Here is a 57,671-nt window from a genome sequence, read left to right on the forward strand (position 1 = left end):
GATCTTTTCAGCCTGCCGTTCCAGCGCCTCCCACTCGGCCAGGACGCGGGCCGCCTCGTCATGGTGGATCAGGCTGAACGTGTCGGGCGACAGCAGTTCCGGCTTCCTGCACGCGTTCAGCCGCGTATAGCCCGTCAGCAGGTCTCCGATGGCCCGGGCGTGGGTCGGCCCAAATTGGGCCGCCGCCCATTGGCGCGGATAGTCGCCCAGCCGCTCCAGCGGCAGGGCGGCGGGGCTCCAGGCCATGTCCAGGAAGAATTCCGTGGGGAATTCCATGGGCTTCAAATCGCCGACATTCACGATCCAGATGCGGTCGGCCCCGTACCGGTGGGCCATGTCCATCTGCTCCCAGACCCGCTCGATCTGGTTGGTATTCAGCCATTTATAGTTTCGCGGGCCGCCGACATAGTCGAAATGATAATAGACGCCATAGCCGCCGGGCCGGGCCGACCCCGGTTCGGGCAGGCGGCGGATATTGCCCCAATTGTCGTCGGCGAACAGCAGGGTCACGTCGTCGGGCACGGTCATGCCCTGGTCGTAATAATCCTGGACCTCCTTATAAAGGGCCCAGACCTGGGGCGTGGCGGCGGCGGGCCGGCCCGTCACCTGTTCCAGGATGGTGCGCTGGTCCTTCACGATGGTTTGCAGCAGATCGATGGCCGTCCCCTCCTCCATCGGCTCATCCCCATCGCCGCGCATGCCGATGGTGACCAGGCTTTCATGCCCGCCCATGCGGGCGATGCCGTCACGCCAGAAGGTGCGCAGGGCCCCGGCATTGGTGCGATAGTTCCAGGGCCCCTGACCATGGCGCTCCCATTCCACATGGGCGCGCATCATGGGCTCGTGATGGGACGTGCCGATGACCACGCCCACCCGGTCGGCCAGCACGGCGTTCTGCGGATCATCATCGGCGAAGGCCTTGCCCCACATGGCCGGCCACAGATAATTGCCCTTCAGCCGCAGGATCAGCTCGAAGACGCGGTCATAGAAGGCGTGATTGAAGCCACCGAAGGTGGCATTGGCCCAGCCGTAAAGCGCCGGATTCTCGTCATTCAGGAAGATGCCGCGATATTTGACGGCCGGTGCCTCCACCCGTGCGCCGGCCGTGACATGCAGGTCCAGACGGACGGGCACCGGCACGTCGGCCCACCAGTTCCAGGGCGAGACGCCGGCCCGCTGGATCAGGTCGTAAAGGCCGAAGATGGTGCCGCGCCGGTCGCCGCCCGCGACCACCAGCGCCCGCTCGATGCCAGGGGCGGGCGCATCCACCGCCTGCACGACGAAGGCTTCCCACCGCCCCGCCACACCGGCTGTCTCCAGCCGGCCGGCCGCGGCCAGCGCATCGATGACGGGGCTCGACCCCAGCGTGCCGGCCAGGATGACAGTGCCGCCACCGGCGGGCACGGGCGATCCCGACAGGCGGGCCAGATCGGCACGCACGGTATCGGCCGCGCGTTCCACACCCGCATCCTGCGGTCCGTCCAGCAGAAGCGGCAGCGCCACCCCGCCCGTGATCAGCGCCATGGAACCGGCGGCGGCCACGGGGCAGACGGCCGCCGGCCCCACGCAATCGCCGGTCACCGGCAGGGCCGGGGCCGGGCGGAGCGGCAGGGCCGCCGCCAGCACCGCAAAGGCCATCCCGGCCAGGAATGGAAGCCGGATGCGGCGAGCCGCCGCCCTGGTCTGGATCATCGCCATAACCTGCCTCACCCCCTTGCCGTGGCGCCGCGCAGCGCGGCGGCGATGGCGTCGCGCAGGGGCTTGGGCTTGAAATCGGCATCATAAGGCGTGGGGCGCTTGGGCAGCCGGTCGGGCCGCAGCCACAGGTTCTGCAGCCAGGAATACCGGTCCGACATCCCCCAGGTCACGATGTCGGTAAGCTGCGGATAGGACAGCATCAGGTCCAGATAGGCCCGCGCATAATCGGCAACGGCCCGGTCGCGCGACGGGATGTCGGCCGGCAGGCCTTTGTCATGCACATCGAATTCGGTGATGATGATGTCATAGCCCATGCCCACCGCGACATCGACGAAACGGCGCCATTCGGCCTCGTGATAGTCACCGAAGCCCGTGGAACTGTCGGTATTGGCCGTGCCGATATGCGACTGGATGCCCAGCGCATCCACGGGCGTGCCGCGCTTGCGGAACCCCTCCAGAAGGCGCAGCACACCCGCGCGATGGTTCTCGTGCCCCGGCTCCCAGCTCATATAGTCATTATAGACCAGTTGCCCACGGGGCAGCACCTCGCGCGCCTTGTGGAAGGCGATGTCCAACACCTGTTCGGCCGGGATGTGGCGGCTGAAAGGGGTTTCGCGCATGGCGCCCGTGTCGGCATCCACCGCCTCGTTCACGACGTCCCAGGAAACGATCTTGCGCTTGTAGCGTCCGGCGACTTTGGCGACATGGTCGGTCAGCATGCTTTCCACGGCTGTTGCCGGGTGCGGACCGAAATCATGCGTCGCGGCCCAGGCGGGGAACCATTGCGGATGGTGCCATAGCAGCGTATGGCCCCGGAAACCCAGCCCGTTCTCGTCCGCGAAGGCGACCTGACGGTCGGCGGCGGCGAAATCATACCGATCGGGCGCCGGCCGCAACGCGGCCCATTTCATCTCGTTTTCCGACACCAGCAACCCGCATTCGGCCACCAGCAGGGCGCGAAGTGCCGGGTCGGCGAAGGATCCCGTCAATGTGCCCGGCGCGCCGCCGCCCACCACCGCCCCGAACCGCCGGCCCCCGGCACGGGCCAGTTCATCCAGCGATGGCCCGTCAGGGCGGGCAAAGGCATTCCGGCCGTGCCAGGAACCGGCAATGGCGGCGGCGAACCCCAGGCCCAGGGCCTGGCGGCGGGTCAGTCGGGCAGGCATGTCTCAACTCCCAGGCGTCATTGTTATGGGGTGCCAGCGCACCTTGGTAGCGCTAATGTTAGCGGTAACCATTCGGAGGTCAAGCCATAACGCCCGGCAAGCGGGAAGAAAACCGAACCACATGCGGGGAAAATAGGAGGCGGCGGCCGGAACCCTCCGACCGCCGCGATCAGCCCGCCACGCCCATCGACACGATGAAGATCACGAAGGTCAGGCTGGTCATGGAGGTGATGAACAGCAGCGCCACGGTCCGCCACAGGGCGGAAAAGGCGGACAGCCGGTAGGTTCCCTTCAACTGTGCGAACATATGCACCGGCGGGGCCAGAACCAGCAGGGTGCCGATGGTGTCGCCGAACCCTTCGGTGAACTTGAACAACAAGGATACGGTGATGAACAGCAAGGACATGAAGGAAAGGGAGTATAGCGAGAAGATGGCATGATCATACATGGCCACATCACGCTTCCAGAAGAACAGCATCCACAGGAAAGGCAAGGAGATGGGGATCAGCAGCCAGGAGAACTTGTAGGCCGTGTTCTGCATCTTGTAGATCAGGAAATCCGGGTTGCTCAGCCGCTTCTTGACCCTTTCCTGAAATTCCTTGGTACCGATGGTGACCTTCAGGTCCTTGCCCATTTCCTGGCTGATAAGGTTGCCCAGCGTGGTGCTGGGCCCCGTGACGACGCCGGCAGCCTTGCCGTCCTTGTCTTCCGTCACCGTGGCGCCGGTCGCCTCCAGCGTCGCCTTGTAGGCATCCAGGGCCACCTGCGCCCGTTCCACCCGTTCGGCGGCACTGTCGCGCAGGCGCGTGGCAACCGCCACCTGTTCGCCGGCGGCGGTCGCGGCCGTCAGATCGGCCTCCACCTCCCGCAGCTCGCCCCGGGCCTCCGCCAGCCCCTCCTCCAGAAGGCGCAGGGCTTCGGCCTGTTCGGTGGGCGGCACGGCGACGGGCACGTCGCCGGCCCCGCCCATCATGGAAAACACCATGAGCATCAGAAAGGCCGTGAACAGGAACATGGCCAGCGGCGTCACATAGCGCGCACGGTGGCCATGGATATAGTCATAGGTCAGCTTGCCCGGCCGGAAGATCAGCATGGGCAGCGTGCGCCAGGCCTTGCTGTCGAAATGCAGGATGCCGTGGAAGAATTCCTCCACGATATGCAGCATCGACCGGTGCAGATGCCCCGGCTGGCCACAGGCGTGGCAGAAATTCCCGCGCAGCACCGCGCCGCAATTGGCACACGCGCCATGGGCATGGCCGTGCTGGCCGCTTTCCCCTTCGATGGCCGCCGCCGCTAGGCCGGCCGTGGCCATGGCGCCGACGGAGTCAAACCCGTCACTCATGCGATCCCCCCTTGCACCCCGGCGGGCAGCCTGCCAGGGATAACGGGTCGGGATCAAGCGGTCACATGGCCTGTCAGCCCACCTTAGGGTCCAGTTCGACCTCCTGGCCGTCGCGCAGCCGCTCGGCGCCGCGCGTCACCAGCCTGTCACCGGCCTTCACATCGCCGATCACCTGCACCCATTCGCCGATGCTGGTGCCGGTGCGCACGGTCAGGCGCTCGGCCTTGTTATCGGCATTGACGCGGAACAGATAGGTGCCGTCACCCCGCAGGACCAGCGCATCGCGATGGACGGCCACGGTGCGCGCCGCCATGTCGGAGGGCAGGCCGACGCGCACGGCGGACCCGACGATCCAGGGCCGCTCCCCCGACGGCAGGTCAAGCCGCACCTCGAAGGTACGCGACTGGGCCTCACCGATGGCGATGATGCGGCTGATGCGACCGGTCACGGTCTGCCCCTCCACATCCAGCGGCACCTCCATCCCCTCTTCCAGGTGGCGGGCAATGGCCACGGGGGCCTGGGCCCGCACTTCCACCCGGTCCACGGCGACCAGCCGCGCCACCTTCACGCCGGGGGCGGAATATTCGCCCACCTCCAGCATCCGCGCGGCCACCTGTCCTGCGAAGGGGGCCTTGACGACGGTCCGCTCGATCTCCAGCGCCGTGCGGTCTCGGCTGGCCTGGGCGCGGACCAGTTCCTGGGCCAGCACGTCACGCCGGGACATGGTCTCCTCGAACCGGGTCACGGGTGTCGTGCCGCGCTCGGCCAGTTGGCGCTGGCGATCCACTTCGCGTTCCTGGAAGGCCAACTGGCTCTCCAGGCTTTTTACCTGCGCCTGATACTGGCGCAGTTCCAGGCGCAGCAGCCGGTCGTCGACACGGGCGATGGCCTCCCCGGCCGCGACGCGGGTGCCCGCCTCGGCCACCCAGGTGACCCGACCTGACACTTCCGCCGCCACGGCGGCATCCTGGCGCGACATGACACTGCCCGGCACCTGCTGCACCGGCGCCATCTGCCGCAGGCTGGCCTGCTCCACCTGCACGCGGGCCGCGGGTGCCGCCTGCTGGGCAGTCGCCCCGTGGAGCGGCAGGGCGAACACGCCCAGCAGCAGCAGGGCGGCAAGGCGGAAAGGGATGCGGCGGGTCATGACGGCCATCCGTTCGTGAATTGCTTGCCTTCCTTTTAGTCAAAAGCCGGTAACCTGCGGGTTTCGATGTGTAACGCGCATGTAAAGCCCCGACCTGGGCAAGCCGCCGGGAACCGGCATCTCATACTGTTTTGCGGTGATCGGAACCTGGTGGTCCTGATCACCGCCCGTGAGGCGCCGGGCGCCGCCATCCGGCGTCTCGGCTCACGCGCGCAGGCGCGCGCGGCCGCTCAATACGCCAACCACGTTGCGGTGAGTTCCACTCACCGCAACGTGGCATCACTCCGCAGCCAACCGCTCCGCCGGGGCATCGCTGCCGGTGTCGGGCAGCGCCGGCCGGCCGGCCTTCTCCCCCACACGCAGCAGGGCCGGCAGCAACAGCAGCGTGAAGAGGGTGGAAACGGCCAGCCCGCCCGTAATCACGGCCGCGATGCCGCGATAGATGACGCTGCCCTCCCCCGGCACGACGATCATGGGCGCCATGCCGGCCACCGTCGTGACGGTCCCCATGAAGATGGGCTGGATACGGCTGCGCAGCGCCTGATGGACGGACTCCGCCCGGCTCCTGCCCTCCCCCTCGCAGCGCCGCGTCTCGTCCACCAGCAGGATGGCATTGTTGACGACGATGCCCAGCAGGATGATGAAGCCGATCATGGTCAGCAGGTCCAGCGGCTGAAAGGTGAACAGATTGGTCACATCCAGCAGCGCCAGCCCCCCCACCGTGGCCAGCGGGATGGAGATCATCACCATGGCGCTGTCCTTGGCCGACCGGAACAGCAGGGCCATCAGCAGGAACAGCAGCCCCAGCGCGATGATGAAATTCTTGCCCATGGCGGCCACCGTGGCATCCAGCCGGTCGGCGGAACCGCCATAGCGCAGGGTGCCGTCGGCCGGCAGGAAGCTGCGCAACTGCGGCTCGATCTCGCTGCGCAGCAGGGTCATCACATCCTCAAGCGCCACATTCTCGCCGGGCTGCATGTTCAGCATGATGGTGCGCCGGCCATCGACGCGGGTGATGTTGCTGGGGCCGACGGTGCGCTCCACGCCCACCAGATCGCCCAGCGGCACCACGGCACCGGACGGCGTGGCGATCAGCACCTGTTCCAGTTCCTCCGGCCCCGTCCAGTCATGGGACCGCAGGATGATGTCAAGGCGGTTCTGCCCGTCGAAATGCTCGCCCAGCCACAGCCCGTCGCCCAGCGCCCGCACGACCTGACCCACCTGGCTGCGGGTCCAGCCGACCTCGGCGATGCGCCGGTCGTTGGGGCTGACGGTCAGTTCGGGCTGGGCCATCTCCGGATTGGGGTTGGACCAGCTCTGCACGTCGGGCATCTTCTCGCGCAGCAGGGCCAGCCCCCTGGTCGCCGCTTCCGACAGGCCGGCCGCGTCGCTGGATTGCAACAGGATGGAGACATTGCCCTCCGCCCCCAGGCCGCCGAACAGGTTGCCGCGGTTGGCGAAGACCTGAATATCGGGAAAGCCGGCCAGGATGTCGTTGCGGACGATCTCCATCATCTCGTCCAGCCGCGTATCATCCTCCAGCCGAACGGCGACCGAGCCGCCGCCCGGCCAGCCCAGGAAGTAGAAATTCTTCACCCGGGGCTGCTTCTCGCCATGATAGTAGGGCATCAGCCGGTCCACGACGATTTCGGCGACTTCGGCCTTGGCCATGTCCACCGATGTGCCGACGGGGAAGTTGATGAAGGCATCGACACTGTCGCGCTTGACCGGCGGCAGATAGGACATGGACGGGAACAGCAGCCAGGACCCGCCCAGCGACAGGGCGACCAGCCCCGCGATGACACCGGCCCGGCGGCGGTTGTCGCGCGTCAGGTCCATGATGCGCCCGGACAGCCATTCCACCCAGCGGGCCTCGCCCCCCATGCGGGGTGTGACACGCATGAACCGGGCCGCCGCCACGGGCAGGACGGTGGCGCAGACCAGCAGGGAAATGGTGACGCCGACCGCGATGGTCAGGGCCAAATCGGCGAAGATCTGGCCCTCCACCTCCCGCATGAACACGATGGGCACGAAAGTCACCACCGTCGTCGCGGTGGACGCGAACAGGGCGGAAATGACGCGCTTGGTGCCCTGGTGGCTGGCCTCCTCGCTCGAAAGGCCGCGATCGCGCATGCGGACGATATTTTCCAGCACCACGATGGCGCTGTCGATCACCATGCCGATGGCGAAGGCCAGCCCGGCCAGCGAGATGACATTGATCGACCGCCCCGTCAGCGACAGCACCGCGAACAGCGACAGGAGCGAGATGGGAATGGTGATGGCGACCAGCAGCGTCAGTTGCGTGCGCCGCAGAAACAGCCACAGCGCGGCCACCGCCAGCACGATGCCCGACAGGATGTTGCCCGTCAGCAGGCCGATGGCGTTCTCGATATAGACCGACGGGTCGAAACTCTGGTTGTTGGTCAGGCCGCGCGTCTTCATCTCGCCGTCGCGCAGTTCGGCCATCAGGGTCTTCACATCGTTCAGGGTGGCCAGGACATTGGCCCCCTCGCGCCGGATGATGCGCAGACCGATGGCCTCGTTGCCATTCTGGAATCCGTACTGCCATTGCCGGCCGAGCTGCACCTTCACCTCGGCCACGTCGCCCAGGCGCACGGGCCGCCCCTCGCGCCATTCCAGCACCAGATCGGCGAACTGGTCGGGCTGGAAGCGGCCCTTGTAACGCACGGTATAGATGCGACGGCCATCATCCACGAAGCCGCCGGTCACGTCCTGGGCACGGCCGACAAGGCCGGACACGGCGGGAATGGTGATACCGTACTGCGCCATGCGGAACGGATCGAAGATGATCTGCACCTCCTGCTGCGGCGCTTCGGACTGGTCGCCGAAATTGACGCGCGCCACGCCGGGAATGGCCTCGATCCGGGGGATCACATCCTCGGTCAGGTAATGGTAATGGTCGCTCAGCGCGCCTTGCGTGCCGGGCAGCTTCTGGACGAAATAATAGATCAGCGTCTCGTTGGCATTGTCGCCCCCGCCCATGATCAGGCGCGGCGGGTCGGCATCGGCCGGCAGGCTGGGCAGGCGGTTCAGGCGGCTGATCACATCCAGCATGGTCTGCTGCATGTCGGTACGGGCATCGAACTCCAGCCCCACGAAGGCGCCGCCGGGATTGGCGAAGCCACGCATCTGCGTGACGCCGGGCAGACCCTTCAGCACATTCTCGATGGGCTCCAGTATCTCGCTTTCCACCTCCTGCGGGCTGGCGGCGCGCCAGGTGGCCTCGATACCCAGCGTGGGCTGGCGGATATCGGGGAAAAGCTGCACGGGCAGGGTCATGGCCGACCAGATGCCCAGGCCCACCGTCAGCAGCACGGCGACGGCCAGCGCCGCCGGGTTGCGCAGGCCCAGTTTGATCACATCCATGTCCGCCCCCAGGTGTCCTTGCCGGCAAAGGGCAGCTCCCCGCCACGCCAGGGGGGGGACCACCAGAGCGGCACCATAGGACGGGCCGCTGTAACAGGTCCGTTGGAATTGGCTAATGGATGGTGAATAAATGTAACGGTCCGTTACAATTCAGGGCGCCTGTGGCCATGCCGGAACCGGCGGGCGGCCCCCCCGCTTGCCACAACCGCGCCATGCGGCAGCACCAGGATGAAGTGCCGGCCGCGTCCCCCTACCTTAAGGAACCGTCCGGCACCACGCCCGACCCGACCTTTGCCGACCCAGGAACGACCATCATGCAAGCCGCCCCCACCGCCGCCGCCGCCAGCCACGCCGTCACCATCGGCCGGCAGGTCATCGAACGGGAGATGGATGGACTGTCCCGCCTGCGCGACAGCCTGGACGACACCTTCGAGCGCGCGGTGGCCCTGATCGCCGACCGGGGGGGCCGCCTGTTCGTGACCGGCATCGGCAAAAGCGGCCATATCGGCCGCAAGATCGCCGCCACCCTGGCATCGACGGGAACGCCCGCCTTCTTCATCCATGCCACGGAGGCCAGCCATGGCGATCTGGGCATGATCGGCGACCAGGACATGGTGCTGGCTTTGTCCAATTCCGGCGAAACGCAGGAACTGGGCGATATCCTGCATTATTGCGGCCGGTACGGCATTCCACTGATCGGGATCACCAGCCGGCCCGAATCCGCGCTGGCCCGGGCGGCCACGCTGGTCCTGGTGCTGCCCGACGCGCCGGAGGCCTGTCCCGTGGGCATGGCGCCCACCACCTCGACCACCATGTCGCTGGCGCTGGGCGACGCCATTGCCGTGGCCCTGATGGAACGCCGCGGCTTCACCGGGGAGCATTTCCGCAATTTCCATCCGGGCGGCCGGCTGGGACAGAAGCTGATGCGGGTGGACCGCATCGCGCGGCGCGGTGATGCGCTGCCGCTGGTGACCGGGGCGATGCCCATGTCGGAGGTGCTGCTGACCGTCACGGCCAAGGGGCTGGGCTGCGCCGGCGTGGTGGATGATGACGGGCGGCTGATCGGGATCATCACCGACGGCGACCTGCGCCGGCACATGGCGGCCGACCTGCTGGGCCGTACCGCGGCGGAGGTCATGACCCCCCGCCCCCGCACCACGCGGGAGGATGCCCTGGTCGGCGAGACGCTGGCCCGCATGAACCGGGAGGCCATCACCAGCCTGTTCGTGGTGGAGGACGGGCGGCCCACGGCCATCGTGACCCTGCATGACTGCCTGCGCATCGGGGCGTGACGGAAAGCCCGGACTTGCCCCGCACACCGCCGCGGGGCATGGTCGGCCGGAACAGGGAGAGGATGATGCTGGACAATCTGTTGCGCGGCGTTTCGGTCGCCGACCTGGAAGCGGCCCTGGAAAGGCTGGGGCTGCCGGCCACACAGGACCTGACGCCCACGGGCGCACCGGTGCTGCGCAGCGCGATCGGGGGCCTGACCTTCAATGTCCGGCCGGGTGCCAGGATCGATCCGGAGGCCGAGCGGTTCGGCGATTACAATTTCAACCTGATGTTCCAGGTGCAGCCGGCCTTCGATGCCGGCCTGCTGAACCAGTGGAACCGCCACAAGCGCTTCGCCCGCCTGTCGCTGCGCGATGATTTCCTGGTGCTGGAGATGGATTGTCTGGCCGTCGGCATCAGCGGCGACCAGGTTCTGGCCAGCCTGGAACTCTGGGGCCGGCTGGTGGTGGAGGCGCTGAATTTCCTGCGCACGGCCCATGGCGGGCCGGCGGGCCATTCCTGACAGGCCGGCCCGGGCAGGGACGGGGTTTCACGCCGCCAGCGCGCGGTCCAGCAGGGCCGGCGTGACGGGGCCGAACTCCACCACCCGCCCATGTTCCAGCACGGCCACCTTGTTGCACAGCCGTTCGATCAGGTCGCGGCTGTGGCTGGCGATGACCATCAGGCTGGCCCGGTCGATGAGCGCGTTCACCCGCTTTTCCGCCCGTTCCATGAAGGCGGCGTCGCCGGCCGTGATCCATTCGTCCAGCAGCAGGATCTCCGGCGAGATGGCCGTGGCCACGGCGAACATCAGCCGCAGCAGCATGCCCGAGGAATAGGCCTTCACAGGCAGGTCCAGATATTCGCCCAATCCGGAGAAATCCCCGATCTCCGCGGCATATTCCTCGATCTCGCCCGGGGTCAGGCCCAGCAGAAGGCCGCGCAGGCGCAGATTTTCCCGGCCCGTCGCGTCGGGATCGATGCCCAGCATCAGATCGAACATGGGCGATACCCGCCCCTGTACCTGGACGCGGCCCGATGTCGGCTCATAGATGCCGGCCATCGTGCGCAACAAGGTACTCTTGCCGGCCCCATTATGGCCGATCAGACCGACACGGTCGCCTTCGCCCAGGTCGAGGGTCACCCCGCGCAGCGCATCGATATGGACACGCCCGCCCGGTTCGGTGCCGATGCGGCCGCCCGTGGTCAGCTTCAGCGCCGTCTTCTTCAGGGACCGCCCATGCAGGCCGAAGACCTGGAAGCGGACATGGACATCGTCAAGGCGAATATGGACAGGCATGGTCCTTCAGATCCAATAGGTGACGCGCGGCCGGGCATACCGGAAAACCAGCAGGGCGGCGGCAAGGCCGGACAGGGCGATGGCGCCCACGACCCACCAGTGGACGGGGTCCACATGGCCGGCGATCAGGGGCTGGCGGACGATTTCCACCATGTACTGGAACGGGTTCAGCCGCAGGGCCAGATGCCCGGATTCCAGGAAATTGCCTTTCCACAGGACGGGCGTGATGAAGAACGCCCCCGTCAGGATCGTGGAGACGATCTGCGACACATCGCGGAACCGCATGCAGGTGCAGGCCAGCACCAGGCCCCAGCTATAGCCGACGACCAGCAGCAGCAGCAGCCCGCCCGCCGACAGCAGCACGCCCGTGAAACTGACGCCCAGATCGAACCAGAAAAGCACGGCCACGATGATCAGCACGTGATGCAGCAGCACCAGCGCGTTGCGCGCCACGACACGGTTCACGAACAGGGTCAGGGGCAGGCGTATCTGCCGCAGATAGCCCTCCGCCCCCACCAGCGCGCCGCAGGTCTCGTTGATCAGGCTGCTGATCAGGGTCCAGGCCACCATGCCGATGGCGACATGCGGCATCAGGGCATGCACGTCGATCCGGAACAGCCCGGCATAGACCAGGGCGATGCCGACCGTGAAGGCCCCCATGCTGATCGTGACCCAGAGCGGCCCCAGGATGGACCCGCGATATTTCTGGCGAATGTCGTTCCAGGCCAGGATGAACCAGATGCGCCAGGATGCGAAACCCTGCGCCATATCGACCAGTGCCCCCCTGGTCGATGGCCTTCCATCCGTCGTGAAGCCGCCATACCAGCCCCGGCTGCCATCGGCGGGCTGTTGATATGACATGATGGGCAAACCCCTCCGGTCGTCTCGCTCGCCCCTGCTGTAGCGGTTGAAACCGCCTGTGTGAAGGGGTTTGCACGCCGGCCCGGGCGGAACGCGCCTGCGGTATGCCACTACCGGCCACGATCTGCTAAAGCTATGGGCCATCGCCCGGGTGCCGCCCGGGACCGCCACCGTCCCGCCTCCTCTCCCCTGTTCCGGGAACCGTTTGTTGATGCAGATCCTCGGCTATCTGGAAACCTATGAGAACCAGACCCTGATCGGCTGGGCCTTCGACCGCGCCGCGCCTGGGCGGCGCCTGCTGCTGGCGGTGGAGGTGGATGGCGAGCCGATCGCCGCCGGCCTGGCCAACCTGGACCGGTCCGACGTGGCCGGTGCCGGTCATGGCGACGGGCGCTGCGGCTTCCGGCTGCGGGCCCACCTGTCCCCCTGGGCCCCGTTCCGCGTGGTGGAGGTGGGCAGCGGCACCGTCCTGTTCACCGAGGCGGACCTGAAACAGGCCGATGGCGACACGGAGATGGCGGAAACGGCGGCTTGCGAGGGCGGCGGCGTGCAGGGCCATGTGGACAATGTGCTGGGCACGGTGATCCAGGGCTGGTGCTGGCGGCCGTCCGCCCCCGACAGCCATCCGGTGGTGACGGCCAGCATCGACGGCCGGGTCGTGGCAAGCTGCCGCGCCGACCTGACCCGCGGCGACCTTGTCAATGCCGGTATCGGGGAGGGCGACCACGCCTTCAACCTGCGCATGCCCTACTGGACGCTGGACGGGGTCGAGCACGATGTCGAGGTGGCCGTGGAGGGGGAAGGCCCGCTGTCGGGCAGTCCCATCCGCTTCATCGGGCTTTCCGATGGCGGCCGGCCGCTGCTGGGCCGGCTGATGGCCGCCCTGCCGCAGCCCGGCTCCGACTTGACAGCCACCGCGCGCCTGCTGGACAGCTATCTGGAACAGATGGAAATGCTGGTCCCGCAATCGCTGGGCTTCGCCTATTATCCGGACTGGTACCGGGCACAGGCGGCGGCCGGCGGCACCCAGCCTCCGCCGGCCGCCTTCGCCGATGACCGGCCGGGCCTGCGGGAGGCGGGACTGCGCCTGCGGGCCGGCGACGGCCCCGTCTATCTGGCGCTGCTGGACGAGGGGGTGCGGCTGCTGCCCGGCGGGCTGGAACGGGCCCTGCGCGCCGTCGCGCGCTGGCAGCCGGCCATCCTCTATGCCGATGCCCAGGCCGTCGTGGATGGCACGCTCCTGCCCTGGTTCCGCCCGGACTGGAGCTATGATCTCTGCTTGGCGCAGGATTACACGCGCGGCCTGACGCTGATCCGCGAGGATGCGATGGTGCCGGCGGCCGGCAACCGGACCCTGGCCGGCGCCCGCACGGCCGCCCTGCTGGCCTGCGATCCGGCCGGCATCCGCCATCTGCCGGAGGTGGTCTGCACGCTGGCCACCGCGCAGGCCGGCCCGGTCGGCCAGGATGTGGCGGGCATGGTCGCGGCCCATCTGGCAGCCCGCACCGGGACCCCCAGCGGGGCCCGTAGCGGGGAAAGCGCCCGCCTGCGCGTGATCGATCCGGCCTGCGGCCTGCGCCGGGTCGACTGGCCACCGCCGGCGGACGCGCCGCTGGTCAGCCTGATCATCCCCACCCGTGACCGGCTGGACCTGTTGCGCACCGCCGTGGACAGCATCATCCGGCTGACAAGCTACGACCGATTCGAGATCATCATCATCGACAATCAGAGCCGGGATCCGGAAACCCTGGCATGGCTGGCCGACGGCGAGCGGCAGGGCCGTTTCGAGCGGCTGTCCTATGACGCGCCGTTCAATTATGCCGACATGAACAACAAGGCCGCGGCCGTGGCGTCGGGCGACATTGTCGGCTTCATCAACAACGATGTCGAACTGATCACGCCGGACTGGCTGCAGGTGGCGGTCGGCCTGCTGGCCCGGCCAGAGGTGGGGGCCGTAGGGGCGCGGCTGCGCTTTGCCAACGGCATGATCCAGCATGGCGGCATCGTGGCTGGCACGGGCGGGCTGGCGGAAAACGCCTTCCAGCATGTGCATGTCGATGATGCGGGCTATTTCCACCGCACGCGGGTGGCCGGCAATTACAGCGCCGTGACGGCCGCCTGCCTGTTCTGCCACCGGCAGGAATTCCTGGACACGGGCGGGTTCGACGCGGCAAACCTGCCCGTGGCCTTCAATGATGTGGATTTCTGCCTGCGGCTGCGCGAGCGGGACCGGCAGATCGTCTGGACCCCGCATATCGAACTGTTCCACTATGAAAGCGTCAGCCGGGGGCAGGACAGTACGCCGGAAAAACAGGCACGGGCGATGAAAGAGGCACTTTACATGCGACAGCGCTGGGCCCGCATCACGGCCATGGACCCCTATTACAGCCCCAATCTCAACCTGGACGGTGCCCCCTTCTCGGGACTGGCCGTGCCGCCCCGCCGCCGCTGGGGGCAGCCGGCATGATTCAGGGGCATTTCGATTGTGTGGTCGGCCGCGATGTCTGCGGCTGGGCGTGGGACAGGGCCAATCCGGACCGGCCGGCCCGCGTCCGGGTTCTGATGGATGGCGTGCCGGTGGCGGAAGGCATCGCCGACCAGCATCGCCCCGACCTGGAGGCCGCCGGCATCGGCTCCGGCCACCATGCCTTCTTCGTGCGTCTGCCCATGGCGCTGCTGGACGGCCGCCGCGTCCGGCTGGTGCTGACGGGGGAGGACGGGCTGCCGCTGACGGGCACGCCGGTCGACATGGACCTGCCCAGCCTGGCCTTCCGGCCCGTGGCACCGCCCGCCAACCCGACGCCGCTGACATTGTCGGTCTGCGCCATCGTCCGTAACGAGGCGCCCTACCTGCTGGAATGGATCGCCCACCACCGGCTGGTCGGGGTGGAGCATTTCGTGCTGTTCGACAATGGCAGCGACGACGGAACCACGGCGCTGCTGGCCGGGCTGGCCCGCGCCGGGATCGTGGACCATGTCCCCTGGCCGGACATTCCCCATGTCGCGGTGCAGTGCCCCGCCTATATCGCCGGGCTGGCCCGCCTGGACGGCCGGAGCCGCTGGGTCGCCTTCATCGATGCCGATGAGTTCCTGAACCCGTTGCGGGGGGAAACCGTGCCCGACATCCTGCGCGATGTCGACAAGGCGGCGGGGCTGCTGGTGCCCTGGCGTCTGTTCGGGTCCAACGGGCATGAAACGGCGACGGACGATCTCGTCGTCCGCCGCTTCACGCGACGCGCACCGGCGGCCCATCCCCTGAACAGCCAGGTCAAGACAATCGTCCAGGCCCGGCTGGTGGCGCGGCCCGACATCCATACCCCGCGGATCACGGAAGGCAGCCTGGTCGACGAGTTCGGCCGCATCGGCGGCAGCCAGGGGCATACCGACCATCACGCCGTGCCGGATGCCGCGCGGCTGGTGATCAACCATTATTTCACGAAATCGCAGGCCGAATGGCAGCGCAAGCGCAGCCGCGGCCGGGCGACGATGAGCGGGGACAGCACCAGCCGCTGGCGGCCCGACCATCATTTCCAGGCCCATGACCTGAATGATGAGGAGGACAGGGGCCTGGCCTCCCGGGCCGGGGCCATCCTGGACGAAATGACGCGGCTGCGCGGCCTGTCAGGCTGATCCGCCGGGTCTGGTCCCCGCCCGGCGCCGACCAGCACGCTTGACACCGTCGCGTCGAACCCGCCACCTTCGCTTTCGCGAAATTGGCGGGTGCCCGGGAAGGAACCGAATGGTGCAGGCGGAGTTAGGTGGCGCGCAGGAGGACACGGCCGAAATGGCGACCGGCAGCCATTCCATGCTGGAGGGCTTGCGCTACATCGCCCGATACCATGGCCTGCACCTGTCGCGGGAAAACCTCGTCCGGCAATATGTGCGCGAGGACGGGGAGGTTCGCCCCTCCGTCATCGTCGCGGCTGCCGACAAGGCCGGCCTGAAGGCCAAGGCGACGAAGATGCGATTCGAGCATCTCCTGCGCCTTGGCCATGCGATACCGGCGCTTCTGCGCCTGCGTGACGGCACGGCACGTATTCTCCTGATGGTGCAGCCCAGGGGAAATCCGCCGCTGATCATGCTGCGCCACCCGATGGAAGGGTCCCAGCCCCAGCCCTACGACATGATCGGCCTTTCGGAGATCTGGGACGGCGAGATCATCCTGTTCAAGCGCAAGCAGGGCACGGCGGAGGACAGCAGCGATTTCAGCCTGCGCTGGCTTTTCCAGCAGGTGGCCAGGGACAAGCGCATCTTCCGCGATGTCGGCTTCTGCGCCCTGGCCATGTCCGTGTTCGCGCTGGTGCCGCCGTTCCTCTATTTCATCGTCCTCAACCGCATCCTGGTGCATCAGCGCATGTCGACGCTGTTCGTGCTGGCGGTGGGCATGGCGTTCCTGATCCTGTTCGACACCGCCTTCGGCTATCTGCGGCGATGGCTGGTGGCGGAAGGAACGGCGCGCATCGACGCGCGGATCAGCAGCTACATCTTCGACCGCCTGCTCGGCCTGCCCGTAACCGTGTTTGAAAGCCAGAGCACGGGCACGATCATGCACAAGATCCAGGAGGCGAGCCGCATCCGTTCCTTCCTGACGGGACAATTGTTCACCGCGCTGCTGGACAGCATGGTTCTGTTCATCCTGCTGCCGGTGATGTTCTATCTGAACGCGCAGTTGACCTTTTTCGTGCTTGGCATCGCCGTGCTGATGTTCATCACGATCGTGCTTTTCATCCCGGCCATCGGACGGGCCCATGGCCGGGTGGTCCGGGCCGAGCAGCGCAAGGGATCGCTGCTGATCGAAACCATACATGGCATGCGGACCATCAAGACCCTGGCGCTGGAAGGCCGGCGCCGGCATCAATGGGATGATGCCGCATCGGCCGCCGTGCTGGCCCACCGCGACATGGGTTTCCTGGCCAACCTGCCCCAGACCATCCTCCAGCCGCTGGAAAAGCTGATCTATGCCGGTACGCTGCTGCTGGGCTGCTATCTTGCCCTGACGGCGGAATCCGGGGCCGTGGTGGTGGGGGCGCTGATCGCCTTCACCATGCTGGCCTCGCGCGTCATCCAGCCCTTCGTCCAGATCGCCGGCCTGCTCCAGTCGCTGGAAGAGGTGCGCGGCGCGCTGAACCAGGTGGCCTCGCTGGTCAACATCCCGGCGGAAGACACGCGCGCCACCCACGGGCTGCGGCCACGCTTCACGGGCAGCATCCTGTTCGATGAAGTGCGTTTCCGCTATCCCGGTGCGCAGAGCTTCGCGCTCGACCGGGTGACCTTCAGCCTGCCGCCGGGCAGCGTCACGGGCGTCATGGGCCGCAGCGGGTCCGGCAAGACCACGATCACCCGCATGCTCCAGGGCCTGCATCAGGATTATGACGGTCTCATCAAGATCGACGGTACCGACCTGCGGCAGATGGACATCTCGCATCTGCGCGCCAATCTGGGCGTCGTGCTGCAGGACAATTTCCTGTTCACGGGCACGATCCGCGAGAATATCGGCATCGCGCGACCCGACGCCACGTTCGAGGACGTGATCGAGGCCGCGCGCCTGGCCGGTGCGGAGGAATTCATCGAGCGCCTGCCGCAGGGCTATGACACGATCCTGACCGAAGGGGCCAGCAACCTGTCCGGCGGCCAGCGCCAGCGCCTGGCCATCGCCCGCGCCCTGCTGGTCGATCCGCCGATCCTGATCCTGGACGAGGCGACCAGCGCCCTGGACCCCGAAAGCGAAGCCATCGTCAACAACAACCTGCGCCATATCGCCCAGGGCCGGACGATGGTCGTCATCTCCCACCGTCTGGCATCGCTGGTGGATTGCGACCAGATCATCGTCATGGATCGCGGGCGCGTCGTGGATATCGGCCGGCACGATGAACTGCTCGACCGTTGCGCCATCTATCGTGACCTATGGTTCCAGCAGAACCGCACCCAGCCGCCTTCCGGAGCAAGCAGCCATGAACGGTCGATCACTGGTCCTGCGTCCTGATCCGCGGGCCGCTGCCGCCGATCAGGATATCAACGACTTCCAGTCACATATGGCCGAGATCACGGGCGCGCCCTATCCGTCGCGCGTGCGGCGGACGGTGCATGTGCTGGTGGCCATGCTGGTCACGGCCATCGTCGCCGCCTCCGTGCTGCAGCTGGACCGGATTGTGTCCGCCAATGGCCGGCTGGTCTCCCGCACGCCGACCCTTCTGGTGCAGCCGCTGGAATCGTCGGTGATGCGCGAGGTGCATGTGCGACCGGGGGATGTCGTGGCGCGCGGCGACCTGCTGGTGACGCTGGACCCGACCCTGTCGACGGCGGACGTGTCCAAGCTGCTGTCCAACCGCGACGCCCTGCGGGCCAAGGTGGCCCGGCTGGAGGCGGAACAGGCGGGGGCCACACTGCCCGAACCGGCCGAGGACAACGAGACCCTGCGCACCGAATATTCCATCTGGCAGGCCCGCATCGCCGAGCGTCAGGCCCGCCTGGATGTCTATGACCAGCGTATCCTGGCCGCCAGGGGCCAGATCGCCAGCGGCCTGCGCGATGCAGAGCATTACCGCGCGCGCCTGAAGGTCAGCAGCGAGATCGAGGATATGCGCTCCGAACTGGCGCGCAAGGAGGTGGGCAGCCGCCTGAACGTCCTGATCGCCCAGGACACCAAGGCGGAGATCGCCCGCAACCTGTCCAACAGTGAGCAGCAGGTCACCACCTCGCGGCACGAGCTGGAGAGCCTGCAGGCGGAGCGGGAAGCCTATCAGCAGGAATGGCGGTCGAAGCTGACGACCGAACTGGTCGCCCGGCGGACCGAGCTGTCGCAGGTGGAAGATGACCTGTCGAAGGCGGAATACCGACGAGACCTCGTGGAATTGCGGGCCATGGCCGATGCGACCGTGGTCAGTGTCGCCGATGTCGGCAGCGGCTCCGTCGTCCCCTCCGGCGAGGTGCTGGTCAGCCTGATGCCCAGCAATGCCACGCTGGAGGTCGAGGCGGACGTTGCCGGCATGGACCAGGGCTTCGTGAAGGTCGGCGATGAGGTGCAGGTCAAGCTGAACGCCTATCAGTTCACGCGGCACGGCACCGTGGTGGCCGAGGTGCGATCGATCAGCGAGGACAGCTTCACCAAGCGTGACGACGGCACCGTGGCGCCGGAGCGCTACTACAAGGTGCGCGCCGATATCAAAGCCGTCGAGTTGCACAACGTGCCGGAGGATGTGCGCCTGGTGCCCGGCATGCCGCTGCAGGCCGACATCGTCGTGGGTCAGCGTTCCATCATGTCCTTCCTGCTCGACCGCGTCATGGTCAATACGATGGAAGGTATGCGGGAGCCCTGACCCCAGCGCGGCCGATGGGCAGCGGCCGGACCATGGGCCGCTGCCCATCGGCCCTGTCATTACCGATTGTGGATGGTTCGCGAGTTTGTTAACAACGGAGCCTGTAGATTAACGAAGCGCGCCGCTTTGACATTTTTCCGAAGATCGATAACGCCATGAAAACCATCAAGTATATTGAACGGCTATGGGGCGGCGTGCGGAATGTTGTTGATTTCGGCATCACCTACGCGATCAAGCCGACGGGACCCAGCTACATCCGGCGCAAATGGACGGGTGAACAGGCCCTGGAAGGGGCGCGGCGTGTCGTCGTGTTCAACCATTTCGATCCGAAGGGCCTGATCCATCGCTATGTCGTCCATTATCTGGAGGAACTGGCCAAGGCCGGCTTCACCACGATCTTCACCAGCAATTCGCCGCGCTTCCCCACGGAAAGCGTGGAAAAGCTCATACCGCTGACGGCACGGATCCTCTGGCGGTCCAATGTCGGGTATGATTTCGGGGCCTTCAAGGATGGCATCGCCCAGGTCCCCGACCTGCTGGCACTGGATATGCTGCTCATCACCAATGACAGCATGTATGGCCCGTTGCAGGACCTGTCCGGCATCATCGACCGCATGCCGGCTGCCGGTGCCGACATCTGGGGCATCACCGATTGCTGGGACCGGCGGTTCCATCTGCAAAGCTATTTCCTGCTGTTCCATCCGGCGGCCCTGCGGCACGCCAGTTTCAAGCGCTTCTGGGGGCGGCTCCCCTATTTCCGGCGCAAATATTGGGTGGTGCGCGCGGGCGAGATCGGCCTGACCCAGTATTTCCAGCGCCATGGCGTGCGGGCGCGGGCCTTGTTCCCCTATCGCGGCACGGTGCGCGACATCACGGGGCGGATCGAGACCTATCTGGCCCGGCCTGATTCGGCGGATGACAAGGTTCGCTGGCAGTACCTGTCCCGCATGTCGCAATGCCTGCGCGATGGTGTTCCGCTCAATCAGACCCACTTCTTCTGGGACTATCTCCTGGCCGAATTGCGCTGCCCCTTCATCAAGCGCGACCTTCTCCAGCATAATCCCATGGGTGTGCCATATCTGCATCATTGGGAACCGCTGCTGGCTACCGTCTCCGACTATGACAGCAGTATGATCGTCGACCATCTCGAATATTCGATGCGAGGTCGGGTGTATTGATGGGGATTGCATAAAAATAAAGACAAAGTTTCTCCCGTTGGCAGAGCCGGGAGTGATGTAACGAGAGCGCTTGGCCGGCTTTGGTCCTTCCCGTGGGACGCGGGATGAGTAACGCGGCCGACCAGCGGCCAGGCCTTTGAAGAGTTTAACACCCGTCACTGCCCTGCCTCGGCGCCCACCTTCTCCGGAACGCTCAACCAAGCCTTGTCGACATATCCGGAACCTGAAAATATTCAGGCGACGCATCTTGAATACGTGGCGAGGCAGATATTTCGTCCCTCCATACCCCCGCATCACTACCCTTGCATAAGCGTTCCTTGGATATTATTTATTGCCGGCTTTACACACAATCAAGAAACACAATCGACAAGACTTTCTTCAATTACTATACAGAACTTCGGCTAATTTAGTTTGTCACAATAAAGGCCTGTTGCCGACTGATGCGGGAGATGATAATTTTAACAGACTGAGGGTCATCGACCCGGGGGGACGGATCGGAGCTGAAATGCTCACTGGCCGTCGAGAGACTGTCACTTTCGTCGGAGGGGTGCGATGACAACGTTGCCGGGTGGCCAGACCGTCGCCTTCGTTGGCCTGAACGAGATCGAGTTGTCCGTTCTGAACACCATCTACAGCAATGCCGGCCCTTCGCTGGCGTCGACCATTGCGCAGGTCACGGCTTCACCGACATCGCTTACCGGCGCTGTGACGGTTGGCACCATTACGACCACCCAGGTGATCAACCAGGCGGTAAGCGGCGGCGCCAATATTGTAACTCTGGTGGATGGCGGTTCGCCGGCCCCGGGCTCCACGGGCGTGCTCACCAACATCGTCGCCGACAGCAGCGTCACGAACGTGATCCTGACGAACACCGGCAATAACAATGTTACGGCCTTCTTTGGCGGGCAGAATACCACGAGCGTGGTTGGTGATTTCGGTTCGCAGTTCATCGTCGGTTCCAGCAACGGCAGCGGCATGACCATCCTGACCGGAACGGGAAATGATTCCGTACTCGGCGGTGCCGGCAACGATGTCGTGCGGTCGGGCGGGGACTCGATTGTCAATGGCGGCGCCGGTAACGACACGATCATCGGCGGCAGCGGCATGAGCACGCTGGGCGGTGGTGCTGGCGCCGACAGCATCGTTGCCGGCTCCGGCGGCAGTTACATTATCGGGGAGTCGGGGAACGATACATTGGTCGGCGGTGCCGGCAAGGATATCTTCATCTACAGCCCCGGCGACGGCAACGACACCATCATCGGCTTCGACCCCACGCAGGACACGCTCGCCTTCACCAGCACCAATTTCGGGTCCGGCTCGCTGGATCTGGGTGCCCTCATCAGCAATGCGCAGGTTTCTGGTGGCAACACCGTCCTGACCCTGCCCGACGGCTCCACCATCACGGTGGTCGGGCTGACGGGTGTGAGTATCAACTGGTTCACCGCCAAGTAGGGCGCGCGGCAATTGGTCCTGGCCGGCCGATTGCCCCCTCCTGCTGCCCTCTCCATCATGATACCGGCCTGCCAGGTGGTTCCGCCTGGCAGGCCGTTTTGCGTTTGGGTCCTTGGGTATCAGGCCTTGGGTATCAGGCCTTGCCCATCCTGCCGCGCCAGACCTGAACCCAAATCCCGGTGATCGCAACCGATCACCGGCCTCAATCGCCGGCGCCCACATCCGTGGGCTTGGCACCGGCGCCCACATCCGTGGGCGTGGGCACGCCGCGTGTGCGGCGCGGCGGCGGTTGCCGCTTTACCCTTCAACAACCAGCGACAGCAAGGCGTCGTTGATGGCGGCAGGGGGCAAAGCCGGCGGCAGCAGGGCGCCGCGGCCCCAGGCACGCAGCCGCTCCGCCTGCGCCCCCAGGTCGAACGCCACGACCGGCAGACCGGCAGACATGACGTGGGTCAGGGCGTAGCACCAGGTTTCCGGCCATGTCGAGGGCAGGAACGCCAGATGCGGTCGCAGCAATGCCAGCAGTGACGGCACCTCCGCCTCCGCATAACGGCCGGTGACGACAATATGCCCGGTCTGGCACAGTTCCTCGTCATCCAGGCTGTATCCCAGTATCTGGAAGGTCAATGGCAGGCCACGCTGCCGCGCGTCCCGCGCGCAATCCAGCAAAAGCTGGTACCCCTTGGGTGGGCCGATGGCGCCGGGAACGACGATGCGCACCCCCTCCCCTCGCGCCCGGCGCGTGGGCAGCACGGGTGCCGGCGGCAGGGCCGGCTTCTCCGCCGGTGCCACCTCGTACCGCGCCGCCGGTATGTAACGGTGCATCCGGACGGCCGTGTCACGGGTGGAGCAGCCGACCTGACCGGCACCGGCCAGCACCGACGCCATCGCCTGCCGCCATTCCACGACAGCCATGTCACCGATACCCAATTCGTCGCCGAACCTGCCGACGCAGATCTCGCACCGGTCCACCGGCGGTTCGCCGCAATAGCGATCCTTGTCCGCCGTCAGCGTGATACGCGGACAGATCCAGCTATAATCATGGATATGGGCGCGATAGGGAAACCAGGTGGCCAGTTCCTGCAGCAGCCCGACGCGCAGCAGGCGGGGATGGTGCAGTTCCATCTCCCGCACCCCGAACCGGATCAGGTCCTCGTGCAAGGCGGCCAGGCCGTCCCCGTCATCACCATAGGACAGGTTGTTCAGTTCCAGCCGGTCGGGCACCTCCAGGCACAGCCGCACGCAGCCATCCCGCCCACCGCCCACCGGCCGCAGAAGCAGGACGGGTGCCGCCAGCATTGCGATCCGCTCCCGCAGGAAACGTTCCGTTCCACCGCCCAGTTCGGCACAGACCAGCAGCACGGGGCGGGGCACACCATCCGCCAGCAAACGGGCCCTGTCCAGCAACCGGCGGGCCGGGCCCAGCGGGTCGGCCGCGATGAAGCGATGCACCTCCGCCTCATAATCCGGATAGCGTGTGGCCAGCACGGCAAGCGCGGCATTGATCCGCGCCTGCTTGGCCGCCCCGAAGGACCCGCCGCCCACATGCCCGACAAAGGTGTCCAGGGCGATGACATGGCGCCAGCCCTGCGCCGTAGCGCGCAGGCAGAAATCATTCTCCTCGCCATAACCGGCACCGAACGCTTCCGCATCGAACCAGCCGGTCTGGTCCAGACAGGCGCGCCTTATATAGAGGCAGAAGCCCACCCCGGTCGGCACCTCCATCGTCCGGCCGGCCAACGCCGTCCGGGCCACGTCGTCCAACTCCTCCACATCGATGTCGGCAAGCGGGGTCGGCGCATTGGCCAGCGGATAGGAACAGATGGTCGCATCATTGGACCAGGGCGTGGCCGTCCCCGTCCGGTCCGAGCCCAGGGCGGCGGCGCGCAACCGACCCAGCCAGCCAGCCGAAACACAGGTATCCGCGTTCAACAGCACGACATCCCGGTCCGGATGCAGGGCCATGCCGATATTCACGCTGCGCACAAAACCCAGATTGCCGGGATTACGGCGCAGAACGATCCGCCCCTGCCGGGCCAGGTCATCCAGGAATTGCCCGATCTCCGGGTCGGGACCCCTGTCATCAATGGCCACGATGCGCATGGGCCAGCCAGGATCGCAGCCCAGCAAGGCATCAAAGCAGGCCTGCGTCGCCGCCCGGTCGCCATGGACGGGCACGATCACATCCACGGTCCCATCTTCGGCGGCACCTGCCCGTGGCGTGGCCGGCGGCAGGGACAGAGGCTCCCCCGTCAACTCGAACAGAAGCCGTACCCGCCCCGCACCCGCGGGAAGCTGGAAAGAGAGGATGGGCGCATCAAGCACATCCAGCATGACCGCCCCATCCGGCGGCACGCTGACATGGCGGCCGACCACCCGGTCTCCCTCCATGATCAGAACGGCGACAGGACGCTCCGGGCAGGCCATATCCAGCACGCGCGCCTGATAATGCCCATCGTCAGTGATTTCGACCAGGCCCGACAGGCGCGGCGGACGCAGCCAGCGGCCGGCGGCCAGGCCCGACTGCACCGGCACACCATCCACCGCCACCACGGGATCAACCGGCCCCAGCAGCGCCTCCGGCAGGGGCAGCGGCCATGATTGCACCTTGTCGGACGCCGGCAGGTCGTCCTGCCGGACCACCAGATGCTGCCATGTCATACGAAGCTGCCGTCCACCCGGCGCCACCGCGCAATGGAGCTGACGCTGGCGGATGAAACAGGCGGGCCGGCCCGTGGCGGCGACATGGGCCAACAGCATCTCATGCGCCTGATCACTCGTTTCCGCGTGCCATGCCAGGGCCGCCACCACATCCGGGGTCAGCACGCCAAGCCGGGCCAGCGTGCAGGCCACCATCAGGTGACGGGGTGACAGGGACAGGGCGCAGTCCAGCAGGCTGCGCGCCGTTTCCACCTTGCCTTGCACGAATCGAACCGTGGCAACGACAAGCAGGTCATCCGCATGCACAGGTTCCATCCGGAGCAGCCGTTCGGCCAGCAGGTCCAGCCCCGCCCCCGCCCCGGCCTTGATCCCGGCCAGCAACCGCGCGCGAAGAGCCAGACGGGGGGAGCCGAAAAGGTCGGCCGCCGTCACTCCGGCCCCGTCTGCGGTTGTCGATTCAGGGGTCGAGGATGGTTGCACAGAGCTATCCCCGCATCAGCGGGGAAGAATGGCGACACGCAACGCGATCAGCGGATCCTGCGGTTGCGGTGACCGGCAGGGTTCGCCATCCACAGCCTCCATCTCCCCATGGCGCAGAAACCGGGCGCCATAGACAACGCGATGGGTGCTGGCCAGCGGCGGCAACAACCGAAAGGCGATGCCGGAAAGCGGACGTCCCCCGGGCGCACCCAGCAGACCGGGCGCCGGCATCCAGTTCCCTTCAGACGTGCTGACGCCGGGCACGCGATATTGCAGCAACTGGCCGACGGTGGGTGTAACCTCGACGCGAATCGCCTCAACCCAGAAGGGTGCATCCTCAGCCGCGGCCCACTCGCCAGCGGCGAAGCTCACCTCTCCCACCTGCTGGATATGGGTATGCAGACGCAAGCCGACAGTCGGGGCCGTTGCCACATTGTCCAGCCGCTTTACCTGGACATCCAGGCAAACCTGCAACTCCCCACCGTAAAGGTAATTCGTGATCAAAAGCGGGCTGGCACCCGCCGGCACGACGACAACCGCCTGGTCCGTTCCGCTCAACCAGGCGGAGGAATTCAACTCCCCCTTGTGCAGGAACCGCGGTGCCACCGACCCCGGCTGGGGGATGCTGGTCAACTGCACGCTGGGAAAGCTGACCCCACGGACGATCACGGGTGCCTGGCGTGGCGGTGTGACAGAGATGAGATACAACCCCTCTGGCAGGGGCAGAACCTGTGCTGTGGACCGGAAACGATCGCTCTTCGTATCCCGTTCACCGGCAACTGCAACAGCCTGGTCACTGGTCATCGTCCACCACACCAATTTTTCATCGTGAAGGACAGTACCAAAATGAAAAGGCGGGCAAAAGCCCGCCTTTCCACTCTGGATGAAACCGCCGGATTTACTTGGCGGTGAACCAGTTGATATCCACACCCGTCAGGCCGACCACCGTGATGGTGGAGCCGTCGGGCAGAGTCAGGACGGTGTTGCCACCGGAAACCTGCGCATTGCTGATGAGGGCACCCAGATCCAGCGAGCCGGACCCGAAATTGGTGCTGGTGAAGCCGATCGTGTCCTGCGTGGGATCGAAGCCGATGATGGTGTCGTTGCCGTCGCCGGGGCTGTAGATGAAGACATCCTTGCCGGCACCGCCGACCATCGTGTCATCACCCGACTCGCCGATCAGGTAGCTGCCGCCGGAACCAGCGACCAGGCTGTCGGCACCGGCACCACCGCCCAGCGTGCTCACGCCGCTGCCACCGATCAAGGTGTCGTTACCGGAACCGCCATTGACGATCGAGCTTTCACCCGAGCGCACAATATCGTTGCCGGAACCGCCCAGGACCGAGTCGTTACCGGAGCCGGTCAGGATCGTCATATCGGCAGAACCGCCGATGATGAACTGCGAACCGTAGTCACCGGCCACCGTCGTGGTGTTTTCGCCTGCGAAGAAGGCCGTGACATTGTTGTCGCCGACATTCGTCAGGATGACGTTCGTGACGCTGCTGTCCGCGACGATGTTGGTCAGCACGCCCGTGGAGCCGCCGGACGGCGCACCGCCATCCACGACCGTCACGACGCCCGCACCGCCAGTCACGGCCTGCGTCACCACCGAACTGGTCGTCACCGTACCAACAGTGACGGGAGCCAGAATCCCCGTGGGAGTGGCCGACACGGACACGACCGACGCCGCCAGCGCCGGCCCCTGAGTGCTGTAAACCGAAGTCAGAACAGATAACTCGGCCTCATTCAGGCCGACAAAGGCTACCGTCTGGCCGCCCGGCAACGTCGTCATAGGACCCCCCAACAAAAATCAACAAACCATGAAACCAGGAGGCACCTTGCATCCCTGGCCGCATAATTGTGAAGTTGCATCACGTACTTTCACTATTCACTAAAACTTTATCAGCCACCGCCTGCTTCCGCAACCACCTATCGCGCTGCAGCGTCCCCCCTGAACAGGGGGCCTGCCGCCCTGAAGGCAAGCGGGCGACGCCGGCCACGATGCGCCAAAGGGCACAAAAACCAAAGGATATCAAAAATATACAGAAAAACCGAAACATGGGACGAAACCGGAAAAGGTATTGCAACGGTTGGTAAAAACCCCTACCTAAAACTTTTGACCTAGGCCAACAGGTTGAACACCCCCTTCCGGTCATTCCCCCATGCGTCAGCCCTTCGCAGATGCAGCAATGGCCAGTGCCTGGGCCACGGGCTCGTCTTCCGCCAGCTTCGGCGTGTCCCAGGCGGCGAACAGATGCTCCGCCTCCGCGAAGGCGCCCAGGAGTACAAGACGAATCAGTGCCAGCTTGCGCGCATGGCGGATGGAGGCTGGTGCCTCCGCCGCACCGGGCGTCACCCAGATGGCGTCCAGGGCGGCCCGCACGGCCGCGGCATCGGCAGCCTGTTCGATCGCGGTGAAGGCCGGGACGGGGCCGGCCGGGATATCGGCGCGCAACAGCCGCTCCAGCAGTGCGACCTCCCCTTCCGCCGCCTCCACCCGGGTCACGCCCTGCCAGAGCAGGTTGGGATTGCGGGTGTTGCGCAGATCGCGGCAAACCGTGGCCCGCGCTGTCCGGCGGAACTGGTCGGGCAGCAGCAATCCGTCGGCGGCGGCTCCTTCCTCCACGGCCGTCAGAAGGGGCGCCACATCGGCACCGCACCCGACGGCGGCGGTCATGAACAGATTGATCGCCGCCATGCACAGCACCTCGGTCTCGCCATCCTCCATACCAACCTTGTGCAGCGCCCGGCGCAGGCCCGCCCCCATCAGCGCTGCCTTGCCCGCGAAAAGGGCAGCAGCCTGTGCATCTCCCTGGACATTGTTGGCCAGCACGGCCCGGAAATAGAGCAGGCCCGCGACATTGCCCGGCATGGCCGACAGCCATTGCTCTGTCGACAATCCCGCGTCCGGCACCATGAGCGATTGCGGCCGGGTGATGTCGATGCCGAATCGCTGACGATGGGCCGCTGCTATTTCTTCGAACAGGGCCAGCGCCTCGTCGGGGTCGCCGCCATTCACCATGTCCTTCATCAGCCGGTAGCGCAGACCCGACAGCAGCGCCGGGGCCAGGTCCGGCGACGCGATTCGCTGCCGCAGATAGCGATGATAATGCGCAGCGTCCAGCAGGCGCGGGGGCGGCAGCGGCGCATTGGATGCGAAGGCGTGCAGGGAGCAGCCCACCGCTTCCACCCTGATCTGCGTGAAGCCGGCGGCCCGCAACGCATGCTCCAGCCCAGCCGCGCTGAACAGGGTCAGATGCAGGCCGGGGCTGGCAATGGGGGCCAGCATGGCCGGCGATGTCAGGGGGTTCAGCGCGGCACCGTCGGGCGTGGTCAGCACGGCCATGCCCTGGTCGCCCACGGCACGCCGCATGGCCGCCAGGAAGGGACCGGGTTCGGGAATATGCTCGACCACCTCCGAGGCATAGGCGATGTCGAACGGCTGCGTCATGGGCGTATCGGCCGTCCAATAGTCGCGCGTGATGTCCAGCCCCAGATAATCACGGCCCAGCGTGGCCAGGCCGGAAGGGTCATACCCCTTGGCTGTCCATCCGAACACTTCCTGGGTGAAATCGCTGACGAAGCCGAATCCGCCGCCGATCTCCAGCATGCGCCGCCCCTCACCCGGCTCCACGAAGCCCAGCGGTTCCAGCATGGGGCGCAGGCCGGCCCCCTGTTCCAGATAGAAATGCAGCAGGGGGGCGTTGGGCAGGTCATCGCCGTGGTAATCGGCGCCCTGCCGGTCGGTGGAAAAGCGGGTGGCGCAACCGGCGCATTGCACGATTACCCAGTCCGCACCGCCGGGCCCCGAACGGGGTAGCACCACCACGGGCCGGTGTCCGCCACCATGGCCGCAGACCGGGCAGGACTGCGCAATGGCGGGGCTGTCTTCGGATTGCCAGATGAACTCCACGGCTCTCTCCCGGTGGCTGGATATCGCTGCCTGTCGCGCAAGGGACTGCGTTGATAACATAAGGATGGCAAAGGTCAGCGGAAAACCCGCTATGATGCCTTTCAGCCATCCGCCTTGTCCCACAGCCATCCCCCCAGCCGCAGGCATTCCAACCGGCGATGTACCGCATCCTGTTCCTGCATAAGGATTTCCCCGGCCAGTTCCTGCATCTGGCCCGCCATCTGGCCGGCCTGCCGGGGGTGGAGGTGCGGGCCCTGGCCAGCGATCCGGCCGCCCCCGTGGACGGGGTCGCCGTCACCACCTATCAGGTGAAGGCCCCAGCCGATGGCCGGCCGCATCCCTATCTCCACCTGCCGGACCAGGCCATCTGGCGGGCCCAGGCCGTGCTGGTGGCATGCGTGGGGCTTCAGCAAACGGGATTCGTGCCCGACCTGGTGATCGGCCACAATGGCTGGGGCGAAACGCTGTTCATCAAGGATGTCTGGCCCCGGGCACGGCTGATCGGCTATTGCGAATTCTACTATCATGGCCAGGGGGCCGATGTCGGCTGCGACCCGGAATTCCCCGCCACCCTGGGCGACGTGGCGCGCGTGCGGGTGATGAACGCCGTCAACCTGCTGACACTGGAAGCCATGGATCGCGGTGTCAGCCCGACACGCTGGCAGCACGGATTGCATCCCGCCGCCTATCGGGACCGGATCAGCCGCCTGCATGACGGCATCGACACCGTGGCCGCCTCTCCCGGCCCGGCCCGGCCGCTGACCCTGCCGGACGGGCGGGTGCTGGCCCCCGGCACACCCATCGTGACCTATGTGGCCCGCGACCTGGAACCCTATCGCGGATTCCACACCCTGATGCGGGCCGCTTCGCTATTCCTGGAACAGGTGCCCGATGCCCATCTGGTCATCGCGGGCGGCGACGGTGTGTCCTATGGCAATCCCCCGCGCGAGGGCGGGAGCTGGCGCACGCGCATGCTGTCGGAACTGGCCGGCCGGCTGCCCCTGGACCGGGTTCATTTCCTGGGGCACGTGCCGCATGACGGGTTCATCAACCTGATGCGCCTGTCCCGCACGCATGTCTACCTGACCTACCCGTTCGTGCTGAGCTGGTCGATGCTGGAGGCCATGGCCTGCGGCGTCACGCTGGTCGCCTCGGCAACGCCACCCGTGCAGGAGGTGGTGGCCCACGGCGCCAACGGGCTGCTGGTGCCGCCGCTGGACCCGGCGGCCATCGCGGCCGGCATCGTGGCGGCGCTGGCCCTGCCGGCATCGGCGCGTCGGGACCTGGGTGCCGCGGCCCGGCAGACCGTGCTGCGCCATTTCGACAGCGCGCAGGTGGCGATGCCGGCCTGGCTCGGCATGCTGCGCCGCGATTTCGGGCTGCCGGATTGACCCGCCCGTGGCGATCACCGGCAATCTCGTATAAGACCAGAACCTGGAAAGTAGAATTTGCCGGGTTCTGGTAAGACGGTGATCACCGGGACACGGGGGGGTATAAGACGCTGGCAAGGATCACCAAGGGGGAAAGCGGCCGGTCACAGGCCGTCATGCCCGCCAGTCCCCCTTGGTAACCATTTCACGGGAAAGGTGCATCCGCGTGGCCCTTCAGACCATGATATCGAAGACATGGAAGCAGTTGCAGGGACTGCGCGGATCCCCCCTGACACGCGGCCGGAAGGCGGCGGAGGCCGGAAAGCTGACCAAGGCCGCCGGCATCTGGCAGGAGGGTGCGCGGGCCGGCGACGGCGAATGCCAGTTCGCCCTGGCCGAGGCGCTGGCGAAGGGGATCGGCGTCCTGCGCGACCCGGGGGGGGCCTTCCGCTGGTATCTGGCTGCGGCCGAATCCGGCCTGGCCCTGGCGCAGACCCGCGTTGCATCCCTTTACGCCCGCGGGATCGGCCATGCCGGGGAGGGCGAGGGGCGGGCCGGCGGTGACGCCCCCTTTTTCCTGGCCCAGGATGACAAGGCGGCCCGCCATTGGGCCCGTCTGGCGGCCGAACAAGGCAATGTGGAAGCACAGGTGCTGCTTGGCTGGCTTCTGAGCCGTGACGGCGGCCCCGGCGTCCCACGCGAGCCCGAGGACGCGGCGCGATGGTATGGCCGGGCCGCCGATGCCGGCAACGCCACCGGCATGGTCGGGCTGGCCAACCTGATCAGCGCCGGGGAAGTGCCCGGCCGCGAGCCGGCGGAGGCCTATCCGCTCTATCGCCGCGCGGCGGACCAGGACAATGCCACGGCCGCCTATTTCACGGGCACCCACCTGCTGAACGGCATCGGCACCGATGCCGACCCGGTGGAGGCACGGCGCTGGCTGTCCAAGGCGTCGGAGGCGGGGATCATTGCGGCCATGCGCCTGCTGGGCCTGCTTTACCTGCGCGGTACGGTCGGCCGCGCCGATCCGGTGCAGGCGGAAACCTGGATCCGGCGGGCAGCCGTGAAGGGGGATGCCGACAGCATGGTCCTGCTGGCCGAACTGCATCAGCAGGGCCGCACCACGGTGCCCAACCGCTCGGAAGCCGTGGTCTGGTACACGGCCGCCGCCGAAGCCGGCAATGCCCGCGCCGCCCTGGCCCTGGGCCAGATCCATCTGCGAGGTGACGGCGTCATCCCCGACGCGGCCCGTGGCCTGCGCTATCTGGAACAGGCGGCGGCCGAGCTGCCGGAAGCGGAATTCCAGCTTGGCATGTGCTTCCTGGAAGGAATGGGCGTGCCGGAGGACCATGACCGGGCCCGCCAGCACATCATGAAGGCGGCGGGCCAGCGCCACGCCGACGCCACCTATAATCTCGGGGTGATGCATTACCACGGCAAGGGCGTGCCACTGGACAAGGAGGCGGCCTTCCGCTGCTACGCCGCGGCGGCCGAACTGGGCAGCGCCTCGGCCCAGTTCCGGCTGGCCTATGCCATGACGCTGGGCGTGGAGATACCGGAGGACCCGGAGCGCGCCATCACCCTGTTCACCCTGTCGGCCCAGCAGGGCCATGTGGTCTCTCAGGTCAATCTGGCCCGCATGCTGCTGAAGCACCGGCCGGACGCCGAGGCGGAACTGGCCGATGTACGCCGGCGGATGGAAACAGCCGCCGCCCAGGAATTCCCCGCCGTCCTGGCCGTCCTGGGGGAGATGGCCTGGCGGCTGGACCAGGATCGCGAAACCGCCATGGCCCTGGTCGCCCGTGCCGAGGCCCTGGGTGATCCACATGCAGCCTATGTCCGCGAAATGGTGACGGCGGCTGCCGGCCCGCTCCCCGCCGCCTGACCCCTGCCGGTCAGGCGAACCGCACCAGCCGCAGCCGCGGCAACAGGTTGCAGGCAAAGATGCCGCAAGCCACGACACCCATCAGGATCAGGTTGAGGGGGAAGGCGAAGAAGTTCAGATAGCCGGGCGCCAGCAGCATGATGGCCAGGAACACATAGAAATGGTGCGACCGGACATAGGCGGCCCCCCGCTCCCGCAGGCTGGTCAGCAGCATGAAGGCCATCAAGACATGGCCCAGATAGCCCCAGTCGGTCAGCCCGCCTACGATCACACCCGGCACCCCGAAATCGGCATAGGCCAGGATCGGGCCGCCAAAGGCCGGGGTATGCCCCGCCTCCGCCAGGCCGGGATAGAACATCTCGTTCAGCAGGATCGGGCCATAGACGAAGGGCTTGTCCGCCCACAGCAGGCGCGGCACCGCGCTGATGATCTCCGTCGCGGAAATCTGGCCATAGAAAAGGTCCGCGACGCCATTGTGATAGGCGCGGATGAAATAGGCGCTGTTGGAGTAGTAATCGAAATAGAAGAAGATATCGACCAGATCGGCTGACCCGAAATTCAACAGCACCGCCGCCGCCATGACCACGCCGACGGCCGCCACCGTGCGGATCTGGATCTTGAACCCATAGATCAGCATGAAGGCAAAGGCCGTGACCGTATAAAGGATGAGATATCCCTTGGAACCCAGCATGAAGACGAAAGGCAGGAAGAACAGCCAGGCCGCGATGATGTGCCAGCGTACCGACAGGGACAGCAGCGCCAGCACATAGGAAACGGCCAGGAACGACACCGACAGCGCATAGAAGGCGCCGGCCCCCGTGCGGTGCATCTGATACCCCGTGCGCGGGCTCAGGATCCAGTTGATCAGCCCGAAGCTCCAGCTTGCCGTGACCACGAAGAACAGCAGGAACAGACCGAAGAACAGGCCGGCCGCCAGCCGCAGCCGCACTGTGGAGATCGGCTGGTAATGGAACTGGTCGATCAGGCCGGCCACCACGTTCTGCCGCGACAAGGCCAGGATCATGGCACCCGCCACCATGTGCCGCAGGGAGAAATGCAGGTTCTCCAGCAGCAGCAGATACTGGTAGGTGCCGTCCAGGACCCCGTCATCGAAATGCACCGACGGCCCGGCGAACAGCCACAGCAGCCGCACCGGCAGCAAGGCCAGCACCAGCACCGAATAGGCATTCAGGAACGGCACCCGTGCCACATATGCGAAAAACCACAGAAAGGCCGGTTCAATCAGGAAATTGAACGCCATGTTCAGGGCGCACAGCAGCACGAGCATGGGATCGGTCATCAGTCGGCCGTCTTGCGCGTGAGATGGACGATGCTCATGTTGCCGAACTTTGCGATGTTGGAAATGGCGGACCAGACGGACAGGGCCCGCAGGAAGGCCCATTCGACCAGACGGCTGCGATTACCCGGCAGGCGGCGGAAATAATCTTCGGGAAATTCCCACAAGGTGCGGATGGACAGGTCATAGCCATGGGTCTCCGCCATGCGCCGCAGCCGGTCCAGTTCCAGCCGGCCCGGCTTCAGCCCGGAATATTCGATTCGCTGCGCCAGGCCGCGCCGGGCCAGCCAGCGGATCACCATGTTGTTCGTGGGCTCCACGAAGATGACATTGTCATAGCCATAGGCCAGCAGCTTATCGATGCTGTGATGCATTTCCGGCGTGTGGTGCAGCGCCTCGAACACGATCACCGGCACCTTGCGGGACCGGATCGGCACGAAATCCAGGTCGGACGTGAACAGGGCCAGTTCGCCGGAATAGCCGAACTGACGCAACTGGTGCGGCACGATTCGCACGGAATGGATGGACAGGTCGCTGGCATAGATGCGGCGCGGGCTGGCGCCCTGCACGATCAACTGACCGATATCATAGCCCGACCCGCAGCCCATCACCGCGAACTCGTCCCCGCCACAGCGTCGGATCAATCCCAGGATGCGTTTGAATTTTCCGGTCTGGAAATAATTATAGTAGCTGCTCCAGGTATGCTTGGCGAGCTGGAGCTTGATCTTCTCCTCGTCCTTATATTCGAACGTGTAGGAAATCTCCCGCTTCTTGTGTTCATCGACCTCGTCAAAGCCCGAAAACTCGATGATGCCGTCGGTGATCCGGAATTCCTGGTTTCCCGTCGTATCGACAACGGAACCATCGCGGACGACGAGATCGGTGGAGCCCGTATAGGGGTTGTACAAGTCCTCGATGAACTCCTGGCTGGGAAGAACCCTCATCGCCTGCACCATACTGTCACCATTCCGTTCAAGATTGCCGGTGTCGTCAGCTTCCCGTGACAGGCCTGGCGGACCAGGGCCTGCCGGCCTTCGGCTTTGCGTTTCGATGACGCTCGGGCATCACGCGGGAAAGCCAGATGGCGACCACGCAAGTCAAGCGCTATTTCAAGGATTGGCATCACGATACAGCTCTGGAAGGCCGGCATCCTATAACGGCGCGCATCGCGCCTGCAACGTTCAGCCATAGCGGTGGGGGCAACGTTGCGTCATCATGGCGGGGACTGTTGCGAAAGAACATTGGCAATCTGTTATAAAGTCGCTTATGTTCGACCTAGACAGAAGTTAGAGGTATTCGGATGTACTCACATCCCCAGCATGGTGGCGGCGAAGAGGTCAAGGAACTGCGCCGGCAGGCCGGTGCCTGGCTGAAGGCGCGCCGGACGGAGGTCGGGCTGACACAGCGGGCGCTGGCGGAACTTGTCGGGCTCGAATATTACACGATGGTCTCGATGATCGAGGCCGGGCGCGGCCGCATTCCGCCGGACAGCTACATGGCCTGGGCCGGGGCGCTGGCGATGGAACCGGCGGCATTCGTCCGCACCCTGATGCAATTCTATGATCCGATCACCCATGCCATCCTGTTCGGGGATGGCACCGTTCCCGGCCGGGACGCCGGTGGATCGCAACCGGCCGGCGCGCCGAAATTCAAGGTCGTCTGAGCCGCTACGGACCATCGATTACGGACCATCGACAGCCATGGGCGAGATCGTCTCCCTCCAGTTCGCGGCATCCAAGGCCGGCCATGGCGATATGGCCGAGGCCGGGGCGCGCGAGCGGCTGGCCGCCGTGCGGGAGCGCCGAACGGCCTGGGGGCAGGCAATGCGCCGGCGGCGGGTGGAGCATGGCTTCACCACCAGGCGCCTGGCGGAGACGATCGGCGTCACCACACCGACATTGATCAGCGCCGTGGAGGCCGGCCGCGGCCGGGTGCCACAGGGGGCGCTGGCCGGATGGGCGACGGCCCTGGGCATGGACCCGTCGCATTTCGCCGCCGGTTATCTGGCCGCCTATGAACCGGATGCCTTCGCCGCGCTGCGCTCCCTGCTGCCGGACGACCAGTCGGGCCGGGACGGGGCGGCGGTCGAGGCCAGCGAAGACAGGGGGCCGGCATGAGCGCGTCGGCCGAGATATTCCGCTTCCCCGGCCGCGGCCAGGACAATGGCAATCCCGGTGGCAATTCGGGAGCCTGGTCCAACCAGGACCTCGCCGATATCTATCGCTGCATCGATCAGTTCGCCCGTCACGGCCTGATCGTGGAGGCGGCATCGGGCATGTCGGACGAGCGGGAACCCTGGTTCGCGATCGAGGATGTGGCCAGCGGCGACGCCCTGCTGCATATCGCGCGGATCGACGGCTTCTTCGTGGTGCATGTGCTGGACGGGGAGAACTGGTCGGGCGAAACGCTGCGCCACGCCCTGTCACAGATCAATATCGGCAGCCTGCAGGCCCTGGCCGGGATTGATACGACGGCCGGAACGGGTCAGGACGCGCCCGATGCCGGCGATACGGACCGCGATGGCAGCCACGCCTTCCTGCGCATCGTCAGCGCCGTCATGGCGGTGCTGAGCGCCGATGTGATCGCCGGTGCCATCAGCCAGGATGCCGTGGCGGCCCCGCCCGCAATGCCGGAGGCGCGGGAAGGTGACGACGCGGCTGGAACCGGCATGGACCTGCTGGATCTGGCCTCTCCTTCCGACGCCCCCTCCGTCACGCATCAGGACCGGCATGCGGTTGCGGCAATGGACGATGATGGCGTATCGCCGACATTGATGACCGCCCTTACCGGTCCCGCCGTCACCAAGCCGGAGGACCATCCGGCCCCGGCGCCCGATCAAGAGGATCGGGGGACCCTGGCGCCTATACCAATGCCCGCCGCCATCGCGGTGGATGCGGCGGAACCGGCAGCAACGGCCATGGCGGAAACCCCGGCCATCACGGACGATGGCAATCTGATCTTCACATACGGGACGGAGCGGGTGCAGGTCGCCCACGGCACGGACGTGTCCTTCACGGGCATCGACGGCAAGGAAGACCTGTTCCTGATCATCCTGGACAGGCAGGACACGGACCTGACCGCGAAATTGGGGAATTTCGAGGAAGGGAAAGATAGTTTGGTGATCGAAAAGGCCCATGACCACGGCACGTCCAGCGCCATCGTCACGGACCTGGGGGCGTTGGTTGCCAATGGTAGTGCGAACATGACCATCATTGGACAGGCCACGGTGGAGATCGACTTGTCGACCGCCGCACACCTGCTGGTCACCGGAGGCTGAGACGATGAGTTTGGCAGCGCAGACGACCCTCTATGCCGGCAGCAACACCCTGTCGGTCGACGAGTTGAACCTCTACCACGCCATCAATGACCTGCGCGTGGCCGGCGGGCTCGCCGCCCTGAAGCCGTCCTATGATCTGACGGTGATCGCGGGCCAGCATGCGGCGGATTTCGACATCAATGTCGGCTATGACAACTGGGCCGTGGCGGAGGTGGCGGCGCGTCCCGTGCCGACCCTGCACCACTGGAGCGACGGGCAGTCCTTTGTCAGTGGCGTGCTGGCCATCGGCCGCGACCTGGCGCTGACCCTGCCGCAGAGCCTGGCGGAAAATGCCGATGGCGTGCTGGCCGGCGAACAGCAATCCAACGTGCTGGCCGACTGGATGGCCAATCCCGGCGCCAGCGCCAATATTCTGTCATCCCGCTGGGACACGATGGGCGTCGGCATCCATGGCGACATGGTCTATGTCACGTTCGGCAATTACGCCGGGGCCACCGATACAACATCTGTCGTCTCCATCACCGGCACGGCAGGCGGCGACACGATCCGCGGCACGGGCTGGGCCGACACGATCAGGGGGCTGGGCGGCAACGACGTGTTCATCGCTCCGGGTGACGGGGACCGGGTGGACGGGGGCACCGGGCTGGACCGGCTGGTCCTGTCCGGCACGGCTGACAGTTACAGCATCACCCGCGTGACGGAAGATGACGGCACCTGGGCGCTGATCACAGGGGCGGAGGGACAGATCCGCATCCAGAATGTGGAATATGTGCAATTCGCCGACGGCATGATCGATAGCGGAAGCTGGGGGGAGTACCTGACCAGCGTGCGGTTCGACGCCGATTTCTATGCCCGCAGCAATCCCGACGTGGCCCATGCCGTCGCCATCGGCGCGCTGGACAGCATGGAGACCCATTTCTGGTCCTATGGCAAGCATGAGGGGCGCGACCCCGCCGCCTTCTTCGATACAAGCTATTATCTGGCGCAATATCCCGACATCGCCCAGGCATTGGAAGCCGGCGTCCTGAACAGCGCTTTCGAGCATTACATCCTGTTCGGCCAGTTCGAGGGACGCAACCCCAACGCCCTGTTCGACAGCGAAAGCTATCTGGCCCTGAACCCCGATGTGGCGGTGGCGGTCGATGCCGGCTATGTCGGTTCGGCCATCGATCATTATCTCAGCTTCGGCCGGTACGAGGGCAGGCTGGCCACCGACGCCTTCAACGAGGCATTCTATCTGACCCACAATCCGGACGTTGCGGCGGCGGTGGCCGTCGGCGCCTTTGACAGCGGCCTGACCCATTACCGGCTGCTGGGACAGTTGGAAGGCCGGGAGCCGTTCGACCTGTCCGGCCTGCTGCCCGCCTGACCGCAGCCTGCCAAGCCCCCCTTTTCTCCCGATAGCGCCGGGCGGAGCCTGCAGGGCTTCTCCGGTGCCGGCGGCCTACGCCCATCGAACCCCTGTTCATCGCGATTCCAAGCCGTTATCGTGCCTGGGCCGGGATCAAGGGCCGGCATCGCCGGGGAAGGACGATAAGAACATGACCGATATCAGCATTGGCGTTGACGGCAGCCCCGCGGACCGGGGCCGGATGGCATTGGATGCCGGCAGTTACGCCGACGCGGTCCCCCTGCTGAGGGAAGCCATCCTGGACGATCCCGGCGACGCCACCTTGCGCGCCGACCTGGGGGTGGCGCTGGAGAATATGGAGGATTACGACGGTGCCGCGCAGGCCTATGCCGCCGCCGCCGCGCTGGAACCGGAGAATCCCATCTATCACTTCAACCAGGGGGCCGTGGCCCAGGCCCAGGGCCGCGGCCACGATGCCGCGAACCATTACCTGGACACGCTGGAACGCGAACCCATGTTCGCGGAGGCCTATTACAATCTTGGCACCCTGTTCTATGAGGCCGGGCATCCGGAAATCGCGGCGGAGCATTATGCCAACGCCCTGAAGGCCCGGCCGCATTATGCGGAAGCGGCCAGCAATCTGGGGCTGACACTGCGCCGGCTGGACCGCATGGACGAGGCGATCGACCATTTTCGCCTGGCGCTGCGCCTGCGTCCCGATCTGGCCACGGCCCATTCCAACCTGGGCCTGACCCTGTCGGAGGCGGGCCAGTATGACGAGGCACTGGCCTGCTTCGCCCAGGCTTTGTCGATGGAGCCGAACAGTTCGTCCCTGCATATCAACATCTCGCTGGCCTGGCGCGGCGTCGGCCGGCTGGACATGGCGGCCGACGCCGCGCTGAAAGCGTTGCGTCTGGCGCCGGAAAGCGCGCCGGCCCAGGTGGAGCTGGGATCGGTGGCCGCGGGCCTGCATCGCACGGGCGACCGCGCGGCCCTGGACGCGCTGCTGTCCGAATGGCGGGCCATTGTCGGCCAGTCGGCCCAGCTCGACCATGTGACGGCCGCGGTCGGCGGTGCGCCCGTGCCGCCGCGGGCCAGTGACGCCTTCGTGTCACAGACCTTCGATGCGTCGGCCCGTCGCTTCGACGAGATGATCGGGGCCCTGGGCTATGCCGTTCCGGCCGCCATCGGGGCCGCCCTGCTGAACCATGCCGGGCCGGGTGCTGCCGATCGCGACATCCTGGATGTCGGCTGCGGCACCGGCCTGCTGGCACCGCATCTGGCTGCCCATGCGCGCGCACTGACAGGTGTGGACCTGTCCTTTTCCATGCTCCAGCTTGCCGCGCGGCGCGGCGGCTACACCGACCTGGAGCAGGCGGAGATCGGGGCCTATCTGATCGCGCGGCCCCGCAGTTTCGACATCATCACGGCCGGCGATGTCTTCTGCTATTTCGGTGATCTGGGCGGGGTTTTCCGCTCCGCGGCCGCCAGCCTGCGCCCCGGCGGCCTGCTGCTGGCCACGGTGGAGGCTGCGACGGGCCAAGCCTATACCCTGCATGAGGGCGGGCGCTATGCCCATGATCCGGCCTACCTGCAGGAATGTCTGACGGGTGCCGGGCTGGATGTGTTGGAACTGTCCCCGCTCGTCCTGCGTTATGAAGCAGGCCAGCCCGTCGAAGGCGTGCTGATCGCCGCCCGCCATCCCTGATGCCGCCGGCCGGCCCGCACGTCGCGGGCCGCACCCTGGCGGGATCGTTCCGGTTCCGTATCGACCCCCGCGTGCAGCCCATGACCAACCTCACCCCCTCTTCCGCCATCATTCCCGTGCTGTTGTCCGGCGGGTCCGGTTCGCGGCTATGGCCCGTATCGCGGGAACGGTTTCCCAAGCAGTTGCTGAACCTGTGCGGCGAACGCACGATGATCCAGGAGACGGCGTTACGGGTGGGGGGCGACCATGGCTTCGCCGACCCGATCGTCATCTGCAACCAGGAACACCGCTTCGCCATCGCAGAGCAGTTGCAGACGGTGGGCATCCGCCCGACGCATCTGGTGTTGGAGCCGTTCGGCCGTAACACGGCACCGGCGGCGGCCGTGGCCGCGCGTCTGGCGGCCCAGCGCGACCCGGCGGCACTGGTGCTGCTGCTGCCGGCCGATCATGCCATCCTGTCGCCGGAGGCCTTCCGCGCCGCCATCGCCACGGGGGCCAGGGCGGCGGCCGATGGCCGGCTGGTGACCTTCGGCATCCAGCCGACCAGCCCCGAAACCGGCTATGGCTATATCGAGAAGGGAGACGGGCTGCCGGGGGCCGAGGGCGCCTTCGCCGTGCGCCAATTCGCGGAAAAGCCGGCCCTGGCCGTGGCCCGGACCTATCTGGAAGGCGGTCGGCACCTGTGGAACAGCGGCATGTTCCTGTTCCGTGCCGATCGTTTCGTTACCGAACTGGAACGCCACGCGCCAGAGGCGCTGGCCGCCGCCGACGCCGCCATTGCAGCGGCGCGGGTGGATCTGGACTTCCTGCGCCTGGATCCGGATGCCTTCGCCAAGGCCCCCAACATCTCCATCGATTTCGCGGTCATGGAGAAGACAGACAGCGCCGCCGTCGTCCCCTGCGATATCGGCTGGACCGATGTCGGCGCCTGGAGTGCGCTGTGGGAGATCGCGGGCAAGGACCAGATCGGCAATGCCGTGCTGGGCGACGCCATTCTGGTCGACGCCCACAGCAATCTTGTCCGCAGCGAAGTGGGGCTGACGGCGCTGGTCGGCGTCAAGGATCTGGTCGTCGTGGTAACCGACGACGCCGTGCTGGTGGCCGACCGCAACCGGGTGCAGGACGTGAAAACAGTCGTCGACAGGCTGAAGGCCGATGGACGGACGGAACGGCTGGACCATCGCCGCACCTACCGGCCCTGGGGCTATTCGCATCTTGTCCATACGGGGCCGGGGTTCGAGGTGCGGCGCCTGACGGTGCGCCCCGGCCACAAGATTTCCCTCCAGCGCCATGAACACCGGGCCGAGCATTGGGTCGTCGTGCAGGGCGAGGCCAAGGTGACGCTGGGGGACACCGTGCGCACCGTCCATGTCAATGAAAGCGTGTTCATCCCCGCCGGCCAGCCGCACCGGCTGGAAAATGACGGCGCGGTCGATCTCTGCCTGGTGGAGGTGCAGACCGGTGATCCGCGCGGACAGGACGATGTGATCCGGATCGAGGACCATTACGACCGTCCCTGACCCCGCATTTCCCCCGCCTTCACCCGCGGGGGCGGCCCCCGCCACCCGACATCACGCCAGGCCGATGGCCATCTGGCGGGCCGCCTCCGCCCCGGTCAGGACGCGCACGCGGTTGCGTCCCAACCCCTTGGCGACATAAAGCGCGGCGTCGGCACGGGCGGTCAGGTCGGTCAGCGACCGGTCGGACGGGACCAGCATGGTGACCCCGATGCTGGCGGTGAAGGAGGGCAGGCCCAACCCGCCGCCATCGGCTTCCAGCATGGCCCGCAGCTTTTCCGCCACCAGCAGTGCCCCCGCCTCGCCCGCACCTGGCAGGATGATGGTGAATTCCCCACCGCCCGTGCGGCCGATAAGATCGCCCTGCCGCAGGGAGGCCTGGATCAGTTCGGCCGTGCGCACCAGCACGCCATCGCCGACCGCATGGCCGAACCGTTCGTTGATGGATTTGAAATGATCCAGATCGACCAGCAGGCAGGACAGTTCCGTCCCTTCCCGCCGGGCCCGGATCAGCGCCGTTTCCCCGAAATCCATCAGGTGGCGGCGGTTGGCCAGCCCCGTCAGCGTGTCGCGCAGGGCCATGTCGAGCAGCCGGCCGGAATAAAGCCGCATGCGCACCAGCATGGGGCGGAAGATGAACAGCGCCTCCACCAGCAACGTGGTCAGCAGAATGGCCAGCACGATGCGCTGGGCCTGGCGGAGCCATTCGATGCGGGCGTTCGCCTCCTGCTCCAGCAGGGTGACGGCGCGATCCAGTGCCTGGGGCAGGCTGTTGCGGGCCGCCTCGTGGAACCGGGCATAGGCCAGCGGTTCCCCCGTCCGCAGGAAATCGCGGGCTTCATCCAGAAAGGCGCGCACGGCCGGGTCCAGCGGGGCCGGCCCTTCGAAATAATGCGCGGACAGCGCCGGGGACGGTGTCTGGTCGATGCCCAGGTCGCCGCCCTTCACCAGCGCGTCCTGTGACCGGGCCATCAGGTCGATGGCGGCAGCCAGCGGCTGGCGGGCCGTGGCGTCCCCGGCCTGCAGGTCCGTGCCCAGCAGGGCGATGCGCTGCGACAGCATGCGCTGGCGGCCGGCGACATTGATGATGGTGGCGGCATCGCGCTGCCGGGCGATGACATGGTCCAGCAACAGATGCACCCCGCCCGACAGCAGAGTGATCAGCGTCAATGCCACCAGATAGCCGGCCATGAGCCGGGACAAGACATGCCGATCCGCCGTCAAGGGCACCTCCCGTACCGACCGAAACCGCCCTTCCCCTGTCTACGCCCGCGCCGCACGCCGGCAAACTGTGCAATCGCATAGGTGGTGGCCTGAGACCGCAGCACCCCGGCCCCGCGTCAGCCCCCGTGCCGCCGGGCAATCAGGGCGCCCAGCTCGGCGAAGGCGGCATTGCGCCCTTCCGCCCCCGCCGCGGGGTTCCAGTAATAGCCGGTGACCAGCAGCGGCCCGCCGGCCGGTGGCCACAGGATGGCGATGTCGTTGGACCCTTTGTCGCCGCCCCCCGTCTTGTCACCCACGCGCCAGCCGCCCGGCATGCCCGCCCGCAACCGCTTGCCGCCCGTGCGGTTGTCGATCAGCCAGGCCGTCAGTTGCCCTCGCGCCGCCGGCGACAGCGCATCACCGAACAGCAGCGTGCGCATCAGGTCCAGCATGGCATCGGGCGTGGTCGTGTCGCGCTGTTCACCGGGGGGCACATCGTTGGCCGTGGGTTCGGTCCGGTCGCTGCGCGTCACCTTGTCGCCCAGCCCGCGCAGAAAGTCCGTCAGCGCCGGCGGCCCGCCGCTGGCAGCCAGCAGCAGGTTGGCCGCCGTGTTGTCGGACTGGATCATCTGCGCCTCGCACAGGTCGCGCACGCTCATCCCGCCCTTGTCGACCTGCGGCGCCGTCACGGGCGACCAGGAAACCAGATCCGCCTTGCCATAGGGGATGATGCGCGCCGCCTGCTCCAGCCCCCGGTCGATGCGCCACAGGATGAAGGCCGTCAGCGGGAACTTGAACGTGCTGTAGGAAGCGAACCGCTCCCCCCCGCGCCAGGCGACGCGGTCGCCCGTGGCCAGGTCCAGCACGGCCACGCCCAGTCGGCCACCCCGCGCCCGCTCGATGGCGGCAATATCCGCCTTCATACCGGCGATCCCCACCCCATCACGCCCGGCCGCCATCGCCACAGGCGCAGCGGTCAGGGTCAGCAGCGAAAGAAATGCCGTATTTCCAATGAATTGACGCCTCGTGACCATCGTCATCCTCCATGTCTGCCCCCAGACGCTAGCCAAGCTTCCGGCCCCGGACAAACGGGGTTAAATCGCGTTGGACATTAGGAAAACTAATGATCGGGGCGCTGTCGCAGCGGCTTAACGGCAACTGTCGCCCTGTCTCCACCTTCCGGTGGCGTTTGCGCCATAAGGCCGGAGCCGCCCTGTCCCGCCTTTTGTGCATGTTGACGGATCATATCCGATATCGGATTGTTCTGGGCAGCCAACCAACCCATCGGTGATGCCATGTCCACTCTGCTGGCCCGTCTGGGCCGTTTCCTGGGGCCGCGCCCGGCCCCCTATCCCGACCTGCCTGCGGCCATCCTGCGGGAGATAGACGCCGAGGGCCGTCATTTCACGGAGGCCGCGTCCCTGTACGGGCGGCGGCCTTTTTCGTTCCGAATTCATCCGATATCGGAACTGACGGAATACAGGGACAGATTGTTCCTTGCAACCTTCCCGCCCTTCGGCGATAAATCCCTTTGAGCCCTTTTCTGCAACCCCGTAACCCCAAGAGGAGAGATCTCCATGGATAATCTGTTCCCCCACACCGGCAGCGACGGCGGCGTGACGCGCCGTTGCACCGGGCTTTTTGCAAGCGCACGACAAATCCCCCTCAACCAACAAACGATTTTCCGAACAATCGAGGGCTGTGATGAGCTTCTTTGTATCCTTGGGCAGGGGTCCCAAATTATTCGTTGAACTGGCGCACTGGGCCGACCGGGGTGCCGATGGGTCGCGTGGCTGCGAAATGCGCCGCGAGAATGGCGAAACCCTGATCTGGCTTGGTCGTCTCCATCTGATCTATACGCCGGGCCGTTGGCGTCCGGTGGCCAGGGGACCTACCATTGATGGCCGTCACCACGATGCCTACCAATCCAGGGACAAGCGGATGGCATCCTGAAACGCTGGACCCGCTGGTCCGCGTTCTGGAAGCCCTGCGGACGCTGGACCCCGACCTGCCCATCCAGTATGCGCTGTCGTTCCTGACGATTGCGCAGAATGAGGGGCTGTCGATCCGCGACCTGTCCGAACGCCTGGGCATTGCCCAATCCTCGGCCTCGCGCAATGTGGCGGCCCTGTCGAAGTGGCACAGCTTCGGCAAGGCCGGCCACGACCTTGTGCAGGCCGAGGAGGACCCGCGCGAGCGCCGCCGCAAGATCATCACCCTGACCGACAGGGGACGGGAACTGGCCGTGCAGCTTTCCGGCCTGATCCAGCCGCCGCAGCGCCCCGGACTGCGCCGCAGCGCCTGACCGCAGGTTACGGCCGTGCCCTCGCGTGCCGGGTCACATCCGTGCGCTCGGCGTGTGGGCCGCCAGGAACACCCGCACGGCCGCGGCCACGCGCGCGGCCTTCTGATCATCCGTCAGGGCCGGCTGTACGCCCAGCAGGCCGCGCAACTGCACATGCCCGTTGAGCAGGCCATAGAATTGTTCGGCGGCCAGCAGCGGGTCGGGCACGTCCAGCCGCCCGGCATCATGCTGGCGCCGCAGATAGGCGGCGATCCGTTCCAGTGAGACCAGCGGCCCTGTCTGGTAGAAATGCCCGGCCAGCCCCGTGCCCGCCCCCGCCGACAGGATGACGCGCAGCAGGCAGTGGAATTGCCCGTCGGCCATCAGTTCCAGGAAACGGTGGCCCAGCGCCGTCAGCACGTCGGGCACGGGCCGCGCCGGATCGGCCATGGTCACCGGCTCGGTCATGCGTTCGGCCCGGCGGATGACCATGGCGTCGAACAGCCGGTCCTTGGCGCTGAAATGCTTGTAGATGGTCTGTTTCGACACGCCCGCCAGTTCCGCCACCCGGTCCATGGAGGCGGTATAGCCCTCCTCGGCGAAGATGCGCTCCGCCGCCAGCAGGATGGCGTCGCGCTTGGCGGGGTCCATGGGGCGGCCGGCGCCGCGCCGGCGCGGCATGCCCGCCGTCCTTGCCTGATCCGTCCTGTCCACCATGCCGTCCGGCATCCCGTCCCCCTCCCGATCAATGCGCATCCGCCACGGGGCCGCCGCGCAGGACGGGCCGCTTGACGAAGGGCAGGGTCAGAAGACCCGCCGTGAACAAAACCCCCATGGCCAGGAACAGGTCGGAGAAGGTCATCACCGTGGCCTGCTGCTGGATGGTGGCGGCCAGCACGGGCAGGGCCGCGGTGGCGCTGTCGCCCCCCGTTCCCGCTGCCACGCGATCGCCGACCGACGCCATCCAGTCCTGAACGACGGGCCGCGTCGGGTCGATCCAGTCATAAAGCACACGGCCATGCAGGGCCATACGCTCTGTGATCAGCGTATTGATGCCGGCCAGCCCGAAGGCGCCACCCAGATTGCGCATCAGGTTGAACAGGCCCGATGCGTTGGGCACCTGCTCGGGCGGCAATGTTCCCATGGCCAGCGAGGTGATGGGAATGATGCAGAACATCAGCCCCGCCCCGCGCAGCATCTGCGGCACCAGCAACTGGTCGAACTGCCAGTCGGCCGTGACGGGCACGGAGATGTAGAAACTGATGGCCAGCAGCCCGAAACCGATGGCCAGCACCTTGCGCACATCCATCCGGCTGGACAGCATGCCCGCCAGGGGGGACGAAAGGAACTGGCACAGGCCCGTGATCACCATGGTGGCACCGATCTGCTGCGCGTTCAGCCCCCGCACCTGTCCCAGGTAAAGCGGCAGCATATAGACCGAGCCATAGAGCCCGATGCCGATCACGAAGCCGTAGATCGATCCCATGGCGAAATTGCCGTTGCGCAGCGTGCGCAAATCCACGATGGGCTTGGCATAGGTGAACATGCGCCACAGAAAGGCAGCCCCGGCGACCAGCGCCAGCAGGGCGAAATTGCGGATGGTCTCGTCCTGAAACCATTGTTCACGCGCACCTTCCTCGATCACGTAATCCAGGCTGCCCAGAAACAGCGCCATCAGCACGATGCCCGGAATATCGATGCCTTTCAGAAGCGATGGGTTCGGCTTGTCGATATCGATGCATTTCCAGACGATGCTGGCCACCAGCAGCCCCGGCACCAGGTTGATCAGGAACAGCCAGTGCCAGGAGAATTGTTCGGTCAGATAGCCGCCCAGCGTCGGGCCCACCGTGGGCCCCAGCGTGGCCACCAGGCCGATCACCACCGTGACCGGCGCCCGGCGCGCCGGCGGGAAGGCCGTGAAACTGGTGGCAAAGACGGTGGGGATCATGCCGCCGCCGACAAAGCCCTGCAGGGTGCGCCACAGCACCAGTTCCTCCAGGCTCGTCGATTGTGCGCACATGAAGCTCATCAGCGTGAAGCCCAGGGCCGACCCCGTGAACAGCACGCGCGTCGACAAAAGCCGGGTCAGATAACCCGACAGGGGGATCATCACCACTTCGGCGATCAGATAGGATGTCTGGACCCAGACGATCTCGTCGGCGCTGGCCGCGACGCCGGCCTGAATCTGGCGCAGGCTGCTGGCCACGATCTGGATGTCCAGGATGGCCATGAACATGCCGAACACCATGGCCACGAACCCCACCAGCGTGCGCCGCGACAGGCCCGCCGTGATGGGGGGAGGCGGCGACGGCGGCGCCGCACCGTCGGCCTCTCCCGCCGCCGCATCGGCGAGCATTCCCGGCACCGCCTGGGCGGCAGGGCCGGTCATGGCCGGACCGCCAGTTGGGCGCCACGGTCGCTGCGGTCGGACCGGGCGATGCCGATCAGGTCGCGTCCCTCCTGCCGGGTATCGACACGGGCTTCCACCGACAGGCCGGGCCGCAGACGGCCGGCCAGCGGGCCGTCATGCGGCAGGGCGATGCGCACGGGCACACGCTGCACGATCTTGGTGAAATTGCCCGTGGCGTTTTCCGGTGGCAGCAGGCTGAATTGCGCGCCCGATGCGGGTGACAGGCTTTCGATCCGCCCTTCCACCACCTGGCCCGGATAGGCATCGATGGTCAGTTCCACAGGCTGGCCGACACGCAGGCGCCCGATCTGGGTTTCCTTGAAATTGGCCAGGACATAGGCGTCCTGTACGGGCACCAGCGCCATGAGCTGGGCGCCGGCCCGCACGAACTGCCCGACACGGGCGCCGTTGCTGCCGATCACGCCGGCCATGGGCGCGCGGATGACCGTCTTGTCCAGATCGCTTTCGGCCAGCGCCAGGGCGGCCGCTGCCTCCGCAAGGGCGGCTTCTGCCTGCGTCCGCTCGGTCGACAGGACGCCAAGCTGGTCACGCTCGGCCACAAGGGCGGCCTGGGCCCGGCTCAGCGCGGCACTGGCCTTCTGGGAGTCCGCCTGCGTCGTGGCCAGTTTCTGCTGGCTGGCAAATTCCCGGCCGGCCAGGGTGGCATAGCGCTGGGCATCGGCCCCGGCGCGGCGCTGCTCGGCCTGGGCGGCGGCGACATTGGCCTGCGCCTGACGGATCAGCGCATCCTCCAGCGCCAGCCGGCTATCGATATTGGCGATGGCGGCCTGAGCGGCGGCCTGCCGGGCCCGCGCCTGATCCACCTTGGCCGCCAGGTCGCCATCGTCCAGGCGCACCAGCACCTCTCCCGCCGCCACCATCTGGTGTTCCACCACCTCCACGGCGGCGACATGCCCCTCCACCCGCGGGCTGATCATGGTGATGTCGGCCTCGACATAGGCATTGTCGGTGCTTTCCGTGAAACGCGCCACCGACCACCAGTGCCAGCCGCCATAGATGCCGGCCAGCAATAACGGGGCGGCGATGGCCAGGGCGATCTTCCGGTTCATGGGGGGTCCATTCTAAATTATGATACTGGACAGTCCAGTTTTGTTGCAGACTGCACCCTGTCCACCTGTCGGTCAATCCCATTAATGGACTACGCAGTTCATGAATTGCCGCCCCAGCCATGCCCGGTCCGCATGGACCTTGGGGAATAAGGTCCGCATGGACCTGGGGGGAATAAGGTCCGCATGGACCTGAACCCATGGATATAGACGGCCGCTTGCCATGGACCGGTTGGAAACGGTTTACTCTCTCCCGGTTCGATGGCCGGGGGGCGGGGCGATGCGGCAGGCAATGATGGACAGGCGGCTTCTGCTGCGGGGCGCGGGCAGCCTGCTGGCCACCGCCCTGCTGCCCGTGGCGGCCCTGGCGGAAGGGGCTGGTGCCGACGATCCCAAGCTGCGGTTCATCGAATTGCCGCCCCTGATGCTGCCGGGACGGGAGCGCTACAGCTTCATCCGCCTGACCATGCGGCTGGTGGTCCGGCGCTCTCCCAAACTGCCGGCGGAATCGGCGCTGGCCACGGCCTACCGGCCACGCATCATCGGTCTTCTGACCGAGCAATTGCCCGAAGATGCAAACCTGACACGCAACGCAACACCGGACGATCTGGTCGCCGTGAAGCAGCATGTGCGCACGCTGGCCAACGATATCATCGGTCAGCCGGTGATCGAGGATGTGCTGATCATGAGTTTCCTGACCGGCTGACCGGTCGGCCCTCCCGATGGGACCGGCTATCCGGCGACCACGGGACGGCTTGCCGCCGGGGGGCGGCCATTGGGCTGGACCAGCACAACACGGTTGCGTCCGCCCTGCTTGGCACGATAGAGCGCGGCGTCGGCCCGGCCGATCAGATGCGCCAGATCCTCGTCAATGCCATCATACTGGGCGCCGCCTATGCTGGCCGTCACCGTGAAGATATGCCCCTCGTGGCGCACAGGCGCCGACCCGATCGCCTGGCGGATGCGCTCGGCCACCTGTTGCGCCTCGTCCATCGCGGTTTCCGGCAGCAATACGGCCAGTTCCTCCCCGCCATAACGGGCGCTCAGGTCCGTGGTGCGCACGGCCCCCACCACCTTCTGCGCCGCCTGACGCAAGGCGGCATCGCCGGCATTGTGACCATGCGTGTCGTTCACCTGCTTGAAATGGTCCAGGTCGATCAGCAACAGGCTGAACGGCCGGTCATAGCGCCGGGCGCGGTCGATCTCGGCACGGGCTGCCTCCTCGAACCGGCGGCGGTTCAGCAGGCCGGTCAGCCCGTCATAGCTGGCCAGACGCTCCAGCTCCTCATTGGCGTCGACCAGGTCCTGCGTGCGCTGCGCCACCAGCCGTTCCAGCCAGCGCCGCTGCCGGCGCAGCGCGGCCGTGCGCGCTTGCACGACCAGCGCCAGGATGCCCAGCACCGCCAGCACGGCCCCCACCCGGGCCCAGCCGGTCTGGTACCAGGCGGGCAGCACCGTGACGGGCAGGACCCGTGTGGCGTCGCCCCAGATCCCTTCCTTGTTGGTGGCCCGCAGACGCAGGGAATAGCTGCCCGGCGGCAGGTTGGTATAGGTGGCCGTGCGGCTCAGCGCATCCACCTCCACCCAGCCCTTGTCGAACCCTTCCAGATTATAGCTGTAGCGCAGGCTGCCCGGCCCGGCATAATCCAGCGCCGCGAAGGCGACGGTCAGGGTCTGTGTCCCCGGTGGCAGGGTCAGGCCCGGTGCGGCCATGCCGGCATTGCGGAACTTGGGCGATGTCAGGGGCATGAGCGGGCCGGCCGGCGTGGGCGGAAGGTTCAGCGCCGCGGACGGCACCGGCTCGTTGTCGATCTTCACCTCCGTCAGGACCAGCGGCGGCTGGTAGTCCCAGCGGCGCAGTGCCGTGGGCCTGACGACGGTCAGCCCCTCCCGCCCCCCGAACAGCAATTCGCCACCGGCCAGCCGGGCCGCCGATCCGATCCAGGTGCCGCGCACGCCCAATCCATCGTCCCAGCCGATGGTCGTCACGGCGCGGCTGTCCGGGTCGATGCGGGCCAGACCGTCCTCGGTATTGATCCAGACCTTGCCTTCGGCATCCAGCACCATGGCCTGGACGCTGTCGCCGGGCAGGCCCAGCCGGCGCCCGATGGTCATGAAACGGTAGCGCTCATCGGACAAAAGACTGTCCAGCACGCTGACACCACCGCCCAGCGTACCCACCCACAGCCTTCCCGACCGGTCATGCACCAGGCCCGTGATGTAATTATGCGCCAGCGAGGACCAGTCCCAGGTGCGGTTCTGCACGCGGCGGATATGGCCTGTTTCCGGGTCGATCAGGTGCAGGCCCCGATGGGTGCCCGCCCAGATGCGACCGTCCGGCGCATCGGCCAGCACCCGCACGCGGTCGTCGGCCAGCGTGGTGGCATCGTCGGGATCATGGCGAAACAGGGTGACGGCCCCCGTCGCGGGATTGAACCGGACCAGCCCCTCGGTGGCCAGCCACAATTCGTGCTGCCGGACCAGGATGGCATGGATAGGCTGGCCGGCCAGGGCGCCGGGCAGGTCCACGGCCCCGATCCGGCCCGTCCGCCGGTCATAGCGGGCCAGGCCAAGCTGCGTGCCGATCCAGACCTGCCCGCCCTCATCCTCGACCATGGCCAGCACGCTGGCGCGCGGCAGGCCGCCACCGGCGGGTGTGCCGGGCATCAGGTTGACGCGCCGGCCGGCCACCGGGTCGATGATATCGATGCCCCGCGTTTCGAACCCCAGCCATACCTTGCCGTCACGGGCGGCCATGACCGAGCGGACCTGCGGTTCGCTGGGGCTGTCACGATGTGCCGCCGACGCGAAGATCGACAGCACGCCCTTGTTGGACGGGTTGTGGATGTTCAGCCCGCTACCCCAGGTGGCCACCCAGATCAGCCCCGACCGGTCTCGCATCATCTCGCGGACGGCATCGCCGCTGATGGAAGCCAGGATGGCCGGATCATGGCGGATGGGGCGCATGGCGCCGCTTTCCACATCCAGTTCGACCAGCCCGCCGGGGTCCGTCGCCACCCAAAGCGTGTCACGCCCGCCCTGCTGGTCCCCCACATCCTCGATGGCGCGGATCTGCGGCCGGTCCATCAGGCGCCCGTCGGCGCGGGCCATGTCGAAGGAGCGCGCCACCCCGGTCTGCGGGTCGAACCCGACCAGGATGCCCGACCGCGACCCGATCCACACCCGCCCGCGACGATCCGCGAACAGCGCGGAGATGGCCGCCTCCGGCGGCAGGCTGGGCAGGGCCACCTGGCTGTGCGCCGGCACGAAATCGGTCTGCCCGGCCGGGCGCAGCACCAGCCCCCCGTCGGTTGCCACCCACAGCGTGCCGCGCGCATCGAACAGAATGTCATGGACGACATTGCCGGGCAGCCCGCCCTCGCGGCCGGACTGCATGCGGTAATTGGTGGCGGCACCCGTATCCCCGTCCAGCCGCGCCAGGCCTGAGCGCAGGGCCACCCAGAGATCGCCCTGCGCATCCTCCGCGAACCGGTAGGCCGTGGGATGGGCCAGGCCGCCCGGTCCGGCCGGATAGCGGGCAAATCCTTCCGTTTCCGGCACGAAGCGGGCGACGCCGCCATTGTTGGTACCCACCCACAGCCGGCCCCAGCGATCGACATGCAGCGCGTTGACATAACCGTCGGGCAGGGAGCTGGGGTCGCGCGAATCCGGTTGAAAGACCCGGAACCGGTACCCGTCGAACCGGGTCAGGCCGACCGGCGTGCCGACCCAGATGAAGCCGGCCCGGTCCTGGGCGATGGCGGTGATGATGTCGCTGGGCAGGCCGCTATTGCGGCCGATCCGCTCGAAAAGCACCTCTGCCAGATCGTCCCAATAGGCATGCTGGACGGGCTTTGTGCTATCCTGCGTGCTATCCTGCGCCGCTGCCGGCCGGAACAGCGGCAGGGACAGCATGAACAGGGCAAGCAGAAACAGGATCAGACCCCGCAGCCGATACCCGCAGGCCGTCACTGCCATCCCAGGCCAGTGGCTCGCCGTCAGCCGCAAATCCTACCCCCGCTTCATGACTTCAAGCGGCGACCATACCATTTCCGGATGCAATTCTCCATGCGGGACCGGACCGGTGAGCCCGTTGTCCCGACGGGCCGAATGACATTGATTTGACTTGGAAACACACATGCGGCTGCTGGCGATCAGCGATTTGCACTTGTCTGCCACCCCCAATCGTATGGCCTTGGACCGGCTGCCCGCCTGCCCCGACGACTGGCTGGTGCTGGCCGGTGACATCGCCGAACGGCCCGATGACCTGGCCCACGCCTTTGATACAATATCGAAACGATTTTCCCGCCTGATCTGGGTTCCCGGCAACCATGAGCTGTGGACCATTCCGGGACCGGAAGGACCATTACAGGGCCAACAAAAATACAACATCATGCGCGACGTGGCCCGCGCGCATGGCGTTCTGACGCCCGATGATCCTTACCCGGTCTGGACCGGGCCGGGCGGGCCGGTGCTGCTGGCGCCACTGTTTCTACTGTACGATTACAGTTTTCGCCCCGACCATGTGCCGGCGGAAAAGGTGCTGGATTGGGCTTGGGAACATCGGCTGCGCAGCGCGGACGAACGGCGCCTCTCGCCCGCGCCGCATGCCAGCCGCCAGGACTGGTGCGCCCATCTGGTCGAACAGGCCGCCGCCCGGCTGGAGCGCGAGCGGCCGCCGGGCATGCCCACCGTGCTGATCAATCATTTCCCGCTGCGCGCCGATCTGGTGACGCTGCGCCGCATCCCGCGCTTCAGCCCCTGGTGCGGCACGGTGGCGACCACCGACTGGCACCTGCGCTTCGGCGCCCTGGCCTGTATCCATGGGCATCTGCATGTCCCCGGCACACATTGGCGCGATGGTGTGCGGTTCGAGGAGGTTTCCCTGGGCTATCCGCGGCAATGGATGCCGCATGACCGGGGGCCGGAACGGGCCCTGCGCCAGATTCTGCCGGCCCCGCCCGTTTCGTGAAGGCAGCCGCGGATTGACATTTGTACGCCAGCAGAAAACCTGTCAGAAACATACCGTTGGTTGCATAGGGATGGGGCGTGCATGGCCAATCTTTTCACGGTGTCGATCAGCAATCCCTTGAACCTGATCCCTGATCTCGTGCCATTGATCCGGCAGGGCACGGAATTCGCGCTGGCCACATTGGCACGCTATCTCGACTGGAACGGCAGCATGGATGTGGAGGTGCGCATCCGCGCCGCCACGGACCCCCAGCATCCCTATCCCCATATCGATGGCATCCTGCCGGCCTATCCCGCCGTCACCTTCGACGGCACGGGCCAGGGCAACCTGGCAACCCTGCAGGAGGCGGCGACCGGCATCGATGCCAACGGGATCGCCGCCGACGCCGCCTTCACGATCTTCCTGGGTGCCGATGGCACGATGCGCAATTACGGGTTTCCCGTCTGGCTGGACCCCTCGCCGCAGCATGGCGTGACGCCGGACCTGCCGGCCGGACATCATGACTACGCCTCGATCGCGCTGCACGAGTTGATGCACACTTTCGGCTTCTATTACTGGCCGGCCGCCCGCACGGAATTCGTGCGCCAGACGGAAACCATCGACGGCGTGACCTATTTCATGGGCGAGAATGTGAAGGCGCTGCTGGGGCCGCGCGGCCTGCCGCTGGCGGCCGGCAACACCGATCATTACGGCAACAGCACCATCGACTACCAGCCCGTCACACGCGGCATCATGTACCAGTTCGGCTTTTACGAGCAGAACCGCTGGGAACTGGGGCGGCTTGACCTGGCCGTGCTGAAGGATCTGGGCTGGACGGTCAAGACCATGGAGGGTCTGGCCCTGGTCGATCTGGACGACCGGATGCCCTGGGTCATCGGTACCGACCGGTCTGAGCGGCTTTACGGTGATTTCCACGACAACAGGCTGGAAGGCGGGGCCGGCAACGACACGCTTTATGGCGGGGCCGGCAATGACACGCTGATCGGCGGCGACGGCATCGACGTGGCCCTGTTCACCGGCGGTGTCTTCATCCGCGGGGCGGACGGTACCATCAGTGTGACAGGCCCCGACGGCACCGACCGCGTGGAAGGGGTGGAGGTGCTGATTCTGGACGGCCTCACCTTCTTCACCAGCCCGGCCGGCCGGCCATTGGCCGGCGCCCCGGTGGACGAGGCCATGTATCTGGCCGCCAATCCCGACGTGGCCGCCGCCGTGGCCGCCGGTGCCCTTCCCGACGGCGCCACCCACTGGCACAGTTGGGGACGCCTGGAAGGCAGGGCGCCCAACCTGCTGTTCGATGCCGGCTATTATGCCGGGCGCAATGCCGACCTGCAGGCTGCCTTCGGCAATGACAGCGCGCAACTGCTGAACCACTGGCTGGTCATGGGCATCCATGAGGGGCGGCGCGGCTCCGCCTTCTTCGATCCCGCAGCCTACCTGGCACTGAACCCCGATGTCGCGGCGGCCGGCGTCAATCCCATGGCGCATTACCTGGCCTACGGCATCATGGAAGGCCGCGCCATCGGTGCCGATATGGACTGGTTCGCCTGAAACCCGGCCTTGCGGCCGGGCCGCGTCACCCGCGGGCGGGACGGCGCAGGAAGTCGGGCGTCCAGTCGCCACCGCCATCCGGGGACGACGACGGCGACGACTTGCCACCGGCCGCGGACCGGGCGTTCGCCGGACGCGCGCTGGCAGAACGGGAAGGCCGGTTGTCCTGCCCCTGCGGGCCGGCGCCGCCGGGCTGCGAGCCGGGGCGCTTGCCCGATTGCGGCTGGCCGGCGGGGCGGGACGGGCGGCCCGCCGCTTCCCCCTGCTTCGCCTGGGGACGGGACGGCTGGCCCTGTTGCGGCTTGGCCTTGGGCGGACGGGATGGCTGTCCGGCGCGCGCAGGCGCGGCCGGGCGGCCCGTCTCCTCCCCGGCGGCCCGGGCTGCCTCGGGCTTGCGGCCTTCACGCCGGGGCGGGCGCCCCTCCTGCGGCTTGGGCTGCTTCTTGCGCGGCTGCGGCTGGGCCGGCCGCTCGGGCTTCAGTTGCGGCAGCACGGCGGCGGCCTCCGGCGCCATTGCGTGGCGCGGAATGGCCTGGCGCGTCACCTTCTCGATCGCCTTCAGCAGCGGCCGGTCGGCGGGGCAGACCAGCGACACGGCCGTGCCCGCGCGTCCCGCACGCCCCGTCCGTCCGATACGGTGGACATAGGCGTCGGGCACTTCCGGCAGGTCGAAATTGAAGACATGGGTGATCAGGTCCACATCGATGCCACGCGCCGCGATATCGGTGGCCACCAGCGCCTTGGTCTGGCCGGCGCGGAAGGCGTCCAGCGCCCGCTCCCGCGCGTTCTGCGACTTGTTGGCGTGATAGGCGTCGGCCCCGATGCCGGCCCCGGCCAATTGCGCCGCCAGTCGGTTGGCGCCATGCTTGGTGCGGGTGAAGATGATGGCCGTCTCCACGGCCGGATCGGACAGCAGCTTGACCAGCGTCGGCGCCTTCTGCCCCATTTCCAGATGGATGACGGACTGGTCGATCCGTTCCACGGTGGTGGCGGGCGGCGTCACCTCCACCCGCACATGATCGCGCAGCAGCCCTTCGGCCAGGCTGGAGACCTGATCAGGCATGGTGGCGGAGAAGAACATCGTCTGGCGCTGCTTCGGCAGCTTGGCGACAAGCTTCTTCACGGCCGGGAAGAAGCCCATGTCCAGCATGCGGTCGGCCTCGTCCAGGATGAACAGTTCCACCGCGTCCAGCCGGCACTTGCCCTGGTCCATCAGATCGATCAGCCGGCCCGGCGTGGCGATCAGGATGTCGATGCCGGCGGCCAGCGCCTTGATCTGGGGGTTCAGCGAAACGCCGCCATGAACCACGGCCGTGGCGAAGGAAAGCTGGATGCCCAGCAGGTCGAACACGCCGCCGACCTGCAAGGCCAGTTCGCGCGTGGGCAGCACCACCAGGGCACGCGGATGGCCGGGCCGGGCGCGGCGCGGCGCGCTGGCCAGCGCCTGCAGCACGGGCAACGCGAAGGCCGCCGTCTTGCCCGTGCCCGTCTGGGCCAGACCCAGCACGTCGCGTCCTTCCAGCGCGGCGGGCAGGGCCGCCGCCTGGATGGGGGTGGGCTTCACATAGCCTGCGGCCGTCAGGCCCGCAAAAAGGGAGGGAATGAGACCGAAGGAAGAGAAATCTTGCATGGAAGTAAGGACATCCTGGAACACAAACCGGACACATCCCGGCCGCCGGCCGTGCGGCATGCGCGGCCGGGCATCAGCACCGCCGGAACGGCGGTGGCCCCGACAGGGGGGCGACAGGTTCCAGAAAGCGACTGACCTTGCCCAGAATGCAGCGCCAGGCCACCCCAGAACAAGCGGCGAAGCCGGGGGGCTGGGGTGCGCCGGGAACGCGAGAAGGCGGGCGCACAGGGACGCTCCGCCGCCTTGCCGCGATCACACCACGTCGCCCACCACGCCGCCCACCAGGCGGGCCAGCGTGTCCGGCGCGATGGGAAAGACCGCGTTGGGCGTGCCCGCGGCGGCCCAGACGGTGGTGAAGTTCAGCAGGTCGCGGTCGAACAGGGCGATGGGCGGCACGGCATGGCCGATGGGCGGCACGCCGCCGATGGCATAGCCCGATTTCTGCCGCACGAAATCGGCATCGGCCCTGGCCAGCCGTTCCCCGGCCATGGCGGGCCCCAGCAGGCGCGCCACCGTCGCCTCGTTCACGCGGTTGGTCCCAGCGGCCACCACCAGCACCGGGCGCCCCGTCTCCCGCGTGCGGAAGATGATGGATTTGGCGATCTGCGCCACCTCGCAACCGATGGCGGCCGCCGCCTCCGCGGACGTCCGGGTGGAGGCGGCGAATTCCAGCACATGGATGGGATGGCCCAGATCGTTCAACAGGTTCTGGATTTTCTGCGCACTCGGCCCGAGCGGTCCCACCATGTTCCTTGCGCCTTCCTTCGCGTCAGCCGGCCAGTTCGCGCGACCGGGCCGTGCCGGCGGCGATGGCGCGGGTCAGCAGGTTATGGAGGCCCCCCGGCCCCTCCTGCATCAGCACGTCCAGGGCGGCTTCCGTCGTGCCCTTGGGGCTGGTGACGTTGCGGCGGAGCTGTTCGGCCGACTCATGGCTCTGACGCAGCAATTCGCCCGATCCCGCCACCGTGGCACGGGC

Annotated in this window: 43 protein-coding genes (2 of these 43 cut by a window edge); 21 read left to right on the plus strand and 22 right to left on the minus strand. The window is 66.8% G+C overall.

Annotation, left to right across the window (positions count from 1 at the left end; genetic code table 11):
- The 5 genes from ACM9LZ_RS07010 to ACM9LZ_RS07030 form a co-directional block, all read right to left on the minus strand.
- Nucleotides 1-1,692, minus strand: the 5' portion of a protein-coding gene (locus ACM9LZ_RS07010) for a glycosyl hydrolase 115 family protein (protein ID WP_416618640.1). Its footprint begins 1,194 nt before the window's first position; only the first 1,692 of its 2,886 coding nucleotides appear in the window; the start codon lies at nucleotides 1,690-1,692; its stop codon lies beyond the left edge, outside the window.
- Between the two features lie 14 nt (nucleotides 1,693-1,706).
- Nucleotides 1,707-2,864 carry an endo-1,4-beta-xylanase gene (locus tag ACM9LZ_RS07015; protein WP_416618641.1) on the minus strand — a complete coding sequence of 386 codons (1,158 nt, stop codon included), beginning with the start codon at nucleotides 2,862-2,864 and terminating at the stop codon, nucleotides 1,707-1,709.
- A 169-nt stretch (nucleotides 2,865-3,033) separates the two neighbouring features.
- The gene (locus ACM9LZ_RS07020) at nucleotides 3,034-4,206 is read right to left on the minus strand and encodes a DUF3667 domain-containing protein (RefSeq protein WP_416618642.1); all 1,173 of its coding nucleotides are present in this window, start codon (nucleotides 4,204-4,206) and stop codon (nucleotides 3,034-3,036) included.
- Between the two features lie 73 nt (nucleotides 4,207-4,279).
- A complete protein-coding gene (locus tag ACM9LZ_RS07025; RefSeq protein WP_416618643.1) occupies nucleotides 4,280-5,353 on the minus strand; it encodes an efflux RND transporter periplasmic adaptor subunit in 1,074 nt (357 codons plus the stop codon).
- A 279-nt stretch (nucleotides 5,354-5,632) separates the two neighbouring features.
- Nucleotides 5,633-8,740, minus strand: a complete 3,108-nt coding sequence (locus ACM9LZ_RS07030; RefSeq protein WP_416618644.1) for an efflux RND transporter permease subunit — start codon at nucleotides 8,738-8,740, stop codon at nucleotides 5,633-5,635.
- Nucleotides 8,741-9,054: 314 nt separating this feature from the next.
- Between ACM9LZ_RS07030 and ACM9LZ_RS07035 the strand changes: the two genes are divergently transcribed.
- A complete protein-coding gene (locus tag ACM9LZ_RS07035) occupies nucleotides 9,055-10,032 on the plus strand; it encodes a KpsF/GutQ family sugar-phosphate isomerase (protein ID WP_416618645.1) in 978 nt (325 codons plus the stop codon).
- 62 nt (nucleotides 10,033-10,094) lie between these two features.
- On the plus strand, nucleotides 10,095-10,535 hold the full coding sequence (locus tag ACM9LZ_RS07040; RefSeq protein WP_416618646.1) for a YbjN domain-containing protein: 441 nt from the start codon (nucleotides 10,095-10,097) through the stop codon (nucleotides 10,533-10,535).
- Between the two features lie 27 nt (nucleotides 10,536-10,562).
- Here ACM9LZ_RS07040 and ACM9LZ_RS07045 read toward each other — a convergent pair whose 3' ends face one another.
- Nucleotides 10,563-11,312 (minus strand): ABC transporter ATP-binding protein, encoded by a 750-nt coding sequence (locus tag ACM9LZ_RS07045; RefSeq protein ID WP_416618647.1) that lies wholly within the window; start codon nucleotides 11,310-11,312, stop codon nucleotides 10,563-10,565.
- A gap of 6 nt (nucleotides 11,313-11,318) precedes the next feature.
- Complete coding sequence (locus tag ACM9LZ_RS07050; protein WP_416618648.1) at nucleotides 11,319-12,173, minus strand: ABC transporter permease; 855 nt, start codon at nucleotides 12,171-12,173, stop codon at nucleotides 11,319-11,321.
- A gap of 211 nt (nucleotides 12,174-12,384) precedes the next feature.
- On the opposite strand from ACM9LZ_RS07050, the gene ACM9LZ_RS07055 reads away from it, so the two are divergent.
- From ACM9LZ_RS07055 to ACM9LZ_RS07080, 6 genes are all read left to right on the plus strand, one after another.
- A complete protein-coding gene (locus ACM9LZ_RS07055) occupies nucleotides 12,385-14,640 on the plus strand; it encodes a glycosyltransferase family 2 protein (RefSeq protein ID WP_416618819.1) in 2,256 nt (751 codons plus the stop codon).
- The gene (locus ACM9LZ_RS07060) at nucleotides 14,637-15,803 is read left to right on the plus strand and encodes a glycosyltransferase family 2 protein (protein WP_416618649.1); all 1,167 of its coding nucleotides are present in this window, start codon (nucleotides 14,637-14,639) and stop codon (nucleotides 15,801-15,803) included. The genes ACM9LZ_RS07055 and ACM9LZ_RS07060 overlap by 4 nt, the downstream gene beginning before the upstream one ends.
- 109 nt (nucleotides 15,804-15,912) lie before the next feature.
- Nucleotides 15,913-18,156: a peptidase domain-containing ABC transporter gene (locus ACM9LZ_RS07065; protein ID WP_416618650.1), complete on the plus strand. Its 2,244-nt coding sequence runs from the start codon at nucleotides 15,913-15,915 to the stop codon at nucleotides 18,154-18,156.
- On the plus strand, nucleotides 18,125-19,489 hold the full coding sequence (locus ACM9LZ_RS07070) for an HlyD family type I secretion periplasmic adaptor subunit (RefSeq protein WP_416618651.1): 1,365 nt from the start codon (nucleotides 18,125-18,127) through the stop codon (nucleotides 19,487-19,489). Before ACM9LZ_RS07065 ends, ACM9LZ_RS07070 begins: the two co-directional genes overlap by 32 nt.
- A 155-nt stretch (nucleotides 19,490-19,644) precedes the next feature.
- On the plus strand, nucleotides 19,645-20,667 hold the full coding sequence (locus ACM9LZ_RS07075; RefSeq protein ID WP_416618652.1) for a rhamnan synthesis F family protein: 1,023 nt from the start codon (nucleotides 19,645-19,647) through the stop codon (nucleotides 20,665-20,667).
- A 552-nt stretch (nucleotides 20,668-21,219) separates the two neighbouring features.
- Nucleotides 21,220-22,119 (plus strand): calcium-binding protein, encoded by a 900-nt coding sequence (locus ACM9LZ_RS07080; protein WP_416618653.1) that lies wholly within the window; start codon nucleotides 21,220-21,222, stop codon nucleotides 22,117-22,119.
- Between the two features lie 297 nt (nucleotides 22,120-22,416).
- Here the strand turns inward: ACM9LZ_RS07080 and ACM9LZ_RS07085 are convergent, their stop codons facing one another.
- From ACM9LZ_RS07085 to ACM9LZ_RS07100, 4 genes are all read right to left on the minus strand, one after another.
- Entirely contained in the window at nucleotides 22,417-25,212 is a 2,796-nt protein-coding gene (locus ACM9LZ_RS07085) for a glycosyltransferase (protein WP_416618654.1), read from the minus strand.
- 63 nt (nucleotides 25,213-25,275) lie between these two features.
- Nucleotides 25,276-26,064, minus strand: coding sequence for a hypothetical protein (locus ACM9LZ_RS07090; RefSeq protein WP_416618655.1), 789 nt, complete (start codon nucleotides 26,062-26,064; stop codon nucleotides 25,276-25,278).
- A 94-nt stretch (nucleotides 26,065-26,158) separates the two neighbouring features.
- On the minus strand, nucleotides 26,159-27,052 hold the full coding sequence (locus tag ACM9LZ_RS07095) for a calcium-binding protein (RefSeq protein ID WP_416618656.1): 894 nt from the start codon (nucleotides 27,050-27,052) through the stop codon (nucleotides 26,159-26,161).
- 375 nt (nucleotides 27,053-27,427) lie between these two features.
- Nucleotides 27,428-29,173 (minus strand): class I SAM-dependent methyltransferase, encoded by a 1,746-nt coding sequence (locus ACM9LZ_RS07100; RefSeq protein ID WP_416618657.1) that lies wholly within the window; start codon nucleotides 29,171-29,173, stop codon nucleotides 27,428-27,430.
- 158 nt (nucleotides 29,174-29,331) lie between these two features.
- Here ACM9LZ_RS07100 and ACM9LZ_RS07105 point away from each other — a divergent pair, with 158 nt between their 5' ends.
- Nucleotides 29,332-30,564, plus strand: a complete 1,233-nt coding sequence (locus ACM9LZ_RS07105; RefSeq protein WP_416618658.1) for a glycosyltransferase — start codon at nucleotides 29,332-29,334, stop codon at nucleotides 30,562-30,564.
- Between the two features lie 205 nt (nucleotides 30,565-30,769).
- Entirely contained in the window at nucleotides 30,770-32,428 is a 1,659-nt protein-coding gene (locus ACM9LZ_RS07110) for a tetratricopeptide repeat protein (RefSeq protein WP_416618659.1), read from the plus strand.
- A 10-nt stretch (nucleotides 32,429-32,438) separates the two neighbouring features.
- Here the strand turns inward: ACM9LZ_RS07110 and ACM9LZ_RS07115 are convergent, their stop codons facing one another.
- Together ACM9LZ_RS07115 and ACM9LZ_RS07120 are read right to left on the minus strand one after the other, a co-directional pair.
- Nucleotides 32,439-33,728: a hypothetical protein gene (locus ACM9LZ_RS07115; RefSeq protein ID WP_416618660.1), complete on the minus strand. Its 1,290-nt coding sequence runs from the start codon at nucleotides 33,726-33,728 to the stop codon at nucleotides 32,439-32,441.
- Nucleotides 33,728-34,669 carry a class I SAM-dependent methyltransferase gene (locus ACM9LZ_RS07120; RefSeq protein WP_416618661.1) on the minus strand — a complete coding sequence of 314 codons (942 nt, stop codon included), beginning with the start codon at nucleotides 34,667-34,669 and terminating at the stop codon, nucleotides 33,728-33,730. Before ACM9LZ_RS07120 ends, ACM9LZ_RS07115 begins: the two co-directional genes overlap by 1 nt.
- Nucleotides 34,670-35,025: 356 nt before the next feature.
- Here ACM9LZ_RS07120 and ACM9LZ_RS07125 point away from each other — a divergent pair, with 356 nt between their 5' ends.
- The 6 genes from ACM9LZ_RS07125 (at nucleotide 35,026) to ACM9LZ_RS07150 (ending at nucleotide 41,581) form a co-directional block, all read left to right on the plus strand.
- Nucleotides 35,026-35,388, plus strand: a complete 363-nt coding sequence (locus ACM9LZ_RS07125) for a helix-turn-helix domain-containing protein (protein ID WP_416618662.1) — start codon at nucleotides 35,026-35,028, stop codon at nucleotides 35,386-35,388.
- 37 nt (nucleotides 35,389-35,425) lie between these two features.
- The gene (locus ACM9LZ_RS07130; protein WP_416618663.1) at nucleotides 35,426-35,842 is read left to right on the plus strand and encodes a helix-turn-helix domain-containing protein; all 417 of its coding nucleotides are present in this window, start codon (nucleotides 35,426-35,428) and stop codon (nucleotides 35,840-35,842) included.
- Complete coding sequence (locus ACM9LZ_RS07135) at nucleotides 35,839-37,002, plus strand: hypothetical protein (protein ID WP_416618664.1); 1,164 nt, start codon at nucleotides 35,839-35,841, stop codon at nucleotides 37,000-37,002. The genes ACM9LZ_RS07130 and ACM9LZ_RS07135 overlap by 4 nt, the downstream gene beginning before the upstream one ends.
- Before the next feature lie 4 nt (nucleotides 37,003-37,006).
- Nucleotides 37,007-38,371, plus strand: a complete 1,365-nt coding sequence (locus ACM9LZ_RS07140) for a CAP domain-containing protein (protein ID WP_416618665.1) — start codon at nucleotides 37,007-37,009, stop codon at nucleotides 38,369-38,371.
- 172 nt (nucleotides 38,372-38,543) lie between these two features.
- Entirely contained in the window at nucleotides 38,544-40,061 is a 1,518-nt protein-coding gene (locus tag ACM9LZ_RS07145) for a tetratricopeptide repeat protein (protein WP_416618666.1), read from the plus strand.
- Nucleotides 40,061-41,581, plus strand: a complete 1,521-nt coding sequence (locus ACM9LZ_RS07150) for a mannose-1-phosphate guanylyltransferase/mannose-6-phosphate isomerase (protein ID WP_416618667.1) — start codon at nucleotides 40,061-40,063, stop codon at nucleotides 41,579-41,581. Before ACM9LZ_RS07145 ends, ACM9LZ_RS07150 begins: the two co-directional genes overlap by 1 nt.
- A 51-nt stretch (nucleotides 41,582-41,632) precedes the next feature.
- Here the strand turns inward: ACM9LZ_RS07150 and ACM9LZ_RS07155 are convergent, their stop codons facing one another.
- Nucleotides 41,633-42,781: a GGDEF domain-containing protein gene (locus ACM9LZ_RS07155; protein WP_416618668.1), complete on the minus strand. Its 1,149-nt coding sequence runs from the start codon at nucleotides 42,779-42,781 to the stop codon at nucleotides 41,633-41,635.
- A gap of 137 nt (nucleotides 42,782-42,918) precedes the next feature.
- Nucleotides 42,919-43,815: a class A beta-lactamase gene (gene bla, locus ACM9LZ_RS07160; RefSeq protein WP_416618669.1), complete on the minus strand. Its 897-nt coding sequence runs from the start codon at nucleotides 43,813-43,815 to the stop codon at nucleotides 42,919-42,921.
- A 543-nt stretch (nucleotides 43,816-44,358) separates the two neighbouring features.
- Here bla and ACM9LZ_RS07165 point away from each other — a divergent pair.
- Together ACM9LZ_RS07165 and ACM9LZ_RS07170 are read left to right on the plus strand one after the other, a co-directional pair.
- On the plus strand, nucleotides 44,359-44,532 hold the full coding sequence (locus ACM9LZ_RS07165; RefSeq protein ID WP_416618670.1) for a hypothetical protein: 174 nt from the start codon (nucleotides 44,359-44,361) through the stop codon (nucleotides 44,530-44,532).
- Between the two features lie 149 nt (nucleotides 44,533-44,681).
- On the plus strand, nucleotides 44,682-45,086 hold the full coding sequence (locus ACM9LZ_RS07170; RefSeq protein ID WP_416618671.1) for a MarR family winged helix-turn-helix transcriptional regulator: 405 nt from the start codon (nucleotides 44,682-44,684) through the stop codon (nucleotides 45,084-45,086).
- A gap of 33 nt (nucleotides 45,087-45,119) precedes the next feature.
- On the opposite strand, the gene ACM9LZ_RS07175 is transcribed toward ACM9LZ_RS07170, so the two are convergent.
- The 3 genes from ACM9LZ_RS07175 to ACM9LZ_RS07185 are packed head-to-tail and all read right to left on the minus strand — an operon-like array spanning nucleotide 45,120 to nucleotide 48,545.
- A complete protein-coding gene (locus tag ACM9LZ_RS07175; RefSeq protein ID WP_416618672.1) occupies nucleotides 45,120-45,794 on the minus strand; it encodes a TetR/AcrR family transcriptional regulator in 675 nt (224 codons plus the stop codon).
- Between the two features lie 16 nt (nucleotides 45,795-45,810).
- The gene (locus tag ACM9LZ_RS07180; RefSeq protein ID WP_416618673.1) at nucleotides 45,811-47,454 is read right to left on the minus strand and encodes a DHA2 family efflux MFS transporter permease subunit; all 1,644 of its coding nucleotides are present in this window, start codon (nucleotides 47,452-47,454) and stop codon (nucleotides 45,811-45,813) included.
- Nucleotides 47,451-48,545 (minus strand): HlyD family secretion protein, encoded by a 1,095-nt coding sequence (locus ACM9LZ_RS07185; RefSeq protein WP_416618674.1) that lies wholly within the window; start codon nucleotides 48,543-48,545, stop codon nucleotides 47,451-47,453. Before ACM9LZ_RS07185 ends, ACM9LZ_RS07180 begins: the two co-directional genes overlap by 4 nt.
- 277 nt (nucleotides 48,546-48,822) lie before the next feature.
- Here ACM9LZ_RS07185 and ACM9LZ_RS07190 point away from each other — a divergent pair, with 277 nt between their 5' ends.
- Nucleotides 48,823-49,248, plus strand: a complete 426-nt coding sequence (locus tag ACM9LZ_RS07190; protein WP_416618675.1) for a hypothetical protein — start codon at nucleotides 48,823-48,825, stop codon at nucleotides 49,246-49,248.
- 26 nt (nucleotides 49,249-49,274) lie between these two features.
- On the opposite strand, the gene ACM9LZ_RS07195 is transcribed toward ACM9LZ_RS07190, so the two are convergent.
- The gene (locus tag ACM9LZ_RS07195) at nucleotides 49,275-52,520 is read right to left on the minus strand and encodes a diguanylate cyclase (RefSeq protein WP_416618676.1); all 3,246 of its coding nucleotides are present in this window, start codon (nucleotides 52,518-52,520) and stop codon (nucleotides 49,275-49,277) included.
- A 160-nt stretch (nucleotides 52,521-52,680) separates the two neighbouring features.
- Here ACM9LZ_RS07195 and ACM9LZ_RS07200 point away from each other — a divergent pair, with 160 nt between their 5' ends.
- Nucleotides 52,681-53,514 carry a metallophosphoesterase family protein gene (locus ACM9LZ_RS07200; RefSeq protein WP_416618677.1) on the plus strand — a complete coding sequence of 278 codons (834 nt, stop codon included), beginning with the start codon at nucleotides 52,681-52,683 and terminating at the stop codon, nucleotides 53,512-53,514.
- An 81-nt stretch (nucleotides 53,515-53,595) separates the two neighbouring features.
- Entirely contained in the window at nucleotides 53,596-55,065 is a 1,470-nt protein-coding gene (locus tag ACM9LZ_RS07205; RefSeq protein WP_416618678.1) for a calcium-binding protein, read from the plus strand.
- Between the two features lie 25 nt (nucleotides 55,066-55,090).
- Here ACM9LZ_RS07205 and ACM9LZ_RS07210 read toward each other — a convergent pair whose 3' ends face one another.
- The 3 genes from ACM9LZ_RS07210 to proC all read right to left on the minus strand — a co-directional run.
- Nucleotides 55,091-56,695, minus strand: coding sequence for a DEAD/DEAH box helicase (locus ACM9LZ_RS07210; protein ID WP_416618679.1), 1,605 nt, complete (start codon nucleotides 56,693-56,695; stop codon nucleotides 55,091-55,093).
- 252 nt (nucleotides 56,696-56,947) lie between these two features.
- A complete protein-coding gene (locus ACM9LZ_RS07215; RefSeq protein ID WP_416618680.1) occupies nucleotides 56,948-57,442 on the minus strand; it encodes a YbaK/EbsC family protein in 495 nt (164 codons plus the stop codon).
- 22 nt (nucleotides 57,443-57,464) lie between these two features.
- Nucleotides 57,465-57,671: the 3' end of a pyrroline-5-carboxylate reductase gene (proC, locus tag ACM9LZ_RS07220; RefSeq protein ID WP_416618681.1), read on the minus strand. It continues 600 nt past the right edge of the window; 207 of the gene's 807 nt are visible here — the last part of the coding sequence; its start codon lies beyond the right edge, outside the window; it ends in the stop codon at nucleotides 57,465-57,467.

This window comes from Niveispirillum fermenti, assembly GCF_048066175.1.
In the GTDB taxonomy this organism is placed as follows: domain Bacteria; phylum Pseudomonadota; class Alphaproteobacteria; order Azospirillales; family Azospirillaceae; genus Niveispirillum; species Niveispirillum fermenti.

What these genes read in the sequence shown, in the direction of transcription:
- ACM9LZ_RS07015 (WP_416618641.1), bottom strand. Translation starts at nt 2,864, where the DNA reads ATGCCTGCCCGACTGACCCGCCGCCAGGCCCTGGGCCTGGGGTTCGCC.
- ACM9LZ_RS07020 (WP_416618642.1), bottom strand. Translation starts at nt 4,206, where the DNA reads ATGAGTGACGGGTTTGACTCCGTCGGCGCCATGGCCACGGCCGGCCTA.
- ACM9LZ_RS07025 (WP_416618643.1), bottom strand. Translation starts at nt 5,353, where the DNA reads ATGACCCGCCGCATCCCTTTCCGCCTTGCCGCCCTGCTGCTGCTGGGC.
- ACM9LZ_RS07030 (WP_416618644.1), bottom strand. Translation starts at nt 8,740, where the DNA reads ATGGATGTGATCAAACTGGGCCTGCGCAACCCGGCGGCGCTGGCCGTC.
- ACM9LZ_RS07035 (WP_416618645.1), top strand. Translation starts at nt 9,055, where the DNA reads ATGCAAGCCGCCCCCACCGCCGCCGCCGCCAGCCACGCCGTCACCATC.
- ACM9LZ_RS07040 (WP_416618646.1), top strand. Translation starts at nt 10,095, where the DNA reads ATGATGCTGGACAATCTGTTGCGCGGCGTTTCGGTCGCCGACCTGGAA.
- ACM9LZ_RS07045 (WP_416618647.1), bottom strand. Translation starts at nt 11,312, where the DNA reads ATGCCTGTCCATATTCGCCTTGACGATGTCCATGTCCGCTTCCAGGTC.
- ACM9LZ_RS07050 (WP_416618648.1), bottom strand. Translation starts at nt 12,173, where the DNA reads ATGTCATATCAACAGCCCGCCGATGGCAGCCGGGGCTGGTATGGCGGC.
- ACM9LZ_RS07055 (WP_416618819.1), top strand. Translation starts at nt 12,385, where the DNA reads ATGCAGATCCTCGGCTATCTGGAAACCTATGAGAACCAGACCCTGATC.
- ACM9LZ_RS07060 (WP_416618649.1), top strand. Translation starts at nt 14,637, where the DNA reads ATGATTCAGGGGCATTTCGATTGTGTGGTCGGCCGCGATGTCTGCGGC.
- ACM9LZ_RS07065 (WP_416618650.1), top strand. Translation starts at nt 15,913, where the DNA reads ATGGTGCAGGCGGAGTTAGGTGGCGCGCAGGAGGACACGGCCGAAATG.
- ACM9LZ_RS07070 (WP_416618651.1), top strand. Translation starts at nt 18,125, where the DNA reads ATGAACGGTCGATCACTGGTCCTGCGTCCTGATCCGCGGGCCGCTGCC.
- ACM9LZ_RS07075 (WP_416618652.1), top strand. Translation starts at nt 19,645, where the DNA reads ATGAAAACCATCAAGTATATTGAACGGCTATGGGGCGGCGTGCGGAAT.
- ACM9LZ_RS07080 (WP_416618653.1), top strand. Translation starts at nt 21,220, where the DNA reads ATGACAACGTTGCCGGGTGGCCAGACCGTCGCCTTCGTTGGCCTGAAC.
- ACM9LZ_RS07090 (WP_416618655.1), bottom strand. Translation starts at nt 26,064, where the DNA reads ATGACCAGTGACCAGGCTGTTGCAGTTGCCGGTGAACGGGATACGAAG.
- ACM9LZ_RS07095 (WP_416618656.1), bottom strand. Translation starts at nt 27,052, where the DNA reads ATGACGACGTTGCCGGGCGGCCAGACGGTAGCCTTTGTCGGCCTGAAT.
- ACM9LZ_RS07105 (WP_416618658.1), top strand. Translation starts at nt 29,332, where the DNA reads ATGTACCGCATCCTGTTCCTGCATAAGGATTTCCCCGGCCAGTTCCTG.
- ACM9LZ_RS07115 (WP_416618660.1), bottom strand. Translation starts at nt 33,728, where the DNA reads ATGACCGATCCCATGCTCGTGCTGCTGTGCGCCCTGAACATGGCGTTC.
- ACM9LZ_RS07120 (WP_416618661.1), bottom strand. Translation starts at nt 34,669, where the DNA reads ATGAGGGTTCTTCCCAGCCAGGAGTTCATCGAGGACTTGTACAACCCC.
- ACM9LZ_RS07125 (WP_416618662.1), top strand. Translation starts at nt 35,026, where the DNA reads ATGTACTCACATCCCCAGCATGGTGGCGGCGAAGAGGTCAAGGAACTG.
- ACM9LZ_RS07130 (WP_416618663.1), top strand. Translation starts at nt 35,426, where the DNA reads ATGGGCGAGATCGTCTCCCTCCAGTTCGCGGCATCCAAGGCCGGCCAT.
- ACM9LZ_RS07135 (WP_416618664.1), top strand. Translation starts at nt 35,839, where the DNA reads ATGAGCGCGTCGGCCGAGATATTCCGCTTCCCCGGCCGCGGCCAGGAC.
- ACM9LZ_RS07140 (WP_416618665.1), top strand. Translation starts at nt 37,007, where the DNA reads ATGAGTTTGGCAGCGCAGACGACCCTCTATGCCGGCAGCAACACCCTG.
- ACM9LZ_RS07145 (WP_416618666.1), top strand. Translation starts at nt 38,544, where the DNA reads ATGACCGATATCAGCATTGGCGTTGACGGCAGCCCCGCGGACCGGGGC.
- ACM9LZ_RS07150 (WP_416618667.1), top strand. Translation starts at nt 40,061, where the DNA reads ATGCCGCCGGCCGGCCCGCACGTCGCGGGCCGCACCCTGGCGGGATCG.
- bla (WP_416618669.1), bottom strand. Translation starts at nt 43,815, where the DNA reads ATGGTCACGAGGCGTCAATTCATTGGAAATACGGCATTTCTTTCGCTG.
- ACM9LZ_RS07165 (WP_416618670.1), top strand. Translation starts at nt 44,359, where the DNA reads ATGGATAATCTGTTCCCCCACACCGGCAGCGACGGCGGCGTGACGCGC.
- ACM9LZ_RS07170 (WP_416618671.1), top strand. Translation starts at nt 44,682, where the DNA reads ATGGCCGTCACCACGATGCCTACCAATCCAGGGACAAGCGGATGGCAT.
- ACM9LZ_RS07175 (WP_416618672.1), bottom strand. Translation starts at nt 45,794, where the DNA reads ATGCCGGACGGCATGGTGGACAGGACGGATCAGGCAAGGACGGCGGGC.
- ACM9LZ_RS07180 (WP_416618673.1), bottom strand. Translation starts at nt 47,454, where the DNA reads ATGACCGGCCCTGCCGCCCAGGCGGTGCCGGGAATGCTCGCCGATGCG.
- ACM9LZ_RS07185 (WP_416618674.1), bottom strand. Translation starts at nt 48,545, where the DNA reads ATGAACCGGAAGATCGCCCTGGCCATCGCCGCCCCGTTATTGCTGGCC.
- ACM9LZ_RS07190 (WP_416618675.1), top strand. Translation starts at nt 48,823, where the DNA reads ATGCGGCAGGCAATGATGGACAGGCGGCTTCTGCTGCGGGGCGCGGGC.
- ACM9LZ_RS07195 (WP_416618676.1), bottom strand. Translation starts at nt 52,520, where the DNA reads ATGGCAGTGACGGCCTGCGGGTATCGGCTGCGGGGTCTGATCCTGTTT.
- ACM9LZ_RS07200 (WP_416618677.1), top strand. Translation starts at nt 52,681, where the DNA reads ATGCGGCTGCTGGCGATCAGCGATTTGCACTTGTCTGCCACCCCCAAT.
- ACM9LZ_RS07205 (WP_416618678.1), top strand. Translation starts at nt 53,596, where the DNA reads ATGGCCAATCTTTTCACGGTGTCGATCAGCAATCCCTTGAACCTGATC.
- ACM9LZ_RS07210 (WP_416618679.1), bottom strand. Translation starts at nt 56,695, where the DNA reads ATGCAAGATTTCTCTTCCTTCGGTCTCATTCCCTCCCTTTTTGCGGGC.
- ACM9LZ_RS07215 (WP_416618680.1), bottom strand. Translation starts at nt 57,442, where the DNA reads ATGGTGGGACCGCTCGGGCCGAGTGCGCAGAAAATCCAGAACCTGTTG.